Annotated in this window: 51 protein-coding genes and 1 pseudogene (2 of these 52 only partly in view); 24 read left to right on the forward strand and 28 right to left on the reverse strand. The window is 61.6% G+C overall.

The genetic code is table 11. The annotated features are described in order from the left end of the window. The 3 genes from C4J91_RS12285 to C4J91_RS12295 all read left to right on the forward strand — a co-directional run. On the forward strand, positions 1 to 652 hold the 3' end of the coding sequence (locus C4J91_RS12285) for an amidohydrolase (protein WP_124362567.1). It extends 1,187 nt beyond the left edge of the window; the window shows 652 of its 1,839 coding nt (coding positions 1,188-1,839); its start codon lies beyond the left edge, outside the window; the stop codon is at positions 650 to 652. 27 nt (positions 653 to 679) lie between these two features. Further along, positions 680 to 1,297 carry an isochorismate family cysteine hydrolase YcaC gene (ycaC, locus tag C4J91_RS12290; protein WP_057722054.1) on the forward strand — a complete coding sequence of 206 codons (618 nt, stop codon included), beginning with the start codon at positions 680 to 682 and terminating at the stop codon, positions 1,295 to 1,297. 180 nt (positions 1,298 to 1,477) lie between these two features. Then, a complete protein-coding gene (locus tag C4J91_RS12295; RefSeq protein WP_124362568.1) occupies positions 1,478 to 2,359 on the forward strand; it encodes a LysR family transcriptional regulator in 882 nt (293 codons plus the stop codon). On the opposite strand, the gene C4J91_RS12300 is transcribed toward C4J91_RS12295, so the two are convergent. Both C4J91_RS12300 and C4J91_RS12305 read right to left on the reverse strand, forming a co-directional pair. Beyond that, positions 2,346 to 3,383, reverse strand: a complete 1,038-nt coding sequence (locus C4J91_RS12300) for an AraC family transcriptional regulator (RefSeq protein WP_124362569.1) — start codon at positions 3,381 to 3,383, stop codon at positions 2,346 to 2,348. The genes C4J91_RS12295 and C4J91_RS12300 overlap by 14 nt on opposite strands. A 1-nt stretch (position 3,384) precedes the next feature. Then, positions 3,385 to 4,299 (reverse strand): GGDEF domain-containing protein, encoded by a 915-nt coding sequence (locus C4J91_RS12305; protein WP_124362570.1) that lies wholly within the window; start codon positions 4,297 to 4,299, stop codon positions 3,385 to 3,387. Positions 4,300 to 4,678: 379 nt separating this feature from the next. Between C4J91_RS12305 and C4J91_RS12310 the strand changes: the two genes are divergently transcribed. The 5 genes from C4J91_RS12310 to C4J91_RS12330 all read left to right on the forward strand — a co-directional run bounded on the left by C4J91_RS12310 (position 4,679) and on the right by C4J91_RS12330 (position 11,123). Next, positions 4,679 to 7,177, forward strand: a complete 2,499-nt coding sequence (locus tag C4J91_RS12310; protein ID WP_124362571.1) for a TonB-dependent receptor — start codon at positions 4,679 to 4,681, stop codon at positions 7,175 to 7,177. A 144-nt stretch (positions 7,178 to 7,321) separates the two neighbouring features. Then, positions 7,322 to 9,181, forward strand: a complete 1,860-nt coding sequence (locus tag C4J91_RS12315; protein WP_124362572.1) for a phytase — start codon at positions 7,322 to 7,324, stop codon at positions 9,179 to 9,181. Between the two features lie 47 nt (positions 9,182 to 9,228). Then, entirely contained in the window at positions 9,229 to 9,921 is a 693-nt protein-coding gene (gene tolQ, locus C4J91_RS12320) for a protein TolQ (RefSeq protein WP_124362573.1), read from the forward strand. Positions 9,922 to 9,936: 15 nt separating this feature from the next. After that, on the forward strand, positions 9,937 to 10,383 hold the full coding sequence (gene tolR / locus C4J91_RS12325; RefSeq protein WP_124362574.1) for a protein TolR: 447 nt from the start codon (positions 9,937 to 9,939) through the stop codon (positions 10,381 to 10,383). Next, positions 10,380 to 11,123: an energy transducer TonB gene (locus C4J91_RS12330; RefSeq protein ID WP_124362575.1), complete on the forward strand. Its 744-nt coding sequence runs from the start codon at positions 10,380 to 10,382 to the stop codon at positions 11,121 to 11,123. The genes tolR and C4J91_RS12330 overlap by 4 nt, the downstream gene beginning before the upstream one ends. 118 nt (positions 11,124 to 11,241) lie before the next feature. Here C4J91_RS12330 and C4J91_RS12335 read toward each other — a convergent pair whose 3' ends face one another. The 6 genes from C4J91_RS12335 to C4J91_RS12360 form a co-directional block, all read right to left on the reverse strand. After that, on the reverse strand, positions 11,242 to 12,186 hold the full coding sequence (locus tag C4J91_RS12335; protein WP_124362576.1) for a D-isomer specific 2-hydroxyacid dehydrogenase family protein: 945 nt from the start codon (positions 12,184 to 12,186) through the stop codon (positions 11,242 to 11,244). Then, a complete protein-coding gene (locus C4J91_RS12340) occupies positions 12,183 to 13,352 on the reverse strand; it encodes an acyl-CoA dehydrogenase family protein (protein ID WP_124362577.1) in 1,170 nt (389 codons plus the stop codon). The genes C4J91_RS12335 and C4J91_RS12340 overlap by 4 nt, the downstream gene beginning before the upstream one ends. A 120-nt stretch (positions 13,353 to 13,472) precedes the next feature. Next, positions 13,473 to 14,813: an LLM class flavin-dependent oxidoreductase gene (locus C4J91_RS12345; protein ID WP_124362578.1), complete on the reverse strand. Its 1,341-nt coding sequence runs from the start codon at positions 14,811 to 14,813 to the stop codon at positions 13,473 to 13,475. A 10-nt stretch (positions 14,814 to 14,823) separates the two neighbouring features. After that, positions 14,824 to 15,798 (reverse strand): ABC transporter substrate-binding protein, encoded by a 975-nt coding sequence (locus tag C4J91_RS12350; RefSeq protein ID WP_124362579.1) that lies wholly within the window; start codon positions 15,796 to 15,798, stop codon positions 14,824 to 14,826. Between the two features lie 83 nt (positions 15,799 to 15,881). Continuing rightward, positions 15,882 to 17,465, reverse strand: a complete 1,584-nt coding sequence (locus C4J91_RS12355; protein WP_124362580.1) for a rhodanese homology domain-containing protein — start codon at positions 17,463 to 17,465, stop codon at positions 15,882 to 15,884. Next, positions 17,462 to 18,073, reverse strand: coding sequence for a cysteine dioxygenase (locus C4J91_RS12360; RefSeq protein ID WP_124362581.1), 612 nt, complete (start codon positions 18,071 to 18,073; stop codon positions 17,462 to 17,464). Before C4J91_RS12360 ends, C4J91_RS12355 begins: the two co-directional genes overlap by 4 nt. 213 nt (positions 18,074 to 18,286) lie before the next feature. Between C4J91_RS12360 and C4J91_RS12365 the strand changes: the two genes are divergently transcribed. Next, positions 18,287 to 19,192, forward strand: coding sequence for a LysR family transcriptional regulator (locus C4J91_RS12365; RefSeq protein WP_124362582.1), 906 nt, complete (start codon positions 18,287 to 18,289; stop codon positions 19,190 to 19,192). A 226-nt stretch (positions 19,193 to 19,418) separates the two neighbouring features. Beyond that, positions 19,419 to 20,213 carry a class II aldolase/adducin family protein gene (locus tag C4J91_RS12370; protein WP_124362583.1) on the forward strand — a complete coding sequence of 265 codons (795 nt, stop codon included), beginning with the start codon at positions 19,419 to 19,421 and terminating at the stop codon, positions 20,211 to 20,213. Positions 20,214 to 20,267: 54 nt separating this feature from the next. Here C4J91_RS12370 and tkt read toward each other — a convergent pair whose 3' ends face one another. Beyond that, the gene (gene tkt, locus C4J91_RS12375; RefSeq protein WP_124362584.1) at positions 20,268 to 22,325 is read right to left on the reverse strand and encodes a transketolase; all 2,058 of its coding nucleotides are present in this window, start codon (positions 22,323 to 22,325) and stop codon (positions 20,268 to 20,270) included. A gap of 174 nt (positions 22,326 to 22,499) precedes the next feature. On the opposite strand from tkt, the gene C4J91_RS12380 reads away from it, so the two are divergent. After that, on the forward strand, positions 22,500 to 22,724 hold the full coding sequence (locus C4J91_RS12380) for a YdcH family protein (RefSeq protein ID WP_124362585.1): 225 nt from the start codon (positions 22,500 to 22,502) through the stop codon (positions 22,722 to 22,724). A 105-nt stretch (positions 22,725 to 22,829) separates the two neighbouring features. On the opposite strand, the gene solA is transcribed toward C4J91_RS12380, so the two are convergent. The 5 genes from solA to C4J91_RS12405 form a co-directional block, all read right to left on the reverse strand. Further along, entirely contained in the window at positions 22,830 to 24,083 is a 1,254-nt protein-coding gene (gene solA / locus C4J91_RS12385) for an N-methyl-L-tryptophan oxidase (RefSeq protein ID WP_124362586.1), read from the reverse strand. Between the two features lie 15 nt (positions 24,084 to 24,098). Continuing rightward, a complete protein-coding gene (locus C4J91_RS12390) occupies positions 24,099 to 24,842 on the reverse strand; it encodes a hypothetical protein (protein WP_124362587.1) in 744 nt (247 codons plus the stop codon). 161 nt (positions 24,843 to 25,003) lie between these two features. Beyond that, a complete protein-coding gene (locus C4J91_RS12395; protein WP_124362588.1) occupies positions 25,004 to 25,858 on the reverse strand; it encodes a 50S ribosomal protein L11 methyltransferase in 855 nt (284 codons plus the stop codon). A gap of 5 nt (positions 25,859 to 25,863) precedes the next feature. Further along, positions 25,864 to 26,667, reverse strand: coding sequence for a pyrroline-5-carboxylate reductase (locus C4J91_RS12400; RefSeq protein WP_124362589.1), 804 nt, complete (start codon positions 26,665 to 26,667; stop codon positions 25,864 to 25,866). 148 nt (positions 26,668 to 26,815) lie between these two features. Continuing rightward, on the reverse strand, positions 26,816 to 28,192 hold the full coding sequence (locus C4J91_RS12405; RefSeq protein ID WP_124362590.1) for a VOC family protein: 1,377 nt from the start codon (positions 28,190 to 28,192) through the stop codon (positions 26,816 to 26,818). 198 nt (positions 28,193 to 28,390) lie between these two features. On the opposite strand from C4J91_RS12405, the gene C4J91_RS12410 reads away from it, so the two are divergent. Beyond that, positions 28,391 to 31,027, forward strand: a complete 2,637-nt coding sequence (locus C4J91_RS12410) for a glucosidase (RefSeq protein ID WP_124362591.1) — start codon at positions 28,391 to 28,393, stop codon at positions 31,025 to 31,027. Between the two features lie 123 nt (positions 31,028 to 31,150). On the opposite strand, the gene C4J91_RS12415 is transcribed toward C4J91_RS12410, so the two are convergent. After that, positions 31,151 to 31,465: an SCP2 sterol-binding domain-containing protein gene (locus tag C4J91_RS12415; protein WP_124362592.1), complete on the reverse strand. Its 315-nt coding sequence runs from the start codon at positions 31,463 to 31,465 to the stop codon at positions 31,151 to 31,153. A 56-nt stretch (positions 31,466 to 31,521) separates the two neighbouring features. Beyond that, positions 31,522 to 32,232 carry a histidine phosphatase family protein gene (locus tag C4J91_RS12420; RefSeq protein ID WP_124362593.1) on the reverse strand — a complete coding sequence of 237 codons (711 nt, stop codon included), beginning with the start codon at positions 32,230 to 32,232 and terminating at the stop codon, positions 31,522 to 31,524. Positions 32,233 to 32,424: 192 nt separating this feature from the next. Here C4J91_RS12420 and sohB point away from each other — a divergent pair, with 192 nt between their 5' ends. Then, positions 32,425 to 33,450, forward strand: coding sequence for a protease SohB (gene sohB, locus C4J91_RS12425; protein WP_124362594.1), 1,026 nt, complete (start codon positions 32,425 to 32,427; stop codon positions 33,448 to 33,450). A gap of 142 nt (positions 33,451 to 33,592) precedes the next feature. On the opposite strand, the gene dhaL is transcribed toward sohB, so the two are convergent. The 7 genes from dhaL to C4J91_RS12460 all read right to left on the reverse strand — a co-directional run bounded on the left by dhaL (position 33,593) and on the right by C4J91_RS12460 (position 40,929). Then, positions 33,593 to 34,237, reverse strand: coding sequence for a dihydroxyacetone kinase subunit DhaL (gene dhaL / locus C4J91_RS12430; protein WP_124362595.1), 645 nt, complete (start codon positions 34,235 to 34,237; stop codon positions 33,593 to 33,595). Between the two features lie 3 nt (positions 34,238 to 34,240). Further along, positions 34,241 to 35,242: a dihydroxyacetone kinase subunit DhaK gene (locus C4J91_RS12435; protein ID WP_124362596.1), complete on the reverse strand. Its 1,002-nt coding sequence runs from the start codon at positions 35,240 to 35,242 to the stop codon at positions 34,241 to 34,243. Between the two features lie 146 nt (positions 35,243 to 35,388). Further along, positions 35,389 to 36,504, reverse strand: coding sequence for an alcohol dehydrogenase catalytic domain-containing protein (locus C4J91_RS12440; protein WP_124362597.1), 1,116 nt, complete (start codon positions 36,502 to 36,504; stop codon positions 35,389 to 35,391). Between the two features lie 24 nt (positions 36,505 to 36,528). After that, entirely contained in the window at positions 36,529 to 37,284 is a 756-nt protein-coding gene (locus tag C4J91_RS12445) for an SDR family oxidoreductase (protein ID WP_124362598.1), read from the reverse strand. Positions 37,285 to 37,425: 141 nt separating this feature from the next. Then, positions 37,426 to 38,433, reverse strand: a complete 1,008-nt coding sequence (locus tag C4J91_RS12450) for a substrate-binding domain-containing protein (protein WP_124362599.1) — start codon at positions 38,431 to 38,433, stop codon at positions 37,426 to 37,428. 34 nt (positions 38,434 to 38,467) lie between these two features. Then, positions 38,468 to 39,445, reverse strand: a complete 978-nt coding sequence (locus tag C4J91_RS12455; RefSeq protein ID WP_124362600.1) for an ABC transporter permease — start codon at positions 39,443 to 39,445, stop codon at positions 38,468 to 38,470. Beyond that, positions 39,442 to 40,929 carry a sugar ABC transporter ATP-binding protein gene (locus C4J91_RS12460; protein ID WP_124362601.1) on the reverse strand — a complete coding sequence of 496 codons (1,488 nt, stop codon included), beginning with the start codon at positions 40,927 to 40,929 and terminating at the stop codon, positions 39,442 to 39,444. The genes C4J91_RS12455 and C4J91_RS12460 overlap by 4 nt, the downstream gene beginning before the upstream one ends. Positions 40,930 to 41,212: 283 nt before the next feature. Here C4J91_RS12460 and rpiB point away from each other — a divergent pair, with 283 nt between their 5' ends. The 3 genes from rpiB (at position 41,213) to C4J91_RS12480 (ending at position 44,743) form a co-directional block, all read left to right on the forward strand. After that, positions 41,213 to 41,674, forward strand: a complete 462-nt coding sequence (gene rpiB, locus C4J91_RS12465) for a ribose 5-phosphate isomerase B (RefSeq protein ID WP_124362602.1) — start codon at positions 41,213 to 41,215, stop codon at positions 41,672 to 41,674. Between the two features lie 63 nt (positions 41,675 to 41,737). Beyond that, entirely contained in the window at positions 41,738 to 42,718 is a 981-nt protein-coding gene (locus C4J91_RS12470) for a sugar-binding transcriptional regulator (RefSeq protein WP_124362603.1), read from the forward strand. 456 nt (positions 42,719 to 43,174) lie between these two features. After that, positions 43,175 to 44,743 (forward strand): TerC family protein, encoded by a 1,569-nt coding sequence (locus tag C4J91_RS12480; RefSeq protein ID WP_124362605.1) that lies wholly within the window; start codon positions 43,175 to 43,177, stop codon positions 44,741 to 44,743. Positions 44,744 to 44,819: 76 nt separating this feature from the next. Here C4J91_RS12480 and C4J91_RS12485 read toward each other — a convergent pair. Together C4J91_RS12485 and C4J91_RS12490 are read right to left on the reverse strand one after the other, a co-directional pair. Beyond that, positions 44,820 to 45,053 (reverse strand): annotated as a pseudogene (locus C4J91_RS12485) (thioredoxin family protein); the annotation flags it as partial. Positions 45,054 to 45,126: 73 nt separating this feature from the next. After that, complete coding sequence (locus C4J91_RS12490) at positions 45,127 to 45,375, reverse strand: hypothetical protein (protein WP_124362606.1); 249 nt, start codon at positions 45,373 to 45,375, stop codon at positions 45,127 to 45,129. A gap of 385 nt (positions 45,376 to 45,760) precedes the next feature. Between C4J91_RS12490 and C4J91_RS12500 the strand changes: the two genes are divergently transcribed. The 8 genes from C4J91_RS12500 to C4J91_RS12535 all read left to right on the forward strand — a co-directional run bounded on the left by C4J91_RS12500 (position 45,761) and on the right by C4J91_RS12535 (position 52,346). Continuing rightward, positions 45,761 to 46,609, forward strand: coding sequence for a transporter substrate-binding domain-containing protein (locus C4J91_RS12500; RefSeq protein WP_124362608.1), 849 nt, complete (start codon positions 45,761 to 45,763; stop codon positions 46,607 to 46,609). A gap of 52 nt (positions 46,610 to 46,661) precedes the next feature. Then, entirely contained in the window at positions 46,662 to 47,324 is a 663-nt protein-coding gene (locus C4J91_RS12505) for an amino acid ABC transporter permease (RefSeq protein WP_124362609.1), read from the forward strand. 12 nt (positions 47,325 to 47,336) lie between these two features. Next, positions 47,337 to 47,999 carry an amino acid ABC transporter permease gene (locus C4J91_RS12510; RefSeq protein ID WP_124362610.1) on the forward strand — a complete coding sequence of 221 codons (663 nt, stop codon included), beginning with the start codon at positions 47,337 to 47,339 and terminating at the stop codon, positions 47,997 to 47,999. Next, on the forward strand, positions 47,996 to 48,778 hold the full coding sequence (locus C4J91_RS12515; protein ID WP_124362611.1) for an amino acid ABC transporter ATP-binding protein: 783 nt from the start codon (positions 47,996 to 47,998) through the stop codon (positions 48,776 to 48,778). Before C4J91_RS12510 ends, C4J91_RS12515 begins: the two co-directional genes overlap by 4 nt. Positions 48,779 to 48,792: 14 nt before the next feature. Continuing rightward, the gene (locus tag C4J91_RS12520; RefSeq protein ID WP_032896881.1) at positions 48,793 to 49,182 is read left to right on the forward strand and encodes a RidA family protein; all 390 of its coding nucleotides are present in this window, start codon (positions 48,793 to 48,795) and stop codon (positions 49,180 to 49,182) included. A gap of 167 nt (positions 49,183 to 49,349) precedes the next feature. Continuing rightward, entirely contained in the window at positions 49,350 to 50,114 is a 765-nt protein-coding gene (locus C4J91_RS12525) for an IclR family transcriptional regulator (protein ID WP_124362612.1), read from the forward strand. Positions 50,115 to 50,123: 9 nt separating this feature from the next. Continuing rightward, positions 50,124 to 51,332 (forward strand): amino acid deaminase, encoded by a 1,209-nt coding sequence (locus tag C4J91_RS12530; RefSeq protein WP_124362613.1) that lies wholly within the window; start codon positions 50,124 to 50,126, stop codon positions 51,330 to 51,332. Between the two features lie 108 nt (positions 51,333 to 51,440). Next, complete coding sequence (locus tag C4J91_RS12535) at positions 51,441 to 52,346, forward strand: sugar kinase (RefSeq protein WP_124362614.1); 906 nt, start codon at positions 51,441 to 51,443, stop codon at positions 52,344 to 52,346. A 109-nt stretch (positions 52,347 to 52,455) separates the two neighbouring features. On the opposite strand, the gene C4J91_RS12540 is transcribed toward C4J91_RS12535, so the two are convergent. From C4J91_RS12540 to C4J91_RS12550, 3 genes are all read right to left on the reverse strand, one after another. Then, the gene (locus C4J91_RS12540) at positions 52,456 to 52,731 is read right to left on the reverse strand and encodes a peptidylprolyl isomerase (protein WP_124362615.1); all 276 of its coding nucleotides are present in this window, start codon (positions 52,729 to 52,731) and stop codon (positions 52,456 to 52,458) included. Between the two features lie 43 nt (positions 52,732 to 52,774). Next, positions 52,775 to 55,312 (reverse strand): PAS domain-containing sensor histidine kinase, encoded by a 2,538-nt coding sequence (locus C4J91_RS12545; RefSeq protein WP_124362616.1) that lies wholly within the window; start codon positions 55,310 to 55,312, stop codon positions 52,775 to 52,777. Between the two features lie 141 nt (positions 55,313 to 55,453). Then, on the reverse strand, positions 55,454 to 56,723 hold the 3' portion of the coding sequence (locus tag C4J91_RS12550; protein ID WP_124362617.1) for an acetoacetate--CoA ligase. The gene runs 683 nt beyond the window's last position; the window shows 1,270 of its 1,953 coding nt (coding positions 684-1,953); the start codon falls outside the window, past its right edge; its stop codon occupies positions 55,454 to 55,456.

Raw genomic sequence — 56,723 nt, forward strand, 5'->3', positions numbered from 1 at the left:
CCGCATGGCGTTCCAGGGCGAATACTTCGTCGAGCGTTACGGTGCCAAGGCCGCCGAAGCCACGCCGCCGATCAAGCGCATGCTCGCCGAAGGCGTACCGGTAGGCGCGGGCACCGATGCCACGCGGGTGTCGAGCTACAACCCGTGGACCTCGCTGTACTGGATGGTCAGCGGCCGCACCGTCGGTGGCCTGGAGCTGCATGCCGAGGGCTTGCCGCGCCTCACCGCGTTGGAACTGTTTACCCACGGCAGCGCCTGGTTTTCGTCCGAGCAGGGCAAGAAAGGCCAGATCAAGGTCGGCCAACTGGCAGACGTGGCGGCGTTGTCGGCGGACTTTTTCAGTGTCGATGAAGAAGCCATCAAGTGGATCGAATCGGTACTGACCGTGGTTGGCGGCAAGGTCGTCTACGGCGCCGGTGATTTCGAAGATTACGCACCGCCACGCGTTCCGGTACTGCCGGACTGGTCGCCGGTGGTCAAGGTGCCGGGGCACTGGCGCCCCAGCTCACCGCTGCAAGCCCAAGTTCACCAGTGCAGCGGCCCGTGTGGTGTGCATTCCCACAGCCATGAAAAAGCCCGTCTTTCCAGCGTGCCGGTCAGCGACTTCCAGGGTTTCTGGGGGGCGTTTGGCTGTTCGTGCTTTGCCTTCTGATTGTCACTACCCAAAGGAGTTACCCGCATGACTTATTCGCGCTTGAACAAAGATGATGCTGTTGTACTGCTGGTCGATCACCAGACCGGCCTGATTTCGCTGGTGCAGGATTTCTCCCCCAACGAATTCAAGAACAACGTACTGGCCCTGGCCGACGTGGCGAAGTTCTTCAACCTGCCGACCATCCTGACCACCAGCTTCGAAAGCGGCCCCAACGGCCCGCTGGTACCGGAACTCAAGGCGCTGTTCCCGGACGCGCCGTACATCGCCCGCCCTGGCCAGATCAACGCCTGGGACAACGAAGAGTTCGTCAAGGCTGTCAAGGCGACCGGGCGCAAGCAGATCATCATTGCCGGCGTGGTGACCGATGTGTGCGTCGCGTTCCCGACCCTGTGTGCCCTCGATGAAGGCTTTGAGGTGTTCGTGGTCACCGACGCCTCCGGCACCTTCAACGAAACCGTGCAACAGGCCGCCTGGGCGCGCATGACTGCGGCCGGTGCGCAACTGGTGAACTGGTTCGCCGTGGCCTGCGAGCTGCAGGTTGACTGGCGCAACGACATGGAAGGCCTGGCCAACCTGCTGTCGCCGCGCATCCCCAACTACCGCAACCTGATGAACAGCTACTCGGCGTTCACCGCCAAGTAACTCGTCCTCAAACCTGTCGGTAATCCCTGTGGGAGGGGGCTTGCTCCCGATAGCGGTGTATCAGTCAGCTTATCTGTTGCTGACCCACCGCTATCGGGAGCAAGCCCCCTCCCACATTTTGATTTGTGGTGCTGCGACCAACCGGTTATAAAACAGCCCATCGTCCACCGAGAAGCGACAATGAACCCTTTCGAAGACATGCGCCTGTTCTGCCAGGTCATGGAATCCGGCAGTTTCACCGCCGCCGCCGAGCAACTGGGCCTGTCCAAGCAGTTTGTCAGCCGCCGCCTGATCCAGCTCGAGGATCGCCTCGGCGTGCGCCTGCTCAACCGCTCCACGCGTCGCCTGGATGTCACGCCTCTGGGCCAGAGTTACTACGAATCCGCCTTGCGCCTGCTCAGTGATGTGGAGCAAGTGGAGCAGGGCATTGCCGGTCAGAACAGCGAACCGCGCGGCACCATTCGCCTCAGCGCGCCGTTGTCGTTTGCCATGGCGCATTTGGGTTGCCTGTTGCCGCTGTTCTTGCAGCGCTATCCCGAGGTGGCGGTGGAAGTCGACCTCAGCGACCGCCCGGTGGACCTGATAGGTGAAGGCTACGACCTGGTGCTGCGCATCGGCACCCTGGAAGATTCCACCTTGATCGCCCGTCGCATCGCCAGCATCCCACGGGTCTACTGCGCCAGCCCCGACTACCTGGCCCTGCGCGGCACACCGCAAAAGCCCGATGACCTCGCCGCCCACGATTGCCTGCCCTACGGCCACGGCCGCCACGTGCAATGGCGCTTCAAGGGCAAGCTGCAAGCGCTGAACGTGAGCGGGCGCATGCGCGTCAATAACGGCGATCTGCTGCGTGACACCGCGATTGCCGGCCTGGGCGTGACCTACCTGCCGACCTTTATCGTCGGCGACGCGTTGAAGGACGGCCGCCTGGTCAGCGTACTGGACGAGTTCGCCCCCGAAGCCCTGACCTTGTCGGCGGTTTACCCCCAACATCGGCAGAGTTCGCGGCCGGTGCAGGCGTTGGTCGAGTTCCTGCGCGAACGCCTGGCTAGCGGCTGCTGAACAACTGACGGATCAGGCTGGGCGTGCTGCCGGTCCAGCGCTTGAACGCGCGCCGAAAGTTCGCCGCATCGTTGAAGTTCAGATACGCGGCGACTTCATCGTTGCTCAAGCCTTTGACCTGATACAGGTGCAACGCCATGTGCTTGCGTACCCGGTCCACCTGTTGCTGAAAGCCGGTGTCGTGCTTGTGCAGCTTGCGCTTGAGGGTCGCCGGGCTCATGGCGAAGGCCAGTGCGGCCTGTTCCAGGCTCGGCGGCTGGCGTACGTGCTCGCGCAGGTAGTCATGGAGGCAGTCGAGGAAGCTGGCGGCAAAGCCCAACTGGTCGATCTGCTCGCGGGCGTGCTGGCGCGCCACCTGGCCTGCCGTGGCCGAGGCACCGGGCCAGGCGCGGGTCAGGTACTCGCGCGGCAGGCACATCATGTCCAACGGACGTTCGAAGCGCGTGTGTTCGCCCAGGTGCACCCAGTATTGCTCCACATAGCGCGGCTCGGCGTAGCTGAAACCGCACACCCACGGCAGGCGCTGGCCGCTGAGCCATTGGCTCATGGCCACCAGCGAGGTCATGCTCGCCTCCAGCACAAAGCGCCAGTGCTCGCCGGCGCCGCAACTGTCCCGCCAGTACAGGTAGGCATGGTGCTCATCCAGCTCCAGGTGCAGGGTGACCAGCGGGTTGAGCAGCACCTGTTGCTGGATCAGGATCTCCAGCGCCTGGTGCAGATTCTGCGCATGCCCGAGGGCATGGCTGGCCGCGCCGTAGTGGCCGGGCAGCAGGCGTTGGCCAAACAGGAAACTGCTGTCATCGGCGTCCAGCAGTTTGCGGCTGTTGCCGATCACGTCGAGGAACTGCCGGGGGCTCAAGCGCGCGTTGCCGGCCAGGATGTCTTCGTGGAACAGCCCGGTGCCGCGCAGCAGGCGATGGCTGTCGATGTCTCGGGACAAGGCCAGGTCGATCAACGTGGCGGGCTGGTAATGGCCGGGAATGAAGCGGCTGTCGCTTTCATACCAGCTGGCTTTCACGGCCATCTCAGGCGCTTTTCGCAAGGGGTTGCTTGGCCCGCGCCAGCGCCAGGTTCAGGCGCCTGAGCAGATCGTGGGGCGGCTCGTCCAGGGCCATTACCACCGCCGTGGTCGCCGCCAGTTGCAGGCGTTCGCCCTGCAGCCGGGTTTTGTGCGCCAGGCTCTGCACCGCTTGCTGCAACTCCAGCGCCAACCCCTGGGCCTGGCGCTCGCCGGTGTTGGCCAGCAGCACCACAAAGCGGTCGCCGGCCAGGCGGCACAGCAGGTCCTGGCGGCGCAGGTTGAGCAACAGCACATGGCTGACCGCCTGCAGTACCGCATCGCCCTCGGCATGCCCGTAGGCCTGGTTGATGGCGGCGAAGTGGTCCAGGTCCAGGGCCAGCAGCGACAGCGGTTGCTGCTGGTCGCGGCTGTCGTGCAGGCTGCTTTCGAGCTGGCGCTTGAGATAGTCGGCACCGGCCAGGGGCGTGAGTTTGTCGAACAGCCGATGCTCGCGGAACAGGCGCTCACGCTTTTCCATCTGTGCACTGATCGCCAGTTGTTCGCGGTGCCAGTGGTAGATGCCGATCGTCAGCAGGATCATGCCCACCGGCATCGGCCCCGACTCCAGCCAGTGGTCCCAGGTGATGCTGTCGGGCAGGCGAATGAACTCGTCGAGGCTGTCGATCCACCAGGAAAAGAAGATGCACGACAGGCCCAGTGCCAAGTAGTTGGTGACTCGCCCGGCGGGGCGGCTTTTCAGCACCAGGCCCAGCCATATCAACGCGAGCAGCGCCGAACCGCCTTCACCGACGATATCCAGCCACACCCACTCACTGAGGCTTTTGAGCTCGCCGCAGGCCAGGTGCAGGATCAGCCCGAGGTTGGCAGCGATCAGCAGCAGGGCGAGCTTCCAGCGATGGGGTTTGAGCACGCAGAACATGGGGGCGGGTCCTTGGCTGATCAATCGTGGGCGCCAGCACAGCAGATGCATGTGACGGTTGGATGACGGTGGAGGAGGGTCGGATCAGCTCACGTCAAAGGGCGATGAAAATCAAAATGTGGGAGGGGGCTTGCCCCCGATAGCGGTGCATCAGTCACAGCTATTGGGGCTGACAAACTGCTATCGGGGGCAAGCCCCCTCTCACAGCGGATCTTCACAGGTCATATCAGCTCATTTGCACCAGCAGTACCGCGCTGAACCCCGGTTTACGGGCCTTCACACCGACGCCTGTCACAGAACCGTCATCCCCCACCCCTAGCTTGCCCTTCCAGTTGCCGGGCCCCTTGCCTGGCGCCAACGGATTCTTGGGGAGGGTTTCATGTACAAGCGCACCGGGCTCGTCAGCTTTACGCTTACCGCCTTGGCCCTGGCGATCACCTGCGAGCGGCTCAATGCTGCCGAGACCGAGCATGTCGAGGTGGTCGGCCAGGCCGCCGCCATCGGCAGCGCCCTCAAGGAACAGCGCAGCTCCGACAGCATCAAGAGCGTGGTGCATGCCGACGGTGTGGCGCAGTTGCCGGACGAGAACGTCGCCGAAGCGGTGCAGCGGCTGCCGGGAGTCAGTGTGGAGCGCGACCAGGGCGAAGGCCGGTTCGTCAGCGTGCGCGGCCTGGGCCCGGACCTCAACAGCGTGACCATCAACGGCACCCTGGTGCCGTCGCCCGAGAGCGAGCGCCGCGCCGTGGCCCTCGACGTACTGCCCTCGGAACTGGTGCAGTCGCTGTCGGTGATCAAGACCCTCACGCCGGACATGGACGCCAACTCCCTCGGCGGCACCGTCGACGTGAAAAGCCTGTCGGCGTTCGACCACAAGGGCCTGTTCTATACCGGCAGCACCGAGGCCAGCTATGACAAGAACACCGCCCAGACCAGCCCGAAATTCTCCGGCGCCGCCAGCAACCGTTTCAGCCTCGGCGACGGTGTCGACAACTTCGGCGTGGCCGCGGCCCTCAGTTGGCAGCAGCGTGATTTCGGCTCGGACAACGTCGAGACCGGCGGCGCCTGGGATTTCAGCAACGGCGCCAGGCTCAACGAGTTCGAACAGCGCGACTATGACATCCGCCGCGAACGCGCCGGTGGCGGGCTGAACTTCGACTACAAGCCCGATGACCTGAGCAGCTACTACCTGCGCACCCTCTACAGTCGCTACAAGGACACCGAAACCCGCAACGCCGCCAGCCTCGAATTCGCAGGCCCCCAGGCGCCCGGCGAACTGGGCGAAGCCGAGGGTAAGCGCAAGCTGAAGAACCGCGAAGAGACCCAGCAAATCCAGTCCTACGTGTTCGGCGGCGAACGCATGCTTGGCCTCTGGACCTTGAGCGGCCAGGCCGGCTACAGCCGCTCCAGTGAAGACAGCCCGGCGCATATTGCCGGGGCCACGTTCGACGGCGGTGACTTTGCCGACAGCGGCTTCTACGACACGGCCAAGCCACGCCCGATCATTGGCAACAGCTTCTACGACCCCGGCAGTTTCACTCTCGACAAGGTCGACTGGGAAAAACAGCACACCCAGGACACCGAGAAAAACCTGCGCCTGGACCTGGCCCGCGACTATGACCTGAGTGGCTACGCCTCCCAGTTCAAGTTCGGCGGCAAGGTCAGTCGGCGCCACAAGGACAACGACCTGGAGGCCTGGGTCTACAAGGACCTGGATGAACAGGGCTTGACTGACGAACAGCTCAACCTCAGCCAATTCCAGAAGGGTAATGTCGACTACCGTCTCGGCCGCTTCGGGCCGGGCATCAGCGCGGGTAACATCCGCCAACTGATCGGCGGCCTCAACCGCGATGACTTCTACGACCCCACCGAATCCCGGGTCAACGACTTCACCATCCATGAAGACATCAACGCCGGCTACCTGATGAACACCGTCGATATCGACGACTGGCGCTTCATCGCCGGGATGCGCTACGAGGGCACCGAGTTCGAGGCCAAGGGCACCGGCGCCACGGACGGCCAGTTCAGCGCCACCGAGACCAAGCGCCGTTATCACCACTGGCTACCGGGCCTGCATGCGCGCTACCAGATCGACAAGAACACCCAGGTGCGCGCTGCCTGGACCAAATCCGTGGTGCGCCCGACCTTCGGCCAACTGGCCCCCGGTTTCGTGATCGACGATGACGAGGCCACCTTCGGCAACCCGGACCTCAAGCCCCTGGAATCGAGCAACCTGGACCTGGGCATCGAACACTTCATGGGCCGCGCCGGTACCGTGTCGGCCTTCGTGTTCTACAAGGACATCCAGAACTTCGTCTACAACACCGACGTCGCCGGCACCTGGGCCAACTTCGCCGAGGCGCACACCTTCGCCAACGGCGACAGCGCCAAGCTGTATGGCCTGGAACTGGCGTACTCGCAAAAGCTCGACTGGCTGCCCGCGCCATGGAACGGCCTGCTGATCGGCGCTAACAGCACTTTCAGCCGCTCCAGCGCGGATATCGAGGGCTTCGACAGCGCCAGTGGCGGTAACCGCAAGCGCAACATCAGCCTGCCCAACCAGTCGGACACCGTCGGCAACCTGATGCTGGGCTGGGAGGACGACAGGCTCAGCCTGCGCGTTTCGGCCAACTACAAGTCGGCCTACCTGTACGAGCTGGCGTCGATCAACGACAAGGCCCACGACCTGCATGTGGATGCGCAGACCTTCGTCGATTTCAGCGCGCGCTATTCGCTGAGCAAAAACCTGCAAGTCAGCTTCGAGGCGCAGAACCTCACGGATGAGTCGTACTTCGTCTACACCGGCCACCGCAGCTACAACGGCCAGTACGAGGAGTACGGGCCTACTTACAAGCTGGGCCTGACCTTCACTCATTTCTAACCTACGCCTTGGTCGAAATGTGGGAGGGGGCTTGCTCCCGATAGCGGTGTGTCTGGCAGCACATGCATTGACTGAGCCACCGCTATCGGGAGCAAGCCCCCTCCCACATTGGATCTTCATCGTATTTAAAGGATTTGTTTGTCCATGAGAATTTGCAAGCTGTTGCTGTTGATGGCGCTGTCAGGCCAGGTGTTCGCCGTTGACCTGGCCCTGGCTCCCTGGGCGCCGGGCCTGAATGCTGAAGCTGTCGCCTTCCTGCCCAACGGCACCCAACGCCTCGCCGCCAGCACCCGCGACGGCCTGTTACTGCTTGACGAACACGGCGTCGAGCTGGCCCGATTCAAGGGTCATTTCAGCAGCCTCGACACGCGCACCGTCGGCACTCAAACGCTGGTCGCCAGCCTCGACAACGATCGCCAGCAGGCCTTGCTGATCAGCCTGGACAACGCCGGCAAAACCTGGGGCAAACCTTTGTACCTGCCGACCCGCGATTACCCAGTGAATGGCCTGTGCCTGTACCGCGATTCGGCGGCCAACCTGTTTGTGTTCCTGGTGGGCGAGGAGGGCAAGGGCGAGCAATGGTTGGTGGGCAACGCCGCGACGCTGCTGGCCCAGGCGCAGCGTGTACGCGGGCTGCCGCTGCCGCCATCGGCGCAGTTCTGCCAGGTGGACGATGCGGCCGCGCGCCTGGTGGTGAACGAGACCAATATCGGCTGGTGGGCCTACCCGGCGCACCCGGAAGCCGCGGTGAAACGCACGCCCGTTGCGCTGTTCGATGACCCCAGGCGCGAAGCCGGCGCCATGGCGCTGGTGCCGGGTGGAATGGTGGCCCTGGACCCGAAAACCGCGCAATTGCATCTGTTCCAGCAAACCGGCGAACGTTGGGTCGAGCAGTCGAGCCTGAGCTTGCCGGGCCTCAAGGAGCCGGAGCAAGTGGCGATCCACGGCCGGCAGTTGCTGGTGCGCGATGACGACAGCGGCCAGCTCTATCAGGGCCGCCTCGACTGGCAGGCCACGCCGGTGCCGGCTGCCCCGGTGCTGCCGCAGGTCGGCGCATTGCGCCAGACCGAACCCGTGAGCCGCCAGGGCGATGCGGCGGATGATCCGGCGATCTGGATTCACCCGCACACCCCCGCGAAAAGCCGTGTGCTGGGCACCAACAAAAAACAGGGCCTGCTGGCCTACGACCTCAACGGCAAGCTGTTGCAGGAACTGGCCGTGGGGCGCCTGAACAACGTCGACGTGCGCCCCAACTTCAAGCTTGGCGCACAGACCGTCGACCTCGCCGTCGCCAGCAATCGCGATCGCAACAGCCTGAGCCTGTTCAGCATTGACCGACAGAGCGGCGAGCTGCAGGCAGCCGGCGAAGTGCCGACGCCGCTCAAGGAAATCTACGGCATCTGCCTGTTCCAGCCCGCCAGCGGCGAGCTCTATGCCATCGCCAATGGCAAGGACGGCACCTTCCTGCAATACCGCCTGAGTGCGCCGGCCGGGCGTGTGCAAGGCGAGTTGGTGCGCCAGTTCAAGGTCGACAGCCAGCCGGAAGGCTGCGTGGCCGATGACCAACGCCAGCGCTTGTTTCTCGGGGAAGAAGACGTCGGCGTGTGGGCGGTGGATGCGCGTGCCGACCAGCCGGCCACCTTGACCAGCGTGATCAAGGTGGGTGCGCAGTTGCATGCGGACGTCGAGGGCCTGGCGCTGTATCAGAGCCCCGCGCGGGGTTACCTGGTGGTCTCCAGCCAGGGCAATGACAGCTACCTGGTGCTCGACGCCGAACCGCCGTTCGCCGTGCGAGGGGCGTTTCGCGTCGGTTTGAACGCCGCCGCCGGCATCGATGGCGCCTCGGAAACCGACGGCCTCGAGGCCACTGCCGTCAACCTGGGTGGGCCGTGGAGCCAAGGCATGCTGGTGGTGCAGGACGGGCGCAAGCGCATGCCCGAGCAAGCCCAGAATTTCAAGTTCGTGCCCTGGGACGAGGTGACCCGCGCATTGAAATTACCTTGAGCTGTCATCACCCAGTCACGCGTATTTAATCGAATAGGAGCTTCACCATGCATGCGACGATGGAACATATGACGATCTGGAGCTTGATCAGCGACGCCAGCCTGTTGGTCAAGGCGGTGATGATCACCTTGCTGTTGGCATCGGTGATCAGTTGGTACCTGATCATCCGGCGCGGCAGTGTGCTGCGGCGCCTGGAGCGGCAGTTGCACGCCTTCGTGGTGCGCTTTCGCGCCGCATCGGATCTGCAACTGCTGTATCGCGACGCTGTGCAGGCGGGTGAGGGCGGTGTGGCGCCGATTTTTATCGCCGGCCTGCAGGAATACCAGCACCTGCACCACCACGATCCCGCAGTGCTCGAAGGCGTGGAGCGCGCCTTGCAGGTGGCGATCACCGAGCAGGAGCTGGAGTTGGAAAAGGGCCTGCAATTTCTCGCGACAGTGGGCTCGGTCAGCCCCTACATCGGCCTGTTCGGCACGGTGTGGGGCATCATGAATTCGTTCCTCGGTTTGTCCCAGGTGCAACAGGCCACGTTATCGACGGTGGCGCCGGGCATCGCCGAAGCCTTGATTGCCACGGCCATCGGCCTGTTCGCGGCGATCCCGGCGGTGATCGCCTATAACCGCTTTGCCGCGCGCAGCCAAAGCCTGCTCACCCGTTACTACGCCTTCGGCAACGAACTGCAAGTGCGCCTGCACCGTGCCCTGCGCGGTACCCCGATCAACCTGGCCGTGGCCGCCTGAACAAGGAGCGAACCGATGTTGACCAGGCCGCAACGAAAGCACGGGCCCAAGGCCGAGATGAACGTGGTGCCTTACATCGACGTGATGCTGGTGCTGCTGGTGATCTTCATGGTCACCGCGCCCATGCTGACCCAGGGTGTGAAGATCGAGTTACCCAAGGTCGCCGCCGAGGCGCTGGCCACCGACACCCGCCAGCAGATCCTCACGCTGTCGGTGCAGGCGGACGGCGGTTACTACTGGAACCTGGGCGGCGAGCTCGACACCCGCAACCAGACCGACAGTGCCGTGAGCCTGGAAGAAATGGGCGCCAAGGTCATGCAGGTGGTGGCGGCGCGCAGCGACACCCAGGTGTATATCCGCGCGGACGACAACGCCGGGTACGGCCGCGTGGTGGCGGCCATGGCGGTGTTGCAGAAGGGCGGTGTCAGCAACCTGGGGCTGGTGACCGAGGCCCCGCAATGACGGCGATGATCATGCAAAGCCCGACACAGGCGCGGGCGCCACACAGCGACGGAATATGGCGCGTTAGCCTGGCGGCAGGCCTCGCCGTGGCGCTGCATGTGGCGGTAGTGGCGGCACTGATGCTGGGCTGGTCGCCGCAGACACCGCAGGTGGACGCGCCTCGGGTGATGCACACGCAACTGGTGATAATGCCGGCGCCTGAGCCTGTAGCGCCCGCATTGCCTGAGCCCGTTGCGGTCCCGGTCCCGGTACCGGCCAAACCGACGGTTGACCCGCAGATCCAGGCGCAAAAAATCGAGAAGGCCGCCCTGGCGCGCAAACGGGTCGAAGCGCAGAAAATCGAGCAGCAACAGCAGCGCCTGGCCACCGAGCAACGCAATCGGGAGCTGGAACAGCAACGCCTGAACCAAGAGCGTGTAGCGTCCGAGAAAGCCCAAGTTGCTGTACCGGCACCCACTCCGGCGTTCGACAGCCGCCAATATCAGCCCTTGAGCAAGGAAGCGCCGGACTACCCGGAGCGCGCACTGGACAAAAATATTGAAGGCGACTGTTCTGTGGAATACACCGTCAATACCCAGGGCCGCGTGGAAAATCCCAAGGTGCTGGACGGCTGTCACCCGTTGTTTATCCGGCCTTCACTGGCGGCGGCGAATACCTTTCGCTATCAGCCCAGGGTCGTCGACGGCCAGCCAGTCGCCGTGCCGGCGGTGCGCAACACCTTCCACTACCGCATCAAATAATGGCTGACACCGAATCAATGTGGGAGGGGGCTTGCTCCCGATGGCGGTGTGTCAGTCTCTATATCAATGACTGACACACCGCTATCGGGAGCAAGCCCCCTCCCACATTTAAACGGCGTCAGGCGTTAGCGAGATTTGCCAATTCGATGCCCGAAACATAGCGCTCCAGATTGGCCAGAAACGTATCGGCAATCTCATTGCGGCTATTGGTCGAAATCGCCGACGTATGCGGCGACAACCGTACCCTCGGATGGCTGTACAACGGATGCCCATCCGGCAACGGCTCCGGCTCGGTCACGTCCAGTGACGCCAGGCCGATCTGGCCGTTATCCAGCGCTTCCAACAATGCTTTTTGATCCAGCAACCCACCGCGCGCGATATTGATCAGGTGCAGCCCCGGTTTGGCGCTGCCCAGCACGTCATGGTTGATGATGTGCCTTGTGGCCTCGGTCAGCGGTGCTGCCACCACCAGGTGGTCGGCACGGGCGAACAGGTCGTGGATGTCCTTGGCAGCTTCTACACCCACGCCAAACGGTGTCAGGCTCTGCCGCAACGCGACGACATTGATGCCCAGGGCCAGGGCTTTCTGCGCCAGGCTTTGACCAATCGCGCCGAAGCCGAGGATGCCCAGGGTGGTGCCCTTGAGTGGGCGCAGGGCGGTGAATTGCCATTGCGCGTCTTTCACCCAAATGTCCGGCAAATGCTTGGACGCGGCAAAGATCGCCGCCAGGGCGAACTCGGCGAGGTTGTCGGCGGCGCTGCCCCGTGAGGTGGTGACGGGAGGGCCGTTGAACAGCCAATGCGGGTAGAAGTCGATGCCCGATGACACCAGGTGCACCCATCGCGCGCCGTACGGCCAGCCCGGTGGTGGCGTGTCCGGTGCAGTGTAGCCGCGCACGTTGATAGGGCGCAGCAGCAGGATATTCGCCTGGGGCGGCAGGTCGCTCGGTACGCCGGCGGGTACGCCGATCACCTGGGCGTGGGGGTGCCGCGTGGCCAGACGTGCGCGGATTACGTCGTTGTAGTCCTCGTCCAACTGGCTGGCAATAATCAGCTGACTCATGTGCGTTCCTTCTGGCGTTGGGCGAACACCGCTTTACCGACGCCTTGCAGCACGGCGTCGTTCTGCGGGGTGTGGACGCGACTGCACAGCACATCGCGGTAGTGCCGTTGCAGTGGGCTATGCCGTGACAGGCCGGGGTTGCCCGAGGCCTCGATAGCCAACTCGACCGCGCGGATAGCGTTGCCAGTCACCAGGTACTTCAATTGCGCTGCATTGGCGGCCGGCGTGTGGCCGTCGGCGGCGGCATCGAGCAGGCTGCGGTTGGCAAACAACAGGGTATCGATATGGCCGACGGTCTCCTGGAAACGCGGCAAGGTGGACAGCGCCGCGCCGAGATTCGACGGCTGGCGCTCTTCGAGCCAGTTAACCAGCCAGTCCCGCGCGGCCTGGGCCACGGCGTCGTACACCGAGGACAGCAGCACCGACATCCACAGCAGGCCCTCGCCATCCAGCTCCGGCTGCGGCGAGCTGCGCGGGCTGACGCTGACGGCGTGGTCCAGCGGCACCAGCACGTTGTCGAGCACAACTTCATGACTGCAGGTGGCGCGCATGCCCAGGTGATCCCAGGTATCGATGATGCTCACCCCGGGGCTGTCCTTGGGCACCAGCCAGGCGCCTACCAGCGGGTCGGCATCGTCGCTGCGCGCCCACACGCTGAACCAGCTCAGGCCATGGCTGCCGGTGGAGTAGATTTTGCGCCCGCTGATGCGCCAGCCGTCGGCGCTGCGTACGGCGGTGGTGGCCGGCAAGCCGCCACGGGCCGGCGTGCCCAGGTCCGGCTCGACGCGCAGGGCATTGATCAGCGCGCCATGGCGCACCGCGTCTTCGCCGACGCGCACACGCAAGTGCCGGGGCCAGGTCTTGCTGTCCTGCAAGCGGCTGTGCTGCAGGTATTGCATCACCAGGATCAGCGCGGTGGAGGGCTCGCCCTTGGCAATCGCGCTGATGGCCTTGCGCGCCAGGGGCAGGCTGGCACCGCCGCCGCCGAGGGCGCCGGGCACGGTGAGGGCGATCAGGCCATGTTCATGCAGCCGCTTGAAATTATCGTGGGGGAAGGCGCCGCTTTCATCATAAAGGTGGGCAGTGCTGGCCAGCTCGGCGCTGAGGCGTTCGAGCAGAATGTCGAAATCGACGGCCTCCACAGCGCGTAAAGATGATTGAGTCATGAGCATGTACTCGGTCAAAAATGTGGGAGGGGCTTGCTCCCGATAGCGGTGGTTCAGCCAGTGGATGTACCGCCTGACAGATTGCCATCGGGAGCAAGCCCCCTCCCACAGGGGATGGTGTCAGGCCAGGGCTTTTTCGGGGGCTTCAACCACGCTGTAGCGGTTGGCCGGCACCTCCAGTCCTAGGTTGTCGCGCAACGTCTGGCCGCTGTACTCGGTACGAAACAACCCTCGCTGCTGCAGCACCGGCACCACCAGTTCAGTGAAGTACTGCAAGCCGTCGGGCAGCACCGAGTTGATGATGAAGCCATCGCTGGCTCCCTCTTCGAACCAGCGCTGGATCGCATCGGCGACCTGCTGCGGCGTGCCGACGAAGTCGCGCTTGGGCCGCGAGAATCGCAGCGCCACTTCGCGCAGGGTCAGGCCTTCGTCCCTGGCCATTTGCTTGATGCGTTCGGAACCGCCTTTCTGGCTGTTGGCGCCCAGGTCGCCGAGTTCCGGGAACGGTGCGTCAAGCGGGTATTGGCTGAAGTCATGGTCGTTGAACGGACGGCCGAGGGCGACGATTGCATCTTCGACGGTGACCAGTTCCACCGCCTGCTGGTAACGGCTTTCCACTTCGGCGGCATCGCGCCCGACAATCGGGCGGATACCCGGCAGAATCGACAGGCTGTCGGGGTCACGCCCGAAGCCCTTGGCCCGGCGTTTCAAGTCGGCGGTATAGGCTTTGCCCTCGTCGACAGTCTCTACATGCACAAAGATCGCATCGGCATTCTGCGCGGCGAAGTTGCGCCCGTCTTCCGAGGTACCGGCCTGGAAAATCACCGGCTGGCCCTGGCGCGAACGCGCAATATTCAGCGGGCCCTTGACCGAGAAAAATTCGCCCTGGTGGTTAAGCGCATGCAACTTGTGCGGGGTGAAGAATTCGCCGCTGTGCTTGTTATAGGCAAAGGCGTCGTCTTCCCAGGAGTCCCACAGGCCCTTGACCACATTCAGGTGTTCCTTGGCGATGCGGTAGCGCACGGCGTGAGGCGGGTGTTCGGCTTTGCCGAAGTTATCGGCGGTGCCGCTCAGCCACGAAGTGACCACGTTCCAACCGGCGCGGCCACCGCTGATATGGTCCAGCGAGGCAAACTGGCGCGCCACCTGGTAGGGCTCGGTGTAGCTGACGGTCACGGTGGCAACCAGGCCGATGTGCGTGGTCAGCGCGGCCAGGGCCGACAGGATGGTCAGCGGTTCAAAACGGTTGAGGTAGTGCGGGCTGGATTTGGCGTGGATATGCAGGCTGTCGGCGATGAACACGAAGTCGAACCGGGCGGCTTCGGCCAGTTCGGTCTGCTGTTTGTAAAAGCCGAAATTCGTGCTGGCGTTGGGTTGCGCCTGCGGGTGGCGCCATTCGCCCCAACCGTGGCCGACGCCGTGAACCATGGCACCGAGTTTCAATTGACGTGGCTTGCTCATGTTCTGCTCCTTAGCGCGATGCTTGGGAATTGGGGGCACGCTGGGCGTTGAAGCTCTTGTCGAAGCCTTGCGACACGTCGATGTGCCGGCTCAACAGGCCTTCCTTCTGGTAGGTGTCGGCGGTGGCTTGCAGGCCGCTGATCACCGCGTCGTCAATCTGCACCGGGGACAGGTGGGTGTCCTTGGCCACTTCAATGTGCACCGCCAACGGCAGGCCGGTGATTTTGGCCTGGGCGGCGGCGTATTCGTCGGGGTGCTTGTTGGCCCAGGCGTAGGCCCGGTCGACGCGGGCGACAAAGTCATCCAGTTGCACGCGCTTGTCGGCAATGGCCTGGGCGGTGGCGGCGAAGTACAGGTGGTTGCTCAGCAGGTTCCTGCCGCTGACCAGCACCCGGGCGTTGCTTTGTGAGGTGACCACGGTGGTGTACGGGTCCCAGGTCGCCCAGGCATCGGCGGTGCCGTTATCCAGCACCAAGCGGGATTCGGCGGGCAGCAGGAAAATGAACTGCACATCCTTTGACGTCAGGCCGGCGCTGGCCAGGGCCTTGATCGCCAGGTAATGGCCGATGGAGCCGCGCCCGGTGACGATTTTCTTGCCCTTGAGGTCGGCTGCGGTCTTGATCGGTGAATCCTGGGGCACCAGCAACGCGGTGGTGTTACGCCCTTCGGCGTGGATGATGCTGATCACTTTGAGCGACGCACCGGCGCCGAGGGCGAACACATAGGGCGCATCGCCCAGGGCGCCGACATCCACCGCACCGGCATTCAGCGCTTCGCCCAGGGGCGAGGCCGAGGGGAATTCCGACCACTTGATCTCGTAGGGCACGTTTTTAGTTTCGCCAGAGGCTTCCAGCAGCGCCTTGATCGTCGACTTCTGGTTGGCCACGCGCAGGGGTTGCAGGTCGGCGGCGTGGGCATTGGCAAGCAGGCCGATCGCCAGGGCGCTGCCCAGCAGCAGGCGTGTGAGGTGGGTAGTGAACAGCATGGGACAGACTCCAGGCGTTGGGTAAAGGAAGGTACCTCCGCCTGGAGAAGGGGTCGGATATCCGGGAACGGTGCTGCGGTGGATCAGATCACGTAGAAGCCGTGGGTGCCGTCGCGGGCCAGTTGCTCGACCAGGCCGAATTCCCAATCCAGGTAGGCCTGCATGGCTTCCCGTGGGTTATCGGTGCCTTCATAGGGGCGGCGGTAGCGGTCGATACGCGGTGATGCCAGGTGCGTTTCGCCTTCCTCCAGCGGCAGTTGCGCGGCGATCCAAGTGGCGGTACCGCCCTCCAGCAGGAACACTTGTTTGCCGGTCAGGGCTTCGACTTCGGGCACCGCCAGGCGCGCCAACTGGCTGCTGCCGCAGGTCAATACGTAGCGCTGCGCGCGGGGCACCTTTGCCAGCGCCTCGGGCAGTTGCGCACGCACCGCCCACCAGGCACCGGGGATATGGCGCTTCACGTAATTGGCGCTGGCGGTGAAGTCCAGCACCAGCGTGTCGCCATGTTCGAGCCAGTCGGCGAGGGTGTGCGCGCTGATCAGTTCGGCCTGGGGTGGCGCGGGCACCGGCGCGACCCAGGCGCCGTGTTCGCTGAAATGCGCGGCGTGCACCTCGTCGAGCACGTAGACGTCCCAACCCAGTTGGGCGAGCCAGGAGGCTGACATATTGGCACGCACGCCGTCATCGTCCACCAGCACCAGGCGCGCGCCACGCACGCTGGCGACATGGTCGGTTTCCTGCACCAGTTGCCCGCCCGGTGTGGAGCGGGCGCCGGGCAGGTGGCCGGCCTCGAATTCTTCCGGGGTGCGTACATCGAACAGGTAGGTGGTGCGTGTCGCGTCCTGCTGCCAGCGTTGCAGATCATTGAGGGTGGCGCGGCCGACGCGGGCCTTGTCGGCCACGCCGCGGGCAGCTTGGGCGGCGATCTGGCGATGTTCCTCGCTGGTGGGCGCAAAGCGGCGTGCTTGACCATGGGCGAGTGTCTGCCCGGCCAGGGTCCAGCCGATGGTGCCGTTGCGCAGCGCAGACACCGGGTTGGCCACGCCGGCATTGATCAATGACTGGGTGCCGATAATGCTGCGGGTACGCCCGGCGCAGTTGACGATAATGCGCGTAGCCGGGTCTGGGGCCAGTTCACGGGCGCGCAGCACCAGTTCGGCGCCCGGCACGCTGATGCCGGTGGGGATGCTCATGGTCTGGTATTCATCGAAACGCCGGGCGTCGAGTACCACCACATCGGCCTGGCTCTCGAGCAGCGCCTGGACTTCCTCGGCCGCCAGGGACGGCGTGTGGCGCTGGCTTTCCACCAGTTCGCCAAAGGCCTTGCTCGGTACGTTGACGTCGATAAACAGCTCGCCACCGGCCTGGCGCCAACCCTCAAGCCCACCTTCCAACAGGCTGACCTGGGTGTAACCCAGCGCAACCAGGCGTTCGGCAGCACGCTCGGCCAGGCCTTCACCGTTGTCGTACAGCGTGACCTGGGTATCGCGACGTGGGATGCGCGCATACACCTCCAGTTCCAGCCTGGACAGGGCAATGTTCACGGCAAACAGCGGGTGGCCTTCGGCATAGGGCGCTTCCTCGCGCACGTCTACCAGGGCGACTTCCTCATGGTCCAACAGGGCCTGGCGAATCTGGGCGTAGGTGCGGGTCGATACGGTGCTCATAGGGCAGGGCTCTTTTCTTTGGACAGGTCCCAGATATTCGGGAGGTAGGCGTTGGAATAACCGGAGATAAACAGTTTCTCGCTGCCGTCGGGTTGATACACCGCCCGACGCACCGCGCCGATGTTGGCGCCGTACACATGAATGCTGATGGACACCTGGTCGTCGTGGGCATTGCTCACCTGATGGATATCACCGATCTTGGGCGACACCGCTTCGACCTGGCCCGGCAGCAGTTGCACCGGCGTGCCCTCGGCAACCAAGGCGCCATCAGGCGCCCGGGCAAAACCCTGGGAAAATTCCGCGCCGCGCAACATGCCGATCAGCCCCCACACCCGATGATCATGAATCGGCGTGCGTTGCCCCGGCCCCCACACAAAGCTGACGATGCTGAAACGCTGGCGCGAATCGGCATGCAGCAGAAATTGCTGGTAGCGCTCGGGGTCGGGTTGGGCGAATGCGTCCGGGAGCCAGTCATCATGGCTGACCAGTTGCGCCAGCAGCTTGCCGCCACGGTGCAGCAGGTCGCCCTCGCGCGGGTTGCCGTCGATCAGCTCAGCCAAGGCGCCGATAAAGGCGCGTAATCTCTCGGGGTGTCGGGCCTGGCTCATGAACATTCCATTCGCGGTAGTTGATGGGTTTATCTAAGCATAATGTTCGTTGTTAATATGCTATTTTTTAATGATTAGCTTATAGCTGTAAGTAATTTAGAATCGTCCTGTATAGCGTTAGACGTTATTGATCACAGCACGGGCTATCCAGACCGGGTGGCGCCAACTATGCTTGGCGCACATCTTAACGACTGTTCTCTATGTGCGGCCCAAATGAAAATTGACGATATCGATGCCTTTGTCGAAGTGATTCGTTGCCAGTCCATCAGCCATGCCGCCGAGTCGTTGCAGTTGACCCAGCCGGCCATCACCCGTCGCGTGCAGAACTTCGAGCAGGCGCTGGGGGTTGAGCTGTTCGACCGCAACACCAAACCACTCAAGCCAACGCGGATCGGCACCCGGGTGTATGAGCAATGCCGCTCGATCCTGCGCGAGATGGACGCGCTGCGCGAGCTGGTCGCCACCGACGCACCGCCCAGCGGCGTGCTGCGCCTGGGGGTGCCGCAGACCATCGGCGACGTGGTGCTGCTCGATGCGCTCAAGCACCTGCGCAGCGAGTACGCCGACCTGCGCGCCCAGGTGGCGACCGGCTGGGGCAGCCAGTTGGTCGGCAAGATCGAGCGCGGCGAGCTGGATGCGGCGGTGGCGTTATTCCCGGCGGGCAAGATTTTTCCGGACAACATCGTTGGTGAGTCGATCGGCAAGATGGACCTGGTGGTGGTGTGCGCCACGGCGCAACTGCCGAAAAAGCCGTGCAAGCTGGCCGACGTGTACCAGCACGGTTGGATCCTCAACCCAGACGGCTGCGGCTTCCGCGCCGGTCTGCAACGTACCCTGTCGGACCAGGGCCTGGCCTTGCGGGTCAACCTGGAAACCTTCGGCACCGAGTTGCAATTGGGGCTGGTGGCGGATGGGCTGGGCCTTGGCCTGGTGCCGCGCCCGTTGCTTGCGCGCAGTGCCCATCGCGAGCAACTGGCAGTGATGCCGCTGAAGGACTTCAAACCGGTGATGGATTTATGGCTGATCTATCCGCACTTTCTTGGCAACCTGCAAGGGCCGGTGGATGCGTTTGGTCAGTGGGTGGCCGATTCCCTGCATAAAATCCGCAACGCTGCCTGAATCCCTGTGGGAGGGGGCTTGCTCCCGATGGCGGAGTTTCAGTCAAATCATCTTTGACTGAAACTCCGCCATCGGGAGCAAGCCCCCTCCCACATTTGTTATGTGTTGATGTAGGATTTTATAAAAATTAATAATAATTAGCTTAGATTAAAATGTGCTTTTTATTATTTTTGCGCATCGCCTAGGCTGGCTTGGAAGTCCTTAAGGCCATCCAGGAAGTTTTGCCATGAGCAGCGTCACCTCGCTATCGAGCGTTTCCAGTACCGTCCGCCAACGCGTCACGCCAGAGGAATGGGAGGTGCGCGTCAAACTGGCCGCCGCCTATCGGCTGGCGGCCTTGTACAACTGGACCGACCATATCTACACGCATTTCTCCGCCCGTGTACCGGGCCCCGAGGAACATTTCCTGATCAACGCCTTCGGCCTGCTGTTCGATGAAATCAGTGCCTCCAACCTGGTCAAGGTCGACCTCGACGGCACCCTGGTCGATGACCCCACCGGCCTTGGCATCAACTACGCCGGCTACGTGATCCACAGTGCCATCCATGGCGCGCGCCACGACCTGCAGGCGGTGCTGCACACCCATACCCGCGACGGTATTGCGGTGTCCGCGCAGAAGGACGGGCTGTTACCGATCTCCCAGCATTCCATCGCGTTTTCCGGACGCGTGGCCTATCACGGCTACGAAGGCGTGGCCCTGGACCTGGACGAACGCGAGCGGCTGGTGGCGGACCTGGGTGACAAGAGCGTGATGATCCTGCGCAACCATGGGCTGTTGACCGCAGGCATCAGCGTGGAGCATGCATTCCAGCAGCTGCAGGGTTTGGAGCGCGCCTGCAACATCCAGATTGCGGCGCAGGCAGGCGGGAATGCACAGTTGATTTTTCCACCCGCAGAGGTGGTGGACAGGGTCGAGCAGCAAGCCAAGGTCTTCAGCAGCGGGGAAGGGCCTGGGGTGGCGCGGCATTGGAATGCGTTGATCCGGCAGTTGGAGCGTAGCGATACCGACTACAAGAATTGAGTCATCGCCGGTCCGGATGCAGCAGGGGAGCAAGCCCCCTGCGCATTGATAGGGTTACTCAGCCCGGTTGTGCTGGAGCTGTTGCTTGGCCAGTTTCACCACATTTTCCACAGTGAACCCGTACTTTTCCTGCAACTTCGCCAGCGGCGCCGATGCGCCAAAACTGTTCATCACCACTTTGGCGCCGGTCTGCCCGACGTAGCGGTCCCAGCCCAACGGGCCGGCCTGTTCAACCACCACGCGCGCCTTCACCGCCGGCGGTAACACGCTGTCGCGGTAGGCCTGGTCCTGGTCTTCGAACAGTTCCCAGCTGGGCATCGACACCACCTGCGCGGCAATGCCTTCGTCCGTGAGTTGTTCGTAGGCGGCGACCGCCAGGCTGACTTCACTGCCCGTGGCGATCAGGATCACTTCAGGCATGTCTGCGCCGGCCAGCACGTAGGCGCCCTTGGCCGCACCGGAGGCGGCGGCATAGCGGCTGCGATCCAGCGTCGGCAGCGGTTGGCGCGACAACACCACGCAGCTGGGTCGATCGGTCTGCGCCAGCGCCACCTTCCACAACTCCAGGGTTTCGTTCGCGTCCCCTGGGCGCAGGGTCAGCAGGCCTGGGGTGGCGCGCAGTTGGGTCAGGTGTTCGATGGGTTGATGCGTGGGGCCGTCTTCGCCGACGCCGATCGAGTCATGGGTAAACACGAAGACCACCGGCAACTCCATGATCGCCGCCAGGCGGATCGGCGGTTTCATGTAATCGCTGAACACCAGGAACGTCGAGGTGTACGGCCGCAGGTAGGACAGCGCCATGCCGTTGGCAATTGCGCCCATGGCGTGCTCGCGAATGCCGAAGTGCAGGTTGCGCCCGCTGTAGTCATCGGCACTGAAACGGCCGGCGCCGTCGAAGGTGAGGTTGGTCTTGGTCGAGGGCGACAAATCCGCCGAGCCGCCGAGCAACCAGGGGATGTGTTGGGCGAAGGCGTTCAGCACCTCGCCTCCGGATGCACGGCTGGCGACACCCTTGGCATCGGTCGCAAAGCGCGGCAGGTCGGCCTGCCAGTGCTCGGGCATTTCTCCGGCGCGCATGCGCTGCAGTTCATCGGCGCGTTGCGGGTCGAGGGATGACAAGGTCTGGTTCCACTCGGCATACAGCGGTTCGGCACGCTCATGCAGTGCGTCGTGCAACGTGGTGCGTGCTTCATCGGGCACCAGGAAACTGGAATCCTCTGGCCAGCCATACGCGGCTTTGGTCAGGCGAATTTCATCTTCGCCCAACGGCTCGCCATGGGCCGCAGCGGTGTTGTGTTTGTGCGGCGAGCCGTAGCCGATCACGCTGTCGACCACGATCAGGGTCGGCGCGCCGGTATTGGCCTTGAAGGTTTCCAGCGCCACGCTCAGGGCCTGCAGGTCATTGGCATCGGTGACGTGCACGGTGTGCCAGCCATATGCCTGGAAACGCTTGATCACATCTTCACTGAAGGCCAGCTCGGTGTGGCCCTCGATGCTGATGGTGTTGTTGTCGTAGATCCAGCACAGGTTATCCAGCCGCAAATGCCCGGCCATCGACGACGCTTCGCTGCTGATGCCTTCCATCATGTCGCCGTCACCGCACAGGGTGTAGACGTCGTAGTCGAACAGCACCTGGCCGTCGCGGTTGAACCGCTGGGCCAGCCAACGCTCGGCCATCGCCATGCCCACGCTGTTGGCGCAGCCCTGGCCCAGGGGGCCGGTGGTGGTTTCCACCCCGGTGGTCATGCGGTACTCGGGGTGGCCCGGGGTTTTGGAACCCATCTGCCGGAACTGCTTGATGTCGTCCAGGCTGACCGCCGGTTGCCCGGAGCGCTTGCCGTGGGCATCGATTTCCACCACGCCGGCCAGGTGCAGCAGCGAGTACAGCAGCATCGACGCATGCCCCACCGACAACACGAAGCGGTCGCGGTTGGGCCAGTCAGGATGCTCCGGGTGGTAGCGCAGGAAGCGACTCCACAGCGTGTAGCCCACCGGCGCCAGGCCCATGGGCGTGCCGGGGTGGCCCGAGTTGGCCTTCTGCACGGCATCCATGGCCAGGGTGCGGATCGTGTTGATGCATTGCGTGTCGGCAGCAGTGGCAGTGTGATTCATAAAACCGGTCTCCCTCGGGTGGCGATCTACAGTGGAGGGCAGGGCACGGCAAAGGTTTGATTCCATCGCCTGGGTTACGACGAACGGAGAGGGTTTGACCTTGAACATGACAAGACCCCTGGGAATGGGCTAGTTTCAAGAGGTAGGCCATTGATCAACTTGTGGAGGTACGCCATGCCAGTGAAACACGACCTGTATCAGGACTTGGGGATGAGCAAGGAAGCTGTTCACGAACGCAGGGCGAGTGACAAGCGTCTGGACTCGTTGCTCACGAAATATGATGTTGCCGACGGCAAGGTGCTGGAAGCCGAGTCGCGCAAAGCTGATGACTCGGAGGTCGAGGTGCTGAAGAAGGAGCGCTTGTTGATCAAAGATCAAATTGTCGAGAAGTTGGGTTAAACATAACCCGTCACCCGTGGCGAGGGAGCTTGCTCTCGCCACAACCAGCCTGTTGCACTCGAATGTGCACATTTGTTCAGAATTGTTTGCAGGACACGCTCAAGCTCACTCCTTATGATGCGCCCCGTCCACCCGGCTCTGGGGCTTTTCGCGGCGCAAGGATTGCGTTGTTGAGCCGGGCGGACACTCTCGAAATTCAGGTGATACGTTGTAGAATCGGTCTGCAGAAAACGCCGCTAAAGACACATATGGTTTTAGCCCAACCGCCATGCAGGCAAGCGCATCACCGATAGCAGGCGCAAATTTGAATCCGTGCCCCGAGCATGCGGATGCGAAATAAGTCGATTTCAACACTTGGGATTCCCCGATCAGAAACGACTCATCAGGACTAAGCGTATAGAAGCAGTTTTTTGCTTGGATAGGCGAACGCTCCAACTTGGGAAAAAGGTCTCCAACCACCTGCGATATCTCGTCTAAATGTCTTTTGTGTACGGGAATATTTTTCCAGTTAGGAGCAGCTGGCGTCTGTTGCCTGTTGTGAAAACCGATTTTTACACCAGGCTCGTTGCTAAGGATGGATGGCACACCGTAGAGGAGGGCTCCATCCTGATGTTCATATAAGAAAATGGGGAACTGATCTGACGAGAAAAGATTACCAAAACCCGTTTTTGGTTTGAACCAAAATACGGGAATCTGACGCGGCTCTATATAGCGTTTGAGCTCCGGCAGGAGGTGAGTGCCAATCCAGGGTCCTGCTGTGACTATTACGGCTTTTGCAGAGTAGGTTCGCCCGCTTCGAGTGCTTAAGCGCATCTCCAAACCGCTGGTTTCCAAGCCTGTAACGCTGTTACCAAATTCGATGATGGCGCCCTGGTGTACAGCCTCGTTGAGCATCCCTAATCTGGCTTCGCAGGCCGATATTGCATAGGCTCCGGGCTCAAATACCGTCTGCGACCCATCCGATACATTGAATGCGGGAAAATGGGACCTGGTTTCTGATTCGCTCCACACAGCATGTTCTATCTCTCCCTTCCTTGCGGTTTCAATGCTCCCTGCTACCACGTGGCTGGACTGATGCCCAACGAAAATCCCCCCTGTGCGAAAAAGCAGCTTTTGCTGTATTAACTTTTCCAATTCCTTCCAGAGCAAATCGGATTGGTTCAATAATGGCAGGTACTTTTCGCCCTCCCAATAAGCGCGACGGAATATGCGAGAGTTTCCATGTGACGACCCGTAGCTGTGAGTGGGGCTCGATGCGTCAATTCCAAGTACTCGAGTGCATTTCGAAGCGACTCTCCACAATGCAGATGCGCCCATGATTCCCAAGCCAATTACGATAACGTCGTAAGTGTTCCTCATGTTTAGAAATCCCCGTTATTCTTTTGGCGAGCGGGTAGGTAGGCTGTCGTAAGCCAGAAGGCAGACTAATACGCCCGTGGTGGAGATGATTAAGGTCAGAGACAAAGTGGGAATATTTTTCCCATTGGTTATCAGGCCAATGGCTAGCAGTGTCAGTGGAAGTATGAACTGCAAAAAACCTGTCAGGGACAACGGAATTTTTCCGGTGGCGAACGAGAACATCAGTAGCGGCGTGACTGACACCGCTCCGGCTAACCAAATAAGCGGAGCTGAGCGATATGACACTTCACTCGGCCATATGATTGGGAAATCGAAGATCCAGACGGCAACTACAATACAACTGCTCAAGAAAACAGTTTCCAGGAACAGGCCGGTCACTGCATTTAAAGGTGTGTATTTTTTTAGGTAGGTGTACACGCCCCATGTTGCAGCGATCAATAGATAAACCCAATGGTTCAGCTTTTCAGTGAACGTTATCAAAAGCAATATCGCGACGAGTGCGATAGCGATAGACAGGGTTTTGATCGCTGAAAATTGCTCATGATAGATCAGGGCTCCCAATGTGATAGGTATGAACGGCGCCAATAAGTAGCCGATTCCGCTTTCCAAAATATATCCGTTGATTGAAGCCGCCATGAATGTGGCCCAATTAACGGCAATAAAAATAGAAGCGGTGCCGTGCAGAGCTATTAGTTTGGCTGTCAGTTGGTTTGCCTGGCCAAGGCGTCGAAAAATTAGAAGAAGTGCACTGAGAATCAAGCAGGACAGGACAATCCTATAGGCAACTAGTGTTGCAGAGGATAGTCCGTCAAGCGCCCTCCAATAAAGAGATGACGCTCCTAGCATTAAATTCGCGAGCGCCGACAATGCGATTGCCGTAAAACGCCTTGTAGAAGGTGCTGGTTGTATAATCATGATTTTTATTTGGGATAGTAGAATTCAACGATTTCGTAAGACCAGAAAATTATGCCGTGTTTGTCGGCGGAATATGCAGCTAAGTCTTGATTTGCCCACTGTTCGAATTCGCTTTTTAAAAGTTTGCTCGTGGCCTGCCAATGATCAGAGTAATAAAGAAGTGGGAGTGTATGGCGTTCCATGAGTCTGTAAGCCAGCGGCGGAGCACCGTGATGCCTTTCCCTGTACCCGTTCAATACATCACGTATTCCCACTAAAGAATTAAGCCCCACAATGGCCGTTCCCGTGGGTGCCAGGTATTTGGGAAGATTATCAAGAAAGCGGGCGATGATTTGCTCTCCGTAGAACATTGCTTCCAGAGGTAACTGTCCCGTCGGCTCGATGATGTCCAAGCGCTGGGTGAGCGACGGTGAGGGAGTTCGCCAGCCAGGCGGGTTAAAGGTGATTGTTTCAAATTGTCTTTCGGGCAGATTGCTGAACAGGTCGCCAATACAAAAAGAAATGGCTGGCTGCTTGAAGTTTATGTGTTCGTGAAGTTTTGCCTGTTCAATGGAGTATGGGGAGATGTCCGTGGCAAAAATGTCTTGAACTCCAAGTTTGCGCGCCAATAGCGCATGGACGCCGCTGCCTGTCCCGACATCCAGGAAGCTGTTGTTTGATCTGCTGGAGCTGAATGAACGTAACAGATAACAGCCGAGCCTCACGCCCGCGAGGCTTACTCTGAAAACGGTGGGCGAATGTATGAAGTCAAGTTGTTGGCCAAGTCCATAATAAATGCTGTAGCTGTCGCTCAGACAATTCGATTTATTAAAATCTAAATAGTGCTGTCCTGCTAGCCCATGATCAATAAGTCCTTGCATATCTATCACCTCTGACCCAGTTCCATCGAGCGAGCGCAGGATATTTTGAGACCTCCTATGATGGCGGCTCGTACCCCGTGCTGATTAAACCAATCAATTGCTCGCTCTGTCGTTCCACCTGCAGTCATCACTTTTTCACATAGATTAATCGCAGGTTCCTTGCGTTGCTCCAAAATTGCCGTGGTTCCGCGTAGCAGCTGGAGAATTATTGAGGTAGCACTTGATTTATCGAAGCCAGCCGAAATAGCATATTCTGTGAGCGCCGCGGCGAAGTAGGCAATGTAAGCGGGGCCGCCGCCAACGAGAGCTGTGGCGCTATCCAGCAAAGCCTCATCTTTTAACTCCAGTAAATTTCCAAGCTTGGCGAGAAGTTGATTAACCACGATATTGCTTGCAGTCGTTGTCTCAGTCGCGGCAATTAAAACGGTCATTCCTTCATTAACGCCGCACGGAAGATTGGGTATAGTTCGATAGATTTGCGAGTTTTTCAAGCGGGCTGTGAGTTCGCGGATACGGATTCCAGCCATAACTGAAATGACGATGCCAGCATACTGTCCGATGCGAGCATTATTTTCCAGGAACCTCAGGAAAGCCTGAGGTGGGATCGCTAGGAAGATAACGTCAGCTATTAAAGGACTTGGTAGTTCTTCCAGCGTTGAAATACCTGCATTTTTGATATCGTTTCGGCGAGTAGCGTCGGGCTCGACGACAGTTATCAGCATGTCTGCACTGGATCGCTTTAAACCAAATGCGATCGCACTGCCCATATGCCCGCCACCGATGATCATGATATTCATTGCTGCTGACATAACTATCCCCTCCGGCGCTATTAAACTGCTGGGTTGGCTAAATATCAGCTTCGTATGGAGTCGGAGTTATATCAAATCATTGGCTTCCTAAAATGGTGTAGGGCGGTTCTGGTGGTTACTGGTTCAGCGAGCCGAGCCGACATCCCCTTTATTCCCGCAGCGTGCTCATGCACTCATCCATCGAACGCTGCTGCGTCTCGCCATACAACTGCAACTCGTCAATCGTGCTCCGGCCCAGCGCCTGCTCAAACTCGGGCTTGTTCGAATTGGCCGCGTAGTGACTCTGCGCCGCATCGCCCAGGTTCGACTGAAAAATCCCCGCCGCGCTCACCGGCAGGAAATCCTCGTACACCAGCGGTTCAACCTCCACATGCCCCGCGCTGATCAGTCCCTCCAGTGTGCGCGGTTGGTCGGACTTGCCGCGGGCCGCCAGGCCTTTTTCAGTGGGGAAATAGCGGAAGTACGCCAAGCCTTGTTCACGCATTTGCGCGTGGTCGTCCGGGAATGCCTGGAAGTGCTGCGCCATTAATTGCTCATAACGTGCGGCGTTGGATTCGTTGGGGAAGGCGCCGAGTTCATCGCGAGCGGCATTCAGCAGTTGGTCGTACAGGGCGCGCCCCTTGGGGGTGAGCGCGACGCCGCGTTGTTCGATTTCGCCGAAGCGTGCGCTGTGGCTGCCCTGGGCATCGGTAAAGCCAATGGGCTCGTCGAGGGCCTTGAAGCTGGTCTGGCGCAGCAGGATCGGGCACTTGCGCCGAGGTGGGCCCTCGATCACGGCTTTGGGGGTGATGCCGTGGCCGGGCATGGCCGCTTGCACCTGGTCGATGTCCAGGGTGCGCGGAGTGAGGTGATTGATGTGCGGGCCTCTGAAGGCCACCACGTCGGCGATCAGGCGATGCTGGTCGCTGAGTTGCCGATACTGCGCGGCCGTGACGGTGGCGGTGGGGTGCCAGCGAAACGTCTCCAGCGCCTGGCGAATGAATGCCTCGGCGTCGGTGGCATCAAGGCCGCCGTGTTTTTCGGCCTGTTCGATCAGCGCCAGCGCGCCGGGGGTGAAGATCGAGCGCTTGGCCAGGGCGGTTTCGGCGAAGCTGCGCAGCGCTGGACTTTCGATCAGCTCCAGGCGCAGCAGCGAGGTGAATACGCGAAACGGGCTGATTTGCAGCGACTGTTCGTGGACGGCGCGAAAGGCCGTGGAATGGACCGGCACGCCAGCCGGTGTCAGGTCGTAATAGCCCACCGGTTGCATGCCCATTACGGCGAACAGGCGGCTGATGGTCGCTAGTTCCGCAGCCGTGCCCAGGCGGATCGCACCGTGGCGCTCCATGTCCAGGCGCTGGGTCTCGCCGGTACGGCGCAGGTGCTCGGCCAGGCCCGGGTTGCTCTCCAGCACCTGTGCGTTGGTCTGGGCCACCAGGGTCATCAGCGCGCCGTACAACGGCACTTCATCCCTGTACATATCGGACATCGCCCGGGAAAAGCCCTTACGGATCTCGTCGGGGCTGACATGTGCGGTACCTGGCATAGAAAAATTCCTGAAGGCTGAGGCGAGGTGTGTGGCTTTTCCTGGATTTTGTTGGGCCACGCCGGTGCGTGCAAACGAAGTTTCCTCTGGACTTCATTCTGCAAATGAATGAGGTGACGGCCCTATGCAGTCTTCATGTGCATCCGGGCGGCATTGGGTTCTACACTGCTGCTCACCAGACCGGCGATGGAGGACTCAATGACGGCCACACCCACACCCCGATTGCTCGACACCCTCGAAGGCCAGCGCCTGGCGACGGGGAATGTGGAGTGCTGGCGCGAGTGGGGGCCGTACCTGAGTGAACGCCAATGGGGCACTGTACGCGAGGACTACAGCGCCGATGGCGACGCCTGGGCCTATTTTCCCCATGAACATGCCCGCAGCCGCGCCTACCGGTGGGGCGAGGATGGCTTGGCCGGTTTCAGCGACAAGGCGCAACGCTGGTGCCTGGGCCTGGCGCTGTGGAACGAACGCGACGCGATCCTCAAGGAGCGTCTGTTTGGCCTCGATAACGCCGAGGGCAACCACGGTGAAGACGTCAAGGAACTGTACTTTTTCGTCGATGGCGTGCCGAGCCATGCCTACATGCGCATGCTCTACAAATACCCCCATGGAGCGTTTCCCTACGCCGACCTGATCGCCGAAAACGCCCGCCGTGGGCTGGCTGACGCTGAGTATGAAATTCTCGATACCGGCGTGTTTGACGATAACCGCTACTGCGACGTCAGCGTTGAGTACGCCAAGCATCAACCCGACGATATTTTCATGCGCATCACCGTGCACAACCGTGCCGAGCAACCCACGCGTCTGCAGGTATTGCCCCAGCTGTGGGCGCGCAATGACTGGAGCTGGACCTTCGGCGCCCCCAAGCCCGGCTTGGCCCTGGACGGTGACCGCGTGCGAGCGCGTCATCATGAGCTGGACGACCGCCATCTCAGCGCCTGGGGCGAGGACGGCGTGGAATGGTTGTTTTGTGAAAACCAGACCAACGTCCCCAGGCTGGATGGGCCAGCGGCGCCGGGGCCGTTCAAGGACGGCATCAACGATTACGTGGTCGGCGGTGTGCAAGGCGCGATTCGCCGAGATACGGGCACCAAAGTGGCGGCGCGGTTCGTCCTGGAACTGGCGGGCGATGAACGCAAAGTCCTGTACCTGCGCTTTGCGCCGGTGGACGCGCCCGAGGTCAACGCGCGCAAGCTGTTCGAACAGCGTCGCCAGGAGGCCGACGACTTCTACGCGGCGCTGCAACAGGGGATCGCCGACGACGATGCACGCAATGTGCAGCGTCAGGCCCTGGCCGGGTTGTTGTGGTCCAAGCAGTTGTACTATTTCGACGTGAACCAGTGGCTCGACGGCGACCCGGCCCAGCCCGCGCCGCCGCCCGAGCGCCTGCATTTGCGCAATACCCATTGGCGGCACCTGTCCAACTTCGACATCCTCTCCATGCCCGACACCTGGGAATATCCGTGGTATGCCTCGTGGGACCAGGGCTTCCAGGCGGTGGCGATGGCGCTGATCGATCCCGGCTACGCCAAGCAACAACTGCTATTGCTGGTGAAGGACCGCTTCATGCACCCCAATGGTCAACTGCCGGCTTATGAGTGGCGCTTCGACGATGCCAACCCGCCCGTGCATGCCTGGGCCAGCTGGCGCGTGTATCAGCAGGACAAGGCGTTGACCGGTGTGGGCGACCTGGACTTTCTGGAGCGGATTTTCCACAAACTGCTGCTGAATTTTTCCTGGTGGGTCAACCGCAAGGACGCCGAGGGCCGCAACCTGTTTCAGGGCGGCTTTCTCGGGCTGGACAATATCGCCCTGTTCGACCGCTCTGCCGCGCTGCCGCCGGGCTATCAGCTGGACCAGGCGGACGGTACGGCGTGGGTGGCCGCCTATGCGCTGGACCTGATGCGCATCGCCCTGGAGCTGGCCAAGCGCAATGGCGTGTACGTGGATATCGCGGTGAAATTCTTCGAGCACTTCCTGTATATCGCCGGCGCCATCAACCGCGTCGACGACAGCGCCGATGGGCTGTGGGATGAGCAGGATCTGTTTTTCTACGACGTGCTGCATCGACCCGATGGCGAGAGCGAACCGGTGCGCCTGCGCTCTATTGTCGGGCTGATGCCGTTGTTCGCGGTGCTGGTGCTGGAGCAGCGCGAGCATGAAGGCCTGGCGGGCTTGCGCGAGCGGCTGTTGGGCTTCATGCACCACCGGCCGGACCTGGCCAGGCTGGTATCGCGCTGGAACGAACCGGGGCAGGGCAATCGGCTGCTACTGGCATTGCTGCGCGGCGAGCGCACCAAGGATTTGCTGCGGCGCATGCTGGATGACGATGAGTTCTTGTCGGCGTTTGGCGTGCGCTCCTTGTCCAAGGCCTTCGCCGAGCAGCCCCTGGCCCTGAAGATGAATGGCGACACTCTGTGCGCCAGTTACCAGCCCGGCGAATCCGATTCACGTTTGTACGGTGGCAACTCCAATTGGCGCGGGCCGTTGTGGATGCCGGTCAACTACATGCTGATTGAGTCGCTGCGCGAATTTCATCGCTATTACGCGGATAACTTTTCGGTGGAATACCCCAAGGGCAGCGGTTATCTGTCATCCCTGGAGGAAGTGGCCGACAGCCTCAGTCAGCGCCTGACCGGGTTGTTTCTAAGGGACGAAAATGGCCTGCGCCCGTCGATGGCGGCGTATGCGCAGTTGGAGGCGGACCCGCTCAGCCGTGACCTGGTGTTGTTCCATGAGTATTTTCATGGGGAGACCGGCAGGGGGTTGGGGGCGTCGCACCAGACGGGGTGGAGTGCGCTGGTGGCGTTGTTGCTGCAACCTAAAAACTAAATGTGGGAGGGGGCTTGCTCCCGATAGCGGTGTCTCAGCCAGCTTACCTGTTACTGATACACCGCTATCGGGAGCAAGCCCCCTCCCACATTGGATCTTCATCAAATTCAGGTTGTGCCTGAATCAGGAAGGAAACAGCTCGCTCAGCTTCATGGCCAGCATCATGTCGCCTTCGGTGCGCAGTTTGCCGCCCATGAAGGCCTGCATGCCGTCGGTAGAGCCGTCGACGATGCCTTCCAGGGTTTCGCTGTCCATTACCAGGGTCACCTGGGCGTCCGGGTTTTCACCTTCCTGCAGTTCGCAGGTCTTGTCTTTGACCACCAGCGAAAAGTTCTTGGTGTCGTCGATACGGAAACCGAATACCAGGTCCAGGCCTTCAGCAGCGGCTGGGTTGAATTTGGCTTTCATTGCTTCTACGGCTTTAGCTACGTCAGTCATGGTTTCGATCCTTTAGGGTAGAGTCCAGTGACCTTTGGGTCACGGTTGGCCGCACTTCATCGGAAAGTGATGAACTGCGGCGCCTTCAACAGGTGCAAGTGGGTATGACTGTTGAAGGAAGCCAGTGCCACCTCGCGACCACGGAATTTCAGTTGATTGAGCGAGGTGTTGACAATTTGCCAGTTCAGTTCGAATGCCTGGGCGGCCGGCATACGGGTAATCAGGTGGAGCAGGGCGGTGATGGTGCCGCCGGAGGTGAATACCGCGATCTTGTGCGAGTTGTCGGCCGCTTCAAGGATGCGCTGCAAGCCGCCCTGGACACGTTCGACAAACCCCAGCCAGCTTTCCAGCCCCGGTGGGTCGTAGGTGCCGGCCAGCCATCGCTCGATGATCAGGGCGAAGATGCGCTGGAACTCGCTGCGGTTCTGCGCACCATTGCGCAGGATGTGCACGGCGTCGGGTTCGGCGCCTAGCAGGTCGGGGAGCAGGCCGCGAATAATCGCCTCGCCGTCGAATTCGTTGAACGCGCTGTCGATTTCCAGCGGCGGAACGGGCAGGCCGAGGGCGCTGTATTGATCGAATGTGGCGGTGGCGGTGTGCTGCTGGCGGCGCAGGTCACCCGACAGGCAGCGATCGAACGTCAGCCCCAGGTCGGCCAGGTGGCGACCGAGTACCTGGGCTTGTTCCACGCCGACGGGCGACAAGACGTCATAGTCGTCTGCACCGAAGGAGGCCTGGCCATGTCGAATCAGATAGATGCTGCCCACGTCCGTTTTCCCGGTACGTTGAAAGTCTGGCGAGGTTATGAGGATGCCCGCGAGCTGTCAATGAAAAAACATACGCTTGTTTTAAAAGCCTGTTAGAGGTGCGCTGGTGGCGGTTTGGGCACTGGTCCGCGGGCATTGGCGCCGGTATGCTGGGCCATCCGCGCCTGGCGCAGTGCATTCTTAAGGAGACATATGGATTTTTTGGCCGAATATGCGAGCTTTCTGGCGAAGACCGTCACCCTGGTGGTCGCTATTCTGGTGGTGCTGATCAGCTTCGCGGCGCTGCGCAGCAAAGGGCGTCGCAAATCCGCTGGCCAGTTGCAGGTCAGCAAGCTGAACGATTTCTACAAGGGCTTGCGCGAGCGCCTGGAATCGAGCCTGCTCGACAAGGACCAGCTCAAGGCCCTGCGCAAATCCGAAAGCAAAGCCGAAAAAAAGCACGGCAAGAAGAAGCCCGAGCCTAAAGCGCGGGTATTCGTGCTGGATTTCGACGGTGACATCAAGGCCTCCGCCACTGAAAGCCTGCGCCACGAAATCACCGCACTGCTGAGCCTGGCCACGCCCAAGGACGAAGTGGTGCTGCGCCTGGAAAGCGGCGGCGGCATGGTGCACAGCTACGGCCTGGCCTCTTCCCAACTGGCGCGTATTCGTCAAGCGGGCGTGCCATTGACCGTGTGCATCGACAAGGTCGCGGCCAGCGGCGGCTATATGATGGCGTGCATCGGCGAGAAGATCATCAGCGCCCCGTTCGCGATCCTCGGTTCCATCGGCGTGGTCGCGCAGTTGCCCAACGTCAACCGCCTGCTGAAAAAGCATGATATCGACTTCGAAGTGCTCACCGCCGGCGAATACAAACGCACGCTGACGGTGTTTGGCGAAAACACCGAGAAAGGGCGCGAGAAATTTCAGGAAGACCTGGACATCACGCACCAATTGTTCAAGAACTTCGTCTCGCGTTATCGCCCGCAGTTGGCGATTGACGAGGTAGCCACCGGAGAAGTGTGGCTGGGTGTTGCCGCCCTCGACAAGCAACTGGTCGACGAACTGCAGACCAGCGACGAATACCTGGCCACCAAGGCCAAGACCGCCGAAGTGTTCCATCTGCACTACGCCGAGCGTAAAAGCCTGCAGGAGCGGGTAGGGCTGGCGGCCAGTGGTTCGGTGGACCGGGTGTTACTGACCTGGTGGAGCCGGCTGACTCAGCAACGGTTCTGGTAACCCGAGACCGCAAACACCGACTCGATCGCTCCCACGCTCTGCGTGGGCGTGCATCCCGTGACGCTCTGCGTCACCCTCGCGCAGGCGGGACGCGGAGCGTCCAGGGCTGTATTCCCACGCGGAGCGTAGGAACGATCACCGGTCAGTTCAAGCGAGGCTGGATGGAATCCGCCAGCCGCGTGAGGATCAGGCAGCACGACACCGCCCCAGCATCCAGCGCCCCGAGCGAGCGTTCACCCAGGCGGCTGGCCCTGCCGATCTTCGCTACCAGGTCCCTTGTCGAATCACGCCCCTGGGAAGCAGCGCTTTTCATCGTCTCCAGCGCCGCGTTGAACGAAGCCCCATTGGCATGCGCTCGCTCAAAGGCTTGCACCGCCGGAATCAGGGTGTCCATCAAACACTTGTCACCCACCCCCGCCTCGGTAATGTCCTGCAACGACGTCAGGCCGCCGCGCAGCAAGCGGGCGAAGGTGGCGGCGTCGATGTCTTCACTGCCGCGCACTTCGTCGGCCATGCCGATAAACAGGCTGCCATACAACGGGCCCATCGAACCGCCGATGCCCTCCATCAGGCTCAGGGTCAGTTCGTCCAGGGCTTCGGCCAGGGTCAGTTGGCGACCTTCAAGCGCGCGCCCGCAGTGGGCAAAACCCTTGGCCATGTTGATGCCGTGGTCACCGTCGCCAATCGCACCGTCGATTTCGCTGAGGTAGTCACGGTTGGCCACGATCACGCTGACCAGGTCGGCGACGATGGCGCTGCCGTCGTGGCTGGAAAAATGCTCACTCATGGTTCACTCCGCCTGGGTCATGCCGATGGAACAGCAGGGTTGGTCGATCAGGGTTTTCAGCTCCGCGTCCAGGCCGAGCAGGGTCAGGGTCACGCCCATCATTTCCAGGGAGGTGAAGTAGTTGCCGACATAGCAGCGGTGAATCTTCAAACCCTTGGCCGTGAGCTGGCGTTCCACCTCGGCATAGAACACGTATAGCTCCATCACCGGCGTGGCGCCGAGACCGGAGACCAGCACCACCACGCTGTCGTCCTGGCTGAAATCGCGGTCTGCGAGGATGGGGGCGAGCATGCGCTCGGCCATGGCCGCGGCGGACTCGATGGGGATCACTTCGATGCCCGGTTCGCCGTGATGGCCGATGCCCAGTTCCATCTGGCCGTCGGGGATCTGGAAGTTCGGCTTGCCCACTGCAGCGATGGTGCAAGGCGTGAGGCCGATGCCGATCGAGCGACAGTGGTTGACGGCTTTTTGCGCGACGCGAATCACACCGTCCAGGTCGTAATGCTGGGCGGCGGCGGCACCGCCGATCTTCCACATGAAGATTTCCCCGGCCACGCCGCGCCGCTTGGCGATATCCGCCTGGGGCGCGGAGGCGACGTCGTCGTTGGCGACCACGGTGCGAATACGCATGTCTTTACTGGCGGCCATTTTCATCGCCAGCTTCACATTCATGTTGTCACCCGCGTAGTTGCCGTACAGGCAAGCCACGCCCGCGCCATGGTCGGCGGCGCGGAAGGCGTCGAAAAAGCTCTTGGCGGTGGGCGAGGAGAAAATCTCACCGACCGCCACCGCATCCACCAGGCCCGGGCCGACGTAGCCGAGAAAGGCCGGTTCATGCCCGGAACCACCGCCGGTGACGATGCCGACACGGCCCTGGGCCGAGGGTTTGGCCTTGACGATGACCCGTGGGTTGGCTTCGTACTGGCGCAGTTCAGGGTGCGCGACCAGGACGCCACGCAGCATGTCTTCGACCACTTGGTCCGGATCGTTGATGACTCGATTCATAACGCGGGTTCCTGTTTTTATTGGTTCACCGCTATCCAGTGTGGGAGGGGGCTTGCTCCCGATAGCGGTGTGTCAGCCAACTAATTTGTCACTGTTGCACAGCCATCGGGGGCAAGCCCCCTCCCACATTTGGATTTGTGGTGTGCTTAGGGCTCAAGTACCACCTTCAGCGACTTGTCGCCACGCTCCATCACCGCAAACGCTTCCTTGAAATCCGCCAGCGCAAACTTATGGGTTACCACATCGCGCATGTCGATCTTGCGGCTGCCGATAAAGTCGATGGCGCGCGGGTACATATACGGGCCCAGGTGCGAGCCGAGAATATCCAGCTCCTTGCGGTCGCCGATGATCGACCAATCCACCGTGGCTTCATCATTGAACACGCTGAATTCAACGAAACGTCCCAATTTGCGCAGCATCGCCAGGCCCTGGTTCACTGCCTTGTGGTGCCCGGTGGCTTCGATATAGATGTCGCAGCCGTAGCCATCGGTGATCGCGCGGATTTTCGCCAGCACGTCGACTTCGGCCGGGTTCCACACTTCGACGGCGCCCATGCGCAGGGCCAGGGCGGCGCGTTCGGGTTTCATGTCCAGCACGATGAGTTTTTTCGGGTTGCGCAGACGCACCGCGCCGATGATGCCCAGGCCCAGGGTACCGGCGCCGGCGACCACTACAATGTCGTCGTGGTCGACATCGGCGCGTTCCGCCGCGTGCAGCGAGCAGGCCAGGGGTTCGATCAGGATCGCTTCATCCGGGGCGATGGATTCCGGCACTTTATGGATGATGCCTTCCTTGGTGAAAATCATGTACTGGGCCATGGCGCCCTGCACATTGTTCTGGAAGCCGTAGAGGTCATGCTTCTGGCACATCCAGTATTGGCCGTGGTTGCAGAACCGGCAGCCCCAGCACGGCACGATCTGCTCGGAAATCACCCGCTCACCGACTGCCACGCCGCGTTTTTCCGCGCCAGGGCCAAGGGCAACCACGCGGCACACGAACTCATGCCCGGGGATCATCGGCGGTTTCACGTAGCGCGGTTGCTCGGCATCGCCCCAGAACGACGGTGCGCCGCGATAGGTCTTGATGTCGCCCATGCAGATGCCGCACAGCTCGACCTTGGTGAGAATTTCATCAGGCCCTGGTGTGGGTACGTCGACGGTTTCCAGGCGATAGTCTTCCGGGCCATGGCACACCACGGCCTGCATGGTTTTCGGGATGACCGGGGCCAAGTGTTCAGCGCTGCGTTCGGTAATGGTGGACATGACAAAACCTCACATAAAGATGAATTACTGAATGCTGTAGCCGCCGTCGATCAGCATGTTCGCGCCAGTGATCATCTGCGCGGCATCGCTGAGCAGGTAGAGTGCCAGCGCGGCGATCTCCTCGGGCTGGGCGAAACGTCCCGCCGGGATCTGCGCCTTGGCCCGTTCGCCCACTGCGCCGGCCCAGGCTTGCTTGCCCAGGGCGGTCTCGACGATGGTCGGGGAGATGGCGTTGACGTTGATCTGCGGCGCCCATTCCATGGCCAATACCTTGGTCATGCCGACGATGGCGGCCTTGCTCGCGCAATAGGCGACGTGGCGGTCCAGGCCGATCACGGCAGCCTGGGAGGCGAGGTTGACGATGCGCCCGCTGCCCTGGGCCAGCATGTGGCGGGCGCAGGCCTGGGCCACGAAAAAGCTGGCCTTGAGGTTGATATCCAGGGTGGTGTCCCAGGCGCTTTCGCTGACCTCGACGGCCTTGTCCAGCAACACCACGCCGGCGCTGTTGACCAGGTAATCCAGGCGTTGGAACTGTTCGAAAACCTGATCGATGGTGGGTTGTATCTGGCCGATCTGGCCGAGGTCGACGGCAATGCCCAAGTGCCCGGCACCGAGACGCGCGGCCACCTCGACCACTGCCGGGTCGCGGTCCAGCAGCGCCACGCGGGCACCGCGTTCCACCAGCAGGTTGGCGCAGGCCAGGCCGATGCCGGCGGCGCCCCCGGTGATCACGGCGCAACGGCCGCTGAGGTCGAAGGCTTGATTCCAGAAACCTGACATGAATGACTCCTCTTTCAATAACGCTCGATCATTCCCACGCTCTGCGTGGGAATGCCGCCTGGGACGCTCTGCGTCCTGATGATGGATGACGCGGAGCGTCATGGGATGCATTCCCACGCGGAGCGTGGGAACGATCTATAACTACTTACCGCCACTGACCTGCTTGTACAGCGCATCGGCATTGGCATTCGTCACCGGCACCCATGGCAGGATGTAGTTCTTGGCCGTGCCATCCCCCCATTTCACGTCGTTGCCGTAGCGCGCCCAGATCACCGATTGCGGCTTGTAGTCCTTGCCGGCCAATGCGCGCAACGCCACGTCCAGCGCACCCTGGGACTGGGCCTGGGCGTCCTGGAGAAAGGTGGTGACTTCGTCTTTTTTCGCCGCCTGGATCGCATCCGGCATGCCGTCGATGGAGGTGACGGGCACGTCCTTGGAGGTCAGCCCATGGGACTTCAACGCCTGTACCGCACCGAGGGCCATGTCGTCGTTCTGGGCGATGACGCCATTGATGCCTTTGGGATGGGCGTTCAGCCAGTCTTCGGTGAGGGTCAGCGCCTGGGCGCGGTCCCAGTTGGCGGTTTTTTTCTCGATGATCTTGATGTCCGGGTGTTTGCCCAGCACTTCCAGTTCGCCCTTTTCCCGGTCGATCTGTGCCGACTGGCCAATCGGGCCCTGGATGATCACCACGTTGCCCTTGCCATTGAGCTTGTCGACCATGGCCTGGGCCTGCAGGCGGCCGCCTCCGACATCGTCGTTACCCACATACGGCACGTTGGCATCGGCTACTTTCGTATTGGAGGCGATGACCACCACGTCGTTGCTCATGGCGGCTTTCACCGTGCCGACGCCGGCCTTGGTATCGATGGGTACGAACAGGATGGCGTCGTAGCGCTGGGTCACCATGTTTTCGATCTGGTTGTTCTGCGTCAGCGCGTCGTAGTTGCCGTCGAACACGGTCAATTGCACGGTGCCGTCCTTGACCGCAGGGTGTTCCTTGAGCTCGCGGACCCAGTTCTGCATGAACTGGCCCTTGAGGCCGTAGACGGCGGCGCCGATCTTGTAGGTCTTGCCATCGGCGGCCAGGGCGATGCTGCTGGCCAGCAGGGTAAAGGTCGCCGCAGCGGCCAAGGTTGTACCCAGTTTCATAAGTAGAACTCCGGTTATTGTTGTGGGTCGTTCTCTAGCGTTTTTTCTTGCGCCACACGTCGATCAGTACCGCAAACACGATGATCAGGCCCTTGGCGACCTGCTGGTAATAGGAGGACACGCCGAGCAGGTTCAGCCCGTTGTTGATCACGCCGATCAACAGCGCGCCAAACAATGTGCCGACGATGCTGCCGGTGCCGCCCGACAGGCTGGTACCCCCAATCACCACGGCGGCAATCGCATCCAGCTCATAGGAAACCCCGGCCTGGGGCAGGGCGGAGGTGGTGCGCGCCGACAGCACCACGCCGGCCAGGCCCGCCAGCAGGCCCGACACCACATACACCGAGAACATCACCTTGCGCACACCGATACCGGAGGTGCGCGCGCTTTTTTCATTGCCGCCCACCGCGTACACATAGCGCCCGTACGTGGTGTAGCGCAGCACCATCCAGAAGATCAGTGCGACCACTGCGAAGATGATGATCGGCACGCCAATCGGGCCGATCTTGCCGATGCCCAGCGCCAGGTAGGCGTCGGGCAGGTCGGTGATCGGGCTGCCGTCGTTGAGGATGAAGGTCATACCGCGGGCAATGCTGAGCATGCCGAGGGTGGCCACGAACGGCGGGATCGACAGGTTGGCAACCATGAAGCCGTTGACCACGCCGAGCATCGCCCCAGCGAACATCCCCGCGCTGACCGCCGCCAGCAGGCCATAGCCCTGGGTCGCGACCATGGCGCTGCACAGCCCGGCAAACGCCAGGATCGAGCCCACCGAGAGGTCAATGCCCTTGGTCAGGATCACATAGGTCATGCCCACGGCAAGGATGCCGTTGATGGAGGTCTGGCGCAGGATGTCCATCCAATTGCGCCAGGTCATGAAGTACTCGCTGGAAAACGCCATCACCACGCACAGCAAGATAAACACCAGCGGCAGGCCGAAGCGGTCGAGGGACAGGCGCAGGCGGTTGCGCGGTGCGGCGGTAACGGGCGCAACAATCGTTTTGGCATTCATGAGGCAAGACTCAACAAGGCTTCCTGGGAAAGGGCGGTGTCGCTGCTGATGGTCACCAGCCGGCCGCCCTTGAATACAGCGATGCGATCGCTCAGGTGCAGCAGCTCCGGGGCTTCCGACGACACCACGATGGCCGCGCCCCCGGCGCGTACGAACTGGTCGAGCAAGTGGTAGATCTCTTGCTTGGCGCCTTCGTCGATGCCCCGGGTCGGTTCATCGCAGAGCAGGCAGATCGGTTCGGTGGACAAGCATTTGGCGAGCACCACTTTCTGCTGGTTGCCGCCGCTCATGGAGGCCACCGGCAAGTCCAGGGAGCTGGTCTTGATCTGCAGGCGCTTGACCATGTTTTCAGCCAATTGGGTTTCCTTGCGTGCATTGATCAGCGACCAGCTCGACAAGCGCTTGTAGGCCGACAGCGCAATGTTGGAAAGAATGCTGCCGGTCAGTACCAGGCCGCTGTCCTTGCGATCTTCGGTGACCAGCGACATGCCGGCGTTGATGGTCGCCTTGGGCAGCCCGACAGGCATGGGCTTGCCTTGCAGGGTGACGCTGCCGGAGTCCGGTGTGGTCAGGCCGTAGATGCAATTGAGGAATTCGCTGCGCCCCGACCCCATCAGGCCGTAGATGCCGAGGATTTCGCCCTGGCGCAGTTGCAGGCTGATGTCGTGAAATTCGCCGTTGCGGCTCAGGTTGTCGACTTGCAGGCAGGTGGCGGCGGCGCACTCACGGCCGACCTTGTGGTCGATCCGCGTCAGCTCCTGGCCGACGATGCCGCGCACCAGGTGGTTGCGATCGATATCGGCCATGCGCCCGCTTTCCACAAAGGCGCCATCGCGAAAGATGCTGTAGTCGTCGGCGATCTGCGCCAACTCGCTCAGGCGATGCGACACGTACACAATGCCCGCGCCGCGTGCAGTGAGGCGGCGAATCGCCTTGAACAGGGTTTCTGCCTCGCGCTCGCCGATGGCCGAGGTGGGTTCGTCCATGATCATCACCTGGCAGTCATGGCTGAACGCCTTGGCGATTTCCACCAGTTGGATCTGCGCCACGCTGAGGCGGTGCATGGGGCTGGTGGGGTCGACGTCGAACTCCAGGCCTTCGAGCAGCTCGCGGGTGCGGCGGTTGAGCGCCTTGCTGTCGACAATGCAGCCGGCGCGGCGCGGTTCGCGGCCCAGCCAGATATTTTCGGCGACGCTCATGTAGGGAATGGGTTCCAGCTCTTGGGTGATCATCGCGATCCCCGCCGCCAAGGCTTCGCTCGGGCGGTTGAACTGCACGGCAACGCCATTGAGCAGGAAGCTGCCGGCGTCGCGCGGGGTGATGCCCATCAGGATGCTCAGGAAGGTCGACTTGCCGGCGCCGTTGCCGCCACACAGGGCATGCACGCTGCCGGCCCGCAGAGAGAGGCGCCCGTCACGCAGGGCAGGGACCCCGGCGTAAGCCTTGGCGACGTGTTCAGCCTGGAGCAGTAATGGCGTGGCCATCGGCGTGTCCTCGTGCTGTGAATTCTTATTAGGTCGCACAGTCATGTTTCGCTGTGAGCATATGTGTACCAAATGAAATTCTGATCAGTCAATCTCTTTCACTTGAAAGCGATGATTCTCATCTGGCGTGGCGATATTGGCTTTTAATGCCGTATTAGCGGGAGCTCTGATAAAAACGAGCTTGACAGATCAGCCCGTATGCCCGAGAAATGCCTGAGCGAAATTTCATTGAGTGATCATATGATCAGTCGTAAGTACGATGACGGCAGCGGAGCCAGACGCCATGAACACACCTTTCCCGGTGGCTATCGGATGCGATGAAGCGGGCTTTGAGCTCAAGGAATTGTTGAAGCGGCATATCGAAGCGCTGGGTTACCCGGTGACCGATTTCGGCACGCATTCCACCGCGCCGGTGCTGTACCCGGACATTGCCCTGGCCGTAGCCAATGCCATCACCGCCGGGCAGCAGCGTCTCGGCGTGCTGGTTTGTGGCACCGGGATCGGCATGGCTATTTCCGCCAACAAAGTGTTCGGCATTCGTGCGGCCCAGGCCCACGACACCTACTCGGCCGAGCGTGCGCGCAAGAGCAACGATGCGCAGATCCTATCCATCGGCGCGCGGGTCATCGGCATTGAACTGGCCAAGAGCGTCGTCACCGCGTTCCTGGCCTCGGAGTTTGAGGCTGCGCGCTCGGGGGCCAAGGTTGCGCGCATCAATGCGATCGAGCGCGATGGGCATCAATAGTGGACGGCGCGGGGCAAGAGTCGGGAGAATGCGCCTTTGACGCCGAAACGGAAGCCCGTCCCCATGAGTGACAGTAGCCAGCGCATGGCCAGCGATATCGATCAGATGACCGAAGTGGCGATGCTCTATTACCTCGAGAACGTCACTCAGGAGGCCATCGCCAAGCGCTTCGACCTGTCGCGGGCCAAGGTCAGCCGCTTGCTCAAGCGTGCACGCGATGAAGGCATTGTCGAGGTGCGGGTGTTGCAGCACCCGGCGATGAACAACGAGCTGGAGCGGGCGCTGGTCGAGCGCTTCAAGCTGGATCGCGCGTTGATCGCGGTCGATCACAGCGACCCGGACACCCAGCGCTCGGCCGTCGCCAGCCTGGTGGCCAATTACCTGAATAAAACCCTGGGCGACGGCATGATCGTCGCGGTGGGCATGGGGCGTAACGTCGGCGCGGTGGCTGATAACGTTTTTCTGCCGGTGACGCGCAACTGCACGTTTGTCTGCGCCATCGGCGGTTCGCTCAAGGCCGGCGAGTACATGAACCCCGACCATATCTGCCGGCGCCTGGCCCTGCGCTTTGGCGGTGAAAGTGAAAGCCTGTACGCCCCGGCGCTGGTGGCCAACCCGGAACTGCGCGGTGTGTTGATCAACAACGACACGGTGCGCTCCACCCTGGACCGCGCGCGCCGCGCCGATATTGCCTTGATCGGCATTGGCGACATGAGCGAAAACAGCAACATGGTGCGCATGGGCTGGTTCTCGCCCCAGGAAATCGCCCAGGCACGCTTGTCCGGCACGGTGGGCGACATGATGGGTTACGACTTTATCGATATCCACGGTCAACCGGCGGTCAACGCCATCCAGGGGCGGGTCATCGGCCTGACGGTGCAGGAACTGTTCCGCATCCCGGACGTGGTGGCGATTGCCAGTGAGAACACCAAGGCGGCGGCGACCCTGGGGGCATTGCGGTCGGGGGTGATCAATACCCTGGCAACGACCGTCACCAATGCCCACACCATCCTCGCGCTGGACGACGCCACCCGAAAATCCTGACACGCCGCAGATCAAAATGTGGGAGGGGGCTTGCCCCCGATTGATCGTTCCCACGCTCCGCGTGGTAACCCCGCTCGGGACGCTCCGCGTCCCGCCAACGTCCGGTGACGCAGAGCGCCACGGGCTGCATTCCCACGCGGGAGCGTGGGCACGATCTTGACAGATGCGCTCACTGGCACACCGCCATCGGGAGCAAGCCCCCTCCCACATGGGTTTTGTGTGAGTTTTTAGGACAGGTTTTGTAATAGTTTTGCGTTGTAGGCAAATCGTATTTGGGCTGTAGGATTCAAGTCCTTTCGTTACCTCAGGACTTGCATGAACACCCTCTCGGAGCCTCCCAGTCGTCTTTCCCCAAGACTCCCGCACAAGCACCCCATATTGCATCGACTAACCTTGTCCCGGTCCCATGACCGCGCTTTGCCGTGCCCGGCATTCTTGAATACAGAGACTTTTTAAATGGAATGGTTAGCGGATCCAACGGCCTGGCTCGGCCTGGCGACCTTGATTGTGCTGGAACTGGTGCTGGGTATCGACAACCTGGTGTTTATCGCGATCCTGGCGGACAAGCTGCCGCCGGAGCAGCGCGACCGTGCGCGGCTGATCGGTTTGTCCCTGGCCTTGCTGATGCGCCTGGGCCTGCTGGCGAGTATTTCCTGGTTGGTGACGCTGACCCAGCCGCTGTTCGAGGTGTTCGACAAGAGCTTCTCCGGCCGTGACCTGATCATGCTGTTCGGCGGTGTGTTCCTGTTGTTCAAGGCCACCATGGAATTGCATGAGCGCCTGGAAGGGCATGTGGCCCAGCATAAGGGCAATGTGGCTTACGCGATGTTCTGGCCGATCGTGGCGCAGATCGTGGTGCTCGACGCGGTGTTCTCCCTCGATGCGGTGATTACCGCCGTGGGCATGGTCGATGAGCTGGCGGTGATGATGATCGCGGTGATCGTGTCCATCGGCCTGATGATCGTGGCGAGCAAGCCGCTGACCCGCTTCGTCAACGCACACCCGACCGTGATCATGCTCTGCCTGGGCTTTTTGATGATGATCGGCTTCGCGCTGACTGCCGAAGGCCTGGGCTTCCATATTCCCAAAGGCTACCTGTACGCGGCGATCGGCTTCTCGATCCTGATTGAAGTGTTCAACCAGATCGCCCGTTCGCGGCGCAAGAAATCGGCGCAAGGCGTATTACCAGTGCGCGAGCGTACGGCCCACGCAGTGATGCTCTTGCTCGGCGGTCGCAGCCTGGCGGTGGAAGAGGTGGGTGAAGAGGTCGCCGATCTGCTGGGCGAGGTGGATGCTGCGCAAGGTCCGCTGTTCGACCGACGCGAACGGGTGATGATCAGCGGTGTGCTGCAACTGGCCGAACGCCCGATCCGCACGATAATGACCCCGCGGGCCAAGGTCGACTGCATCGACCTGGCGGATGATCCCGAGAGTATTCGCCTGAAGCTGATGCATTCGTCCTACTCGCGTTTGCCGTTGATCCGCAACGGCGCGGTCGATGAGCCCTTGGGTTTCGTGCACAAAAAGGAGTTGCTCAAGGAGTATCTGGCCGGCAACGAGCCGAACCTTGAGCATCTGGCGCGTCGGGCGATCAACCTGCTGGACAGCTTTTCGATCCTCAATGCCCTGGAGCAGATGCGTCAGGAATCCACCCACATCGCCTTTGTGATCAACGAATTCGGCGACTTCATGGGGGTTTTGAGCATGACCGACATCCTCGAGTCCATCGCCGGTGAGTTGCCGGACGCCAGTGAAATCGAGGGGCCGGATATCGTCGCGGAGGGTGACGGATTTCGCGCCAGTGGCGCCTTGAACTTGAGCCAGGTCGGTCAGCGCACGGGCTTCAAGGCGGCGGCTACCGAGGATTATCAAACGCTGGCTGGCCTGCTGATGAGCCTGCTCGATCGTCTGCCTGTGGTGGGCGATAGCCTGGAATATGAGGGCTGGCGATTAACGGTGGCTGCGGTTGAAGAGCGGCGGGTGACCCAGGTGGTTTTGCAGCCTTGCTCCGGTCAAAGCGCATGAATAGCGCGTGCACGAACTGCTGTTGCTCCTCCACGGGGCCGAAACCCTTGTGCAGTTCCACCCTGTTGCCGCGCTCGTAGACCAGCAGCGTTGGCGTGCCGGTAACGTCAGGGTGCCTTGGGGTGTGCGCGCAATCGAGCACCATGCACACGATCCACGGATGTTGCCAGGCAACCTGTTCGAATAAGGGCACTGCGCTGACGCAGGCGTGGCAGTGCTCTGAAACGAACAGGATGAAGACGGGGCGCGGTGTGTTCAGCACGCGCTGGAAGTCCTTGGCGCTGGAAATTGTTCGCGTGGCTGCGCCCATGGTGATCTCCTGCCGGTAGCGTGGGTGTGTGCCAACGCTAAGCCGCTGGCTCCCCCGCGTCTACTGTCAACCTTCACAGGTCCGGCCCACGCTCCAGCCGTTCCCGTGCCTTGCGCGCCTGGCTTGCGCACTTGCGGTATTCCTCATTGTCGCGGGCCGCTTTGGCGTCGCGGTAGTCATGGTGGTTCTGGCTGGTGTAGTTGGTGTCGAAGGCTTCCTTGAGTTTTTGCAATTCTTCCTTGCAGTCGCGGCGGTCGTTGCTGGCCAGGGCGTTGCCGGCCAGCAACGTGCCAATGATCAACAGGCTAAGGCTAAGCTTCATCAGGGCAGGATCCTTGTAGGAGCGAGCTTGCTCGCGAAAACCGTCAACGATAACGCGGGCAGCCTGCTTCTACCGGGTGGCTGGGCGTTCTTCGCGAGCAAGGGCTAGCCGCCCGCCTCGCTCCTACAGGCTAGCCCATCACATTGAATCTTCCATTTGCCCAGTGTTGGTGCGCAGTAACACTGTGTGAGGTCATGCGTAGCAGTGCACCGCAAAGTAATGGCGCGACGCCCTTACGGCATTGATGACTATCTCACTGATACCGATAGAGTTTTCCTACAGCATATTTTTCTTACCACGCCTATGGCACACTTTCTGCTGTCTATTCCGTTGTTACATACCAAGTTCCGGTATAGCGGAATACACAACTCCTGGAGTGCTTGTCATGCATCACCGACCTTCCGTGTTCAAAGCGTGTGTTTTTCTCTTCGCCGCATCGGCTACCGTCGCCAGCCTCGCGCAGGCAGCGGACAGCAAGCTCGATGATGTGCTCAAGCGTGGGCACCTCATCGTGGGTACAGGCAGTACCAATGCGCCGTGGCACTTCCAGGGAGCGGATGGCAAGTTGCAGGGGTTTGATATCGACATCGGCCGCATCGTGGCCAAGGGCTTGTTCAACGACCCGAGCAAGGTCGAGTACGTGGTGCAGTCTTCCGACGCACGTATTCCCAACCTGCTGACCGACAAGGTCGACATGAGCTGCCAGTTCATCACCGTCACCGCCAGCCGTGCGCAGCAAGTGGCCTTCACCCTGCCGTATTACCGCGAAGGCGTGGGCCTGCTGCTGCCGAACAACAGCAAGTACAAGGAAATCGAAGACCTGCAGGCGGCCGGCGATGGTGTCACCGTGGCCGTGTTGCAGAACGTGTATGCCGAAGAATTGGTCCACCAGGCGCTGCCCAAGGCCAAGGTTGACCAGTACGACAGCGTCGACCTGATGTACCAGGCCGTGAACTCTGGTCGCGCCGATGCCGCTGCCACCGATCAGTCGTCGGTCAAATACCTGATGGTGCAAAACCCCGGCCGCTACCGCAGCCCGGCCTATGCTTGGAGCCCGCAGACTTACGCGTGTGCGGTCAAGCGTGGCGACCAGGACTGGCTGAACTTCGTCAATACCGCGCTGCATGAAGCCATGACCGGCGTTGAATTTCCCGCCTACAAGGCGTCGTTCAAGCAATGGTTCGGCGTGGACCTGCCAGAGCCGGCGATTGGTTTTCCTGTGGAATTCAAGTGATCCAGAACAATCGGGGCGTGCTTGACGGCGCCCCACTCAGGTACTGCCGACCATGAACTATCAGTTGAACTTTGCCGCCGTATGGCGTGATTTCGACACCTTGCTGGCGGGGCTCGGCCTGGGCCTGCAGTTGGCCTTGCTGTCGATCGCCATCGGCTGCGTGATCGGCCTGCTGATGGCGTTTGCCATGCTGTCCAGGCACCGGGCGTTGCGTGTGTTCGCTTCGGTGTATGTGACGGTGGTGCGCAATACGCCGATCCTGGTGCTGATCCTGTTGATCTATTTTGCCTTGCCGTCGCTGGGTATCCGCCTGGATAAAATTCCCTCGTTCATCATCACCTTGTCGCTGTACGCCGGGGCTTATCTGACCGAAGTGTTCCGCGCCGGGCTGTTGAACATTCCCAAGGGCTTGCGCGAAGCCGGGTTGGCGATCGGCCTGGGGGAGTGGCGTATTCGCGCGTATATCACCGTGCCGGTGATGCTGCGCAACGTGCTGCCGGCGCTGTCGAACAACTTTATCTCGCTGTTCAAGGACACCTCGCTGGCCGCTGCGATTGCAGTGCCGGAGCTGACCTATTACGCCCGCAAGATCAACGTCGAAAGCTACCGGGTGATCGAAACCTGGCTGGTGACGACGGCGCTCTACGTGGCCGCCTGTTACCTCATTGCCATGCTGCTCCGTTACTTGGAGCAGCGTCTGGCGATCCGTCGTTAAGGAGGGTTTTCCATGTACGAATCCCCTAGCTGGCTGCATGAACTGTGGATCGCCCGGGAGACGCTGTGGGCCGGGTTCCAGACCAGTCTCTATTGCTCGGCGCTGGCGATTATCTTCGGCACCCTGATCGGTATCTTCGCCGGGCTGGTGCTGACCTACGGCAAGTTCTGGATGCGTGCGCCGTTTCGCCTGTATGTCGACCTGATTCGTGGCACGCCGGTATTCGTGCTGGTATTGGCGTGTTTCTACATGCTGCCGGCGCTCGGTTGGCAAATCAGTGCGTTCCAGGCCGGCGCGGTCGGGCTCACGCTGTTCTGTGGCTCCCATGTCGCGGAAATCGTGCGCGGTGCGCTGCAGGCCATCCCCCGTGGGCAACTGGAAGCGGGCAAGGCAATTGGCCTGACGTTCTACCAGTCCCTGGGCTACGTGCTGTTGCCCCAGGCGCTGCGGCAGATCCTGCCGACCTGGGTTAACTCCTCCACGGAAATCGTCAAGGCCTCGACCTTACTCTCGGTGATCGGCGTGGCCGAGCTGCTGCTGAGCACCCAGCAAGTCATTGCGCGCACCTTCATGACCCTGGAGTTCTACCTGTTCGCAGGCTTCATGTTCTTTGTCATCAACTACGCCATCGAGTTATTCGGGCGCTACATTGAAAAGCAGGTGGCCTTGCCATGAATCAACCTCAAACAATCGAACCGTTGCTGAACATTCGTGGCCTGCGCAAGCAATACGGGGACGTTGAAGTGCTCAAGGGCGTCGACCTGAGCCTGCAGCGTGGCAACGTGGTGACCTTGATCGGTTCCAGTGGCTCGGGCAAGACCACCCTGTTGCGTTGCGTCAACCTGCTGGAAGAATTCCAGGGCGGGCAGATTACCCTCGATGGCGCGTCCATCGGCTACAGCGACGTGGCCGGCAAGCGCGTGCGTCACCCCGAGCGGGTGATCGCCCAGCACCGCGCCATGACCGGCATGGCGTTTCAGCAGTTCAACCTGTTCCCGCATCTGACCGCCTTGCAGAACGTGACCCTGGGTTTGTTGAAAGTTAAGAAAATGCCTAAGGACGAGGCCGTGTCGCTCGCGGAAAAATGGCTCGACCGTGTGGGACTTCTGGAACGTCGCAATCACTTCCCCGGCCAGTTGTCCGGCGGCCAGCAACAGCGCGTGGCGATTGCCCGGGCCATTGCCATGAACCCCAGCCTGATGCTGTTCGACGAAGTCACCTCGGCCCTCGACCCGGAGCTGGTGGGCGAAGTGCTCAGCGTAATCAAGGGATTGGCGGAGGAGGGCATGACCATGTTGCTGGTCACCCACGAAATGCGCTTTGCCTATGAGGTCTCGGACAAAATCGTCTTCATGAACCAGGGCCGCATCGAAGAGCAGGGCTCGTCGAAGGACATCTTCGAGCGGCCGCAGTCACCGCGTCTGGCGGAATTTCTCAAGAGCATTCGTTTTTAATCAGGAGCTATTTTATGAGCATTACTCGTTACGGTACCGGCAGCACCGCCGGCGGCGGCCAGCCACGTCCTTTCGCCCGTGCGGTGGAAGCCGATGGTTGGTTGTATGTGTCGGGCCAGGTGCCGGCGGTGGATGGTGAAATCATCAATGGCGGCATCATCGAGCAAACCCGCCAGACGATGCGCAACGTGGTGGCGATTCTGGAAGAGGCCGGCTACGAATTGAAAGACGTGGTGCGCGTCGGCGTATGGCTGGAAGACCCACGGGATTTCTGGAGTTTCAACAAAGTATTCGGCGAATACTTCACCCCGGAACACGCCCCGGCGCGTGCCTGTGTGCAGGCCAACATGATGGTGGACTGCAAGGTGGAGATCGATTGCGTGGCCTACAAGAAAAAAGGCTAAATTGCCCCACTCTTGAAGCCACAATGGATCAAATGTGGGAGGGGGCTTGCCCCCGATAGCGGTGTATCAGCAACAAATGTACCTACTGGCACACCGCCATCGGGGGCAAGCCCCCTCCCACAGGGGATTACTGTGCAGCACACACCTTGTCAGGACTTAACACTGCCATGACCGAAGACACCATCAAACGCCGCGCCAAGGGCCTGGACCGTGCGTTCGATATCCTCGATTTTCTCAAGGAAATCGGCCAGCCACTGCGCCCGAATGATATCGCCAGCGGCATCGGCAGCCCCAAGTCCACGGTCTACGAACTGGTCGCCTCGCTGCTCGAGCGGCGCATCCTGGAAACCGTGGGCAAGGACGGTCACGTCTACCTCGGACGCCAGCTGTACTTCCTCGGCCAGGCGCACCTGCGCCACTTCGACCTGACCCGCGAGGCCGACCACGCCTTGCAGGAGATCGTCAGCCAGACCCACGAAACCGCGCAGATGTGCCTGCTCAACGGGCGCAAGTACACGGTGGCGCTGATGCGCGAAGGCGAGCGGCATTTTCGTATTTCCTCGGATATCGGCGAAAACGCGCCGATCCCCTGGACCGCCTCCGGGCGCCTGCTGCTCGGGCACTTGAGCGACCGGCAAATCATCGACCTGATCGACCCCGACGATTTCATCCTGCCGGATGGCCTGCGCCTGCCCGTGGAGACCTTCCTGGCGCAGATTCGCCAGGCCACCCTCGACGGGTTCTTCTCCTTCGACAGCGTCGCGGACACCTTTACCCACTGCTTTGCCGCCCCGGTGCGCGACGCGCAGGGCGTCAGCATCGCGACGCTGTGCATCGTCGCCCCGCGGGCCGATGCGAGCAAAAACTATCACGACTATCGCCGGGTGCTGATCGACAGCGCCAACAACCTGGCCCGGCGCATCAACGAATAGGAATTTCCCATGTCTGCCTTCAATGCCGTTGAAAAAGGCGCTGCCGCCGTTGGCGCTCACCTGGTCCGCGATGTCAGCCTGCCGGCCCTGGTGCTGCACCGCGAGGCCCTGGAACACAACATTCGCTGGATGCAGCAATTCGTCAGTGACAGCGGCGCGCAGTTGGCGCCACACGGCAAGACCAGCATGATGCCGGCGCTGTTTCAGCGTCAGCTCGCCCAGGGCGCCTGGGGCATTACCCTGGCCACTGCGGTGCAGACCCGCGCCGCCTACGCCGGCGGGGTGCGCCGTGTGCTGATGGCCAACCAACTGGTCGGCGCGCCGAACATGGCGCTGATCGCCGACCTGCTGGCCGACCCGGATTTCGATTTTCACTGCATGGTCGACCATCCGGATAACGTTGCCGACCTCGGCCTGTTCTTCGCTGCCCGTGGCCTGCGCCTGAACGTGATGATCGAGTACGGCGTGGTCGGTGGCCGTTGCGGTTGCCGCAGCGAGCAGCAAGTGCGCGAGCTGGCAGAGGCGATCAAGGCCCAGCCGGCCCTGGCCCTTACCGGTATCGAAGGCTATGAAGGTGTGATCCACGGCGATGAGGCGATCAGCGGCATTCGCGCGTTCGCGGCCAGCCTGGTGCGCCAGGCGGTAGACCTGCAAGACAACGGCTATTTCGACCTGCCCACCCCAATCGTGACGGCGTCGGGTTCGGCCTGGTATGACCTGATTGCCGAATCGTTCGAGGCGCAGAATGCCGCCGGCCGCTTCCTCAGCGTCCTGCGCCCCGGCAGCTACGTGGCCCACGACCATGGCATCTACAAAGACGCGCAATGCTGTGTGCTTGACCGTCGCAGCGACCTCAACGAAGGCCTGCGCCCGGCACTGGAAGTCTGGGCCCATGTGCAATCGTTGCCGGAACCAGGCTTTGCGGTGATCGCCCTGGGCAAGCGCGACGTAGCCTACGATGCCGGTCTGCCGGTGCCGCTCAAGCGCTACAAGGCCGGAATTTTACCGGCCGAGGGCGATGATGTGAGCGCGTGCCAGGTGACCGCCGTGATGGACCAACACGCGTTCATGACCGTGGCGCCGGGGGTTGAACTGCGCATTGGCGACATCATTTCGTTTGGTACTTCCCATCCATGCCTGACCTTCGACAAGTGGCAGGTGGGTTGCCTGGTGGATGAGCAACTGCGGGTGATCGAGTCCCTGCGCACCTGCTTCTAGACCGAGTCGCGCCTATCGAGGGCAAGCCCCCTCCCACAGGAGAATGCATTCCAAATGTGGGAGGGGGCTTGCCCCGATGAGTCCATCAGCCCCACCGAGACAGCAGCCATGACCACTAAACCGCGCATCGCCCTGATCGGCGAATGCATGATCGAACTGCAACACCGCGCCGACGGCAGCCTGCACCAGAGCTTCGGCGGCGACACCCTGAACGCGGCGGTGTACCTGCGCCGCGAGCTGGGCGATCTTGGCACTGTCGATTACGTCACCGCCCTGGGCGATGACAGTTTCAGCGATGCCATGTGCCAACAGTGGGCTGATGAAGGCCTTGGACTGGGCATGGTCCAGCGCCTGGCCGGGCGTTTGCCGGGTTTGTATTGCATCCAGACCGACGCCAACGGCGAGCGCAAATTCCTCTACTGGCGCAACGAAGCGGCTGTGCGCGACTGTTTTACCACGCCGGCCGCCGAGCCGATCCTGGCAGCCCTGCCGGGCTATGACTGGGTGTATTTCAGCGGCATCACCCTGGCGGTGCTGGGTGAAGTTGGCCGTGAGCGTTTACTGGAAAGCCTGATCGAAACCCGGCGTCGCGGCGCCAAGGTCGTATTCGACAACAACTACCGGCCGCGTCTGTGGGCGAACATCGAGGCGGCGCGCGCGGCGTATCACCGCGTGTTGGCCGAGGTGGATATCGCCTTGCTGACCGAGGACGACGAGCGCGCGTTGTTCGGTTATGCCGACAGCGAGCAGGTGTTTGCGGCCTACCCGATGATTGAGGAGGTGGTGCTCAAGCGCGGCGCGGATGACTGTTTGATCCGCTGCGCCGGCGAGCGCTTTGCCGTGCCGGCGTTGAAGGTGGAGAAGGTAGTGGACACCACGGCAGCGGGGGATTCGTTCAGCGCAGCGTATTTGGCCGGCCGGCTCAAGGGCGGTTCGCCGGAGCAGGCTGCCTTGGCCGGGCATCGGTTGGCGAGTCGTGTGATTCAGGTGCCGGGGGCTTTGATACCCAGGTGAATGGCCGCCTGCGGCGGATCGGGGGCAAGCTCCCTCCCACACTTTGATGTGTGAATACATTCAAATGTGGGAGGGGGCTTGCCCCCGATGGCGGTTGAAAGCCAACCCATCAATCCCGGTAAAACACCTGCACCAAGTGATAACCAAACTTGCTCTTGACCGGCCCATGCACCACCCGCAGCGGTTTCTTGAAGATCACCGCATCGATCGCCCCGACCATCTGCCCTGGCCGCACTTCACCCAGATCACCGCCGCGCTTGCCCGACGGGCACGTGGAGTACTTCTTGGCCAGCACATCAAAGGCTTCGCCCTTGGCAATGCGCTGCTTGAGCTGTTCGGCTTCTTCGCTGGTTTTCACCAGGATATGACGGGCTTGGGCTTTCATCGATCTTTACCAGGTGTGCGACGGCGCGCGATTATGCCTGAACTCAGGCATCGACGCCGATCATGCTGCGGATTTTGGTCGCCAGCAGGTCAATGGAAAACGGTTTGGCCACCATGTCCATGCCGTGCTCCAGAAAGCCCTGGCGCTCGGCGGCTTTTTCGGCGTAGCCGGTCATGAACAGCACGCGCAGCCCCGGCCGGTGCTGGCGGGCGATTTCCGCCAGTTGCCGGCCGTTCATGCCCGGCAGGCCGACGTCGGTCACCAGCAGGTCGACGCGTAAATCCGATTCCAGCAACGGCAGCGCCGTGCGCGCGTCCGCGGCCTGGTGCGCGGTGTAACCCAGTTCATCGAGCAGATTGACCACCAGCATGCGCACCGCCGGGTCGTCCTCGACCACCACCACCGCTTCGCCGGCCAGGGCCAGCGGCGCTTCGGCCAGGCTGGCGGGCAGGCTGCTTTCCAGCGCAGTGCCGTGCAGGCGCGGCAGGTACAGGCGCACGCAGGTGCCCTGGCCCGGTTCGCTCTGGATAGTCACGTGGCCCCCCGATTGCTGGGCAAAGCCGTAGATCATCGACAAGCCCAGGCCGGTGCCCTGGCCGATGGGTTTGGTGGTGAAAAACGGGTCGAAGGCTTTGGCAAGAATTTTCGGCGCCATGCCGCTGCCGTTGTCGCGCACGCCGAGCATCACGTAGTCGCCGGCCTTGACCGGCTCCAGGGTGGTGATATCGGTGCCGTCCAGATAGCTGTTGGCGGTTTCGATCAGCAGTTCACCGCCGTCGGGCATGGCGTCACGGGCATTGATTACCAGGTTGAGCAGCGCATTTTCCAGTTGGTTGGCGTCGGTGTTCACCGGCCAGATGTCTTTGCCAAGCTGCACGGTGAGCGTGATATGCGCGCCCTTGGTGCGGCGGAACAGATCTTCCAGGGACGCCACCAACTGGTTGGGATCGGTGGGGCGCTTGTCCAGCGACTGGCGCCGCGAGAACGCCAGCAGCCGGTGGGTTAGGGCGGCGGCGCGGTGGGCGGAGGCCACGGCGGCATCGGCAAAGCGGCCGATGTCTTCGCTGCGGCCGGCGGCAATGTAGCGTTGCATCAGGTCGAGGCTGCCGATGATGCCGGTGAGCATATTGTTGAAATCGTGGGCGATACCGCCGGTGAGCTGGCCCACGGCTTCCATTTTTTGCGCGTGGCGCAGCGCGTCTTCAGCCCGCTCGCGTTCGAACATTTCGTTGTGCAGGCGCTGGTTGGCCTCGGCCAGCGCCTGGGTGCGCTGGGCCACACGCTCTTCGAGGTTTTCGTTGAGGTGGCGCAGGGCTTCTTCGGTGAGTTTGCGTTCGGTCTCGTCGATCACAAAGATATAGAAACCGTTCACCGAGCCGTCAGTGCTGAAGCGCGGCAGGTACTTCATCAACGCGTGGCGCGGCCGCCCGTCGCGATGCGGCGTGACGGTCATGAAGCTGCACGCCTTGCCGTTGAGCGCGGCGGCGATCTTGTCTTCGCGGCCGACGTACACCTCGTCGCCCAGCACTTCGCGAATGGTCTTGCCGTACAGCTCCTGGGGCGTCTTGCCGTACCAGTCGAGGTAGGCGCTATTGTTCAAGCGAAAGCGTTGCTCGTGGTCGACATAGCCGATCAGCACCGGCATGGCGTTGATGATCAGTTGCAGTTCGGTCTGGCTTTGACGCAGCGCCTGCTCGGTGTGCTTGCGCTCGGTGAGGTCCAGCGCGGCACCGAGGAAACGGGCGGGGCGGCCTTGCGGGTCCTTGTAGCAGCGGCCACGGGCAAACACCCAGCGTACCTGGCCGTCGGCTTGCAGCAGGCGGTATTCCTCGGCGTATTCGGTGCCGAAGGTGATGCAATGCTTGATGCTGCGCGTGACCGTGCCACGGTCTTCGGGATGCACGCCGAGCAGGTAGGCGCTGATGGGCAGCAGGCCGGCGTCATTGGGGTCGACGCCGTGCAGGTAAGCGAAATGTGCGTCGGCGATAAACCGGTCTTCGCCGATGTCCCAGTCCCAGGTGCCTACCGCGTCGGTCGCCGCCAGGGCCAGTTGCAGTCGTTGCTCGGTGTTGTGCTGGGCCTTGAGGCTGTCTTCGGAGCGCTGTTGCAGTTCGAGGGCCTTGCTGCGCCGCTCGTTGGTTTCGATGGCCGTGACCAGGATGCCGGCTACGCGGCCGCTTTCATCGCGCACCGGGCTGTAGGTCAGGTCAAGCCAGATCTCGGTGTCGCGCTGGTCGCGCTGCAGCACGAAACGCTGCTCGCTGAAGGTGCGCACCTGGCCGCTGAGCACCGCGTCGTAGACCGGCGCGGCGAAGCTTTGCAGCTCCGGCCAGGTCGCATGCACCGGCTGGCCCAGGGCGCCGGGGTGCTTGCTGCCAGCCAGGCGGGCGAAACCATCGTTATACAGCTGGGTGAGCTGCTCGCCCCAGAGCAGCAGCATCGGCATGGGCGAATGCACCACGATATCCACGGCGGTGCGCAGACTTTGCGGCCAATCATTGGCCTCACCGAGGGGGCTTTGCGCCCAGTCCAGCCGCTCGATCATTGCCGCGGCGTCGCTACCGGTGGATGTTCCATTCATGAAAAAGCCTTGCGTATCACGCTTTGAAAAATGACAACACCCATTATTCCAAGAGACAACGACGGGTGGCTACCTCAAAAAATAGCACGCATTGCCGGTTTTTCTGCAAAACGCCGTATCGGGGCTGAAACCTTTCATCTGTCACGCCAGCTCAGGGCGGTCGCGAAAGTGTTCGAGGGCCTCGGGGTTGGCCAGCGCATCGGTGTTTTTCACCGGTTCCCCATGCACTACGTTGCGGACTGCCAATTCGACGATCTTGCCGCTGATGGTGCGCGGGATATCGGCGACCGCGAGGATTTTCGCCGGCACGTGGCGCGGTGTGGTGTTGGCGCGGATCACCTGGCGGATCTGCTGCTCCAGCGCCTCATCCAACTGGACACCGTCAGCCAGGCGCACAAACAGCACCACGCGCACGTCGTCCTGCCAGCGCTGGCCGATGGCGAGGCTTTCCAGCACCTGCGGGACTTTTTCCACCTGGCGATAGATCTCGGCAGTGCCGATGCGCACGCCGCCAGGGTTGAGCACCGCATCGGAGCGGCCATGAATCAGCAGGCTGCCGTTGGGACGTTGCTCGGCGTAGTCGCCCTGGGCCCACACGCCGGGGAACTGGCTGAAATACGAGGCGCGCAACTTTTGCTGCTGCGGGTCGTTCCACAGCCCGATGGGCATGGCGGGAAAATGCCGGGTACACACCAATTCGCCTTTCTCGCCGACCAGTGGGCGGCCCTGGTCGTCCCACACTTCGATAGCCATCGCCAGGCTCTTGCACTGCATTTCGCCACGGCGCACCGGCAACACCGGGTTGCCGATCACGAAGCAGGAGACAATATCGGTGCCGCCGGACATCGACGACAGGCACAGCTCGGCCTTGATCTCGCGGTACACGTAGTCGTAGCTCTGGGGCGACAGCGGCGACCCAGTGGAGATCAACCCTTTGAGGCTGCGCAAATCATGGCTGAGGCGCGGTTGCAGCCCGGCCTTTTCCACGGTAGCGAGGAACTTGGGGCTGGTGCCGAACACGCTGATGCGTTCGGCGTCGATCAGGTCGATCAAGCGTTGCGGGCCCGGATGAAACGGAGAACCGTCATACAGCACCGCCGTGGCGCCCAGGGCCAGCACCGACACCAGCCAGTTCCACATCATCCAGCCGCAGGTGGTGTAGTAGAACAGGCAGTCTTCACGGGACAGGTCGGCATGCAGGCCATGTTCCTTGAGATGGGTGAGCAGTACGCCGCCGGTGCCGTGAATGATGCATTTGGGCACGCCGGTGGTGCCGCTGGAATAGAGGATATACAGCGGGTGATCGAACGGCACCGCGACGAACTCGGGCGTGCCGCCGGGTTGGTAGAAGTCGCGCCACAGTGCGACGCGTGCGGGCGTGCGGTAATCCGTGACCTGCGCCTGAGGGCGG

Origin of the sequence: Pseudomonas sp. R3-52-08, assembly GCF_003851745.1 — a bacterium.
In the GTDB taxonomy this organism is placed as follows: Bacteria; Pseudomonadota; Gammaproteobacteria; order Pseudomonadales; family Pseudomonadaceae; genus Aquipseudomonas.

Excerpts from the sequence above, each read along its gene's own strand:
- ycaC (WP_057722054.1), top strand. The coding sequence starts at position 680 with ATGACTTATTCGCGCTTGAACAAAGATGATGCTGTTGTACTGCTGGTC.
- C4J91_RS12295 (WP_124362568.1), top strand. The coding sequence starts at position 1,478 with ATGAACCCTTTCGAAGACATGCGCCTGTTCTGCCAGGTCATGGAATCC.
- C4J91_RS12300 (WP_124362569.1), bottom strand. The coding sequence starts at position 3,383 with ATGGCCGTGAAAGCCAGCTGGTATGAAAGCGACAGCCGCTTCATTCCC.
- C4J91_RS12305 (WP_124362570.1), bottom strand. The coding sequence starts at position 4,299 with ATGTTCTGCGTGCTCAAACCCCATCGCTGGAAGCTCGCCCTGCTGCTG.
- C4J91_RS12310 (WP_124362571.1), top strand. The coding sequence starts at position 4,679 with ATGTACAAGCGCACCGGGCTCGTCAGCTTTACGCTTACCGCCTTGGCC.
- C4J91_RS12315 (WP_124362572.1), top strand. The coding sequence starts at position 7,322 with ATGAGAATTTGCAAGCTGTTGCTGTTGATGGCGCTGTCAGGCCAGGTG.
- tolQ (WP_124362573.1), top strand. The coding sequence starts at position 9,229 with ATGCATGCGACGATGGAACATATGACGATCTGGAGCTTGATCAGCGAC.
- tolR (WP_124362574.1), top strand. The coding sequence starts at position 9,937 with ATGTTGACCAGGCCGCAACGAAAGCACGGGCCCAAGGCCGAGATGAAC.
- C4J91_RS12330 (WP_124362575.1), top strand. The coding sequence starts at position 10,380 with ATGACGGCGATGATCATGCAAAGCCCGACACAGGCGCGGGCGCCACAC.
- C4J91_RS12335 (WP_124362576.1), bottom strand. The coding sequence starts at position 12,186 with ATGAGTCAGCTGATTATTGCCAGCCAGTTGGACGAGGACTACAACGAC.
- C4J91_RS12340 (WP_124362577.1), bottom strand. The coding sequence starts at position 13,352 with ATGACTCAATCATCTTTACGCGCTGTGGAGGCCGTCGATTTCGACATT.
- C4J91_RS12345 (WP_124362578.1), bottom strand. The coding sequence starts at position 14,813 with ATGAGCAAGCCACGTCAATTGAAACTCGGTGCCATGGTTCACGGCGTC.
- C4J91_RS12350 (WP_124362579.1), bottom strand. The coding sequence starts at position 15,798 with ATGCTGTTCACTACCCACCTCACACGCCTGCTGCTGGGCAGCGCCCTG.
- C4J91_RS12355 (WP_124362580.1), bottom strand. The coding sequence starts at position 17,465 with ATGAGCACCGTATCGACCCGCACCTACGCCCAGATTCGCCAGGCCCTG.
- C4J91_RS12360 (WP_124362581.1), bottom strand. The coding sequence starts at position 18,073 with ATGAGCCAGGCCCGACACCCCGAGAGATTACGCGCCTTTATCGGCGCC.
- C4J91_RS12365 (WP_124362582.1), top strand. The coding sequence starts at position 18,287 with ATGAAAATTGACGATATCGATGCCTTTGTCGAAGTGATTCGTTGCCAG.
- C4J91_RS12370 (WP_124362583.1), top strand. The coding sequence starts at position 19,419 with ATGAGCAGCGTCACCTCGCTATCGAGCGTTTCCAGTACCGTCCGCCAA.
- tkt (WP_124362584.1), bottom strand. The coding sequence starts at position 22,325 with ATGAATCACACTGCCACTGCTGCCGACACGCAATGCATCAACACGATC.
- C4J91_RS12380 (WP_124362585.1), top strand. The coding sequence starts at position 22,500 with ATGCCAGTGAAACACGACCTGTATCAGGACTTGGGGATGAGCAAGGAA.
- solA (WP_124362586.1), bottom strand. The coding sequence starts at position 24,083 with ATGAGGAACACTTACGACGTTATCGTAATTGGCTTGGGAATCATGGGC.
- C4J91_RS12395 (WP_124362588.1), bottom strand. The coding sequence starts at position 25,858 with ATGCAAGGACTTATTGATCATGGGCTAGCAGGACAGCACTATTTAGAT.
- C4J91_RS12400 (WP_124362589.1), bottom strand. The coding sequence starts at position 26,667 with ATGTCAGCAGCAATGAATATCATGATCATCGGTGGCGGGCATATGGGC.
- C4J91_RS12405 (WP_124362590.1), bottom strand. The coding sequence starts at position 28,192 with ATGCCAGGTACCGCACATGTCAGCCCCGACGAGATCCGTAAGGGCTTT.
- C4J91_RS12410 (WP_124362591.1), top strand. The coding sequence starts at position 28,391 with ATGACGGCCACACCCACACCCCGATTGCTCGACACCCTCGAAGGCCAG.
- C4J91_RS12415 (WP_124362592.1), bottom strand. The coding sequence starts at position 31,465 with ATGACTGACGTAGCTAAAGCCGTAGAAGCAATGAAAGCCAAATTCAAC.
- sohB (WP_124362594.1), top strand. The coding sequence starts at position 32,425 with ATGGATTTTTTGGCCGAATATGCGAGCTTTCTGGCGAAGACCGTCACC.
- dhaL (WP_124362595.1), bottom strand. The coding sequence starts at position 34,237 with ATGAGTGAGCATTTTTCCAGCCACGACGGCAGCGCCATCGTCGCCGAC.
- C4J91_RS12435 (WP_124362596.1), bottom strand. The coding sequence starts at position 35,242 with ATGAATCGAGTCATCAACGATCCGGACCAAGTGGTCGAAGACATGCTG.
- C4J91_RS12440 (WP_124362597.1), bottom strand. The coding sequence starts at position 36,504 with ATGTCCACCATTACCGAACGCAGCGCTGAACACTTGGCCCCGGTCATC.
- C4J91_RS12445 (WP_124362598.1), bottom strand. The coding sequence starts at position 37,284 with ATGTCAGGTTTCTGGAATCAAGCCTTCGACCTCAGCGGCCGTTGCGCC.
- C4J91_RS12450 (WP_124362599.1), bottom strand. The coding sequence starts at position 38,433 with ATGAAACTGGGTACAACCTTGGCCGCTGCGGCGACCTTTACCCTGCTG.
- C4J91_RS12455 (WP_124362600.1), bottom strand. The coding sequence starts at position 39,445 with ATGAATGCCAAAACGATTGTTGCGCCCGTTACCGCCGCACCGCGCAAC.
- C4J91_RS12460 (WP_124362601.1), bottom strand. The coding sequence starts at position 40,929 with ATGGCCACGCCATTACTGCTCCAGGCTGAACACGTCGCCAAGGCTTAC.
- rpiB (WP_124362602.1), top strand. The coding sequence starts at position 41,213 with ATGAACACACCTTTCCCGGTGGCTATCGGATGCGATGAAGCGGGCTTT.
- C4J91_RS12470 (WP_124362603.1), top strand. The coding sequence starts at position 41,738 with ATGAGTGACAGTAGCCAGCGCATGGCCAGCGATATCGATCAGATGACC.
- C4J91_RS12480 (WP_124362605.1), top strand. The coding sequence starts at position 43,175 with ATGGAATGGTTAGCGGATCCAACGGCCTGGCTCGGCCTGGCGACCTTG.
- C4J91_RS12490 (WP_124362606.1), bottom strand. The coding sequence starts at position 45,375 with ATGAAGCTTAGCCTTAGCCTGTTGATCATTGGCACGTTGCTGGCCGGC.
- C4J91_RS12500 (WP_124362608.1), top strand. The coding sequence starts at position 45,761 with ATGCATCACCGACCTTCCGTGTTCAAAGCGTGTGTTTTTCTCTTCGCC.
- C4J91_RS12505 (WP_124362609.1), top strand. The coding sequence starts at position 46,662 with ATGAACTATCAGTTGAACTTTGCCGCCGTATGGCGTGATTTCGACACC.
- C4J91_RS12510 (WP_124362610.1), top strand. The coding sequence starts at position 47,337 with ATGTACGAATCCCCTAGCTGGCTGCATGAACTGTGGATCGCCCGGGAG.
- C4J91_RS12515 (WP_124362611.1), top strand. The coding sequence starts at position 47,996 with ATGAATCAACCTCAAACAATCGAACCGTTGCTGAACATTCGTGGCCTG.
- C4J91_RS12520 (WP_032896881.1), top strand. The coding sequence starts at position 48,793 with ATGAGCATTACTCGTTACGGTACCGGCAGCACCGCCGGCGGCGGCCAG.
- C4J91_RS12525 (WP_124362612.1), top strand. The coding sequence starts at position 49,350 with ATGACCGAAGACACCATCAAACGCCGCGCCAAGGGCCTGGACCGTGCG.
- C4J91_RS12530 (WP_124362613.1), top strand. The coding sequence starts at position 50,124 with ATGTCTGCCTTCAATGCCGTTGAAAAAGGCGCTGCCGCCGTTGGCGCT.
- C4J91_RS12535 (WP_124362614.1), top strand. The coding sequence starts at position 51,441 with ATGACCACTAAACCGCGCATCGCCCTGATCGGCGAATGCATGATCGAA.
- C4J91_RS12540 (WP_124362615.1), bottom strand. The coding sequence starts at position 52,731 with ATGAAAGCCCAAGCCCGTCATATCCTGGTGAAAACCAGCGAAGAAGCC.
- C4J91_RS12545 (WP_124362616.1), bottom strand. The coding sequence starts at position 55,312 with ATGAATGGAACATCCACCGGTAGCGACGCCGCGGCAATGATCGAGCGG.